Genomic DNA, 55,486 nt, shown 5'->3' on the forward strand with positions numbered 1-55,486 from the left:
CCCCCCCCCCCCCCCCCCCCCCCCCCCCCCCCCCCCCCCCCCCCCCCCCCCCCACGACCGGACCCGCCCGGGCCCGACAGGCCCGTTCACCAGCCGGTCGGCCCGCCACCCGTGCGGCACCCCGTGGACCCGTCCGCTACCGTGACACCGCCCGCCCGCACACGATCCGCCGGAGGACCAGTGCCCCTGCTCTACACCATCGGCAAGCTCACCGTGGCGCCCGCGCTCCGGTTGGCCTTCCGTCCGACCGTGGAGGGGTTGGAGTACATCCCGGAGACCGGTGGCGCGATCTTCGCGGGCAATCACCTCTCCGTCGCCGACGAGCTGTTCCTCGGCACCGTCGTGCCCCGGCACCTGGCGTTCTGGGCGAAGTCGGAGTACTTCAAGGGCACCGGCCCGAAGGGCGCCTTCTCCAGGTTCGTGCTCACCGGCCTGGGCGCCATCCCGGTGGAACGGGCCGGCGGCCGGGCGGCACTGTCCGCGTTCGACGCCGCCATCCCGGTGCTCAAGGCCGGCGACCTGGTCGCCGTCTATCCGGAGGGGACCCGGTCGCCGGACGGCCGGCTCTACCGGGGGCGCACCGGCGCGGCCCGGCTGGCGGTGGCGGCCGGCGTGCCGATCATCCCCGTCGGCATGCTCGGCACCGACAAGGCCCAGCCCATCGGGACCCGGGTGCCCCGCCCCGGCCGCGCCAAGATCACCGTACGGTTCGGCAAGCCGCTGGACTTCACCGGCCGGCCGGACGACCGCACCTCCCTGCGGGCGATGACCGACGAGATCATGGCCGAGATCCAGAAGCTGACCGGCCAGGAGTACGTCCCCCGCTACGCCCCGCCGCGCGCGCACCCGCCGGTCGCCGGCGAGCCCGGCGCCGTCTGAGCTGTCCCGGGGCGGCGTCGCGCCGCTCCCCGGTCGACGTCCTCGTCCGCGTCGCCGGCCCGGCGATCGCGCGGGCCGGCGAGCCGACGCCGCGGCAGGCACGGACCCCGTACGCCGGCCGCCCGGGGAAGGCTCCGGCTCAGCCCTGCTCGGCGGTGACGATCTGCTCCCGCAGGGTGCCGAGCAGGGCGGCGCTGTCGTCGACGGAGAGCCGGGTGAAGACCGCGGTGGTGATGCTGCCGTGGTCGACGGAGGTGCAGACGACCACGTCGTCGCCGTCGGCGCGGCCCACCGCGCAGCGCTCGTGCCGGCCGCGTACGCCGGTGTCGACCACCTGCGCCTCGCCGAGGGAGTACTGCCCGGCCAGCCGGGTGATCTCGTCCTGCGCGTCCGACTCGGGGGTGAGGCGGAAGCCGGTGCCGCCGAAGACCGTCACCCGCTTGCCCGCGGACGTGCTGTAGACGCCCGCGAAGGTGTCCTCGGCCAGCCAGTGCGCCTTGCGTACCTCCGCCTCCAGGCGCTTGGCGGTCTCCTTGCTGTTGTTGTCGTCGCGCAGCCGCAGGTCCGCCACCTCTGCGGGAAGGGTGGCGCTGGCCGGGTACTGCGACGCCATCGGCACCCCGTAGTAGGCCGGGCAGCCGCAGCAGCAGGCCAGCGTGAGCAGCAGCACCCACGGCCAGCGGCGACGCTTGCGGACGGCGACCGGGACGTACCCCTTGGGGGCCTGGAAGCCGGGCGGCGGCGCAGCCGGCGGGGTCTTCGCCCGCCGCTGCCGTGGCGGCGCGGGCGGTGGAGGCGGGGGCGCCGCCGGCTGCACCGGGACGGCCGCCCGGGAGACCGGCGCGGCGGGGCGCGCGACCGGCGGCGGCGAGACCGGGTAGGCGACCGGCGGCGCGTCGTGCCGCGGCGGGGTCGGACGCGGCGCGGGCGGCGCGGGGGAGTGGACGGGCGGCGCGGGGTGCGGCCGGGCCGGCGGCGCGGCCGGATAGGGCAGCGTCGGCGGCAGCGGCGGCAGTTCGGCCGACGGCAGCTCCCACCCGCCGGTGTCCGCGCCGGCCCACGGGTCCACCGGGGTGCGGTGCTCGGGCGGCTCCACCGGGAGCGGCGGCACCGGCGTGGGCTCGGCCGACTCGCCCCAGGCCCGCTTGCGCGGCCGCGGGGGAGGAACCGGCGCGGAGCCGCTCCACCGGGGCGCGGGCGGCTCGGCCGGCCGCTCGTCGGCGGGGAACATCCGGGTGCCCTGCGGCCCGACCGCCGGGCGAGCCTCGGCGGGTCGGTCGGCGGCGAGTGGGCGGGTGCCCTGCGGTCCGACCGCCGGCGACTCCGCCGCCGGTCCGTCGCCGGGGAGCACGCGCGTGCCCTGCGGCCCGACCGCCGGGCGGTCTGTCGCACGCCCGTCGGCGGGCGCCGGAGGAGTGTCCCCCGGCCCGGTGCCGTCGGCCGTCTCCTGCCCGGCCCCGGCGGCGGCGTCCTCCTGCCCGGCCCCGGCGGCGGCCGCCCCACCCGGGCCGGTGGACGCCTGCCCCGGGCCGGCGTCCTCTCGTCCGGCCGCGGGGACGGCGTCGTGCGGGCCGGCAGCGGCGCCCTGCGGGGCGGTGGCGCTCCCCGGGGCGGCGACAGCGTCGGGCGGAGCGGCGGAGGTCTCCGGCGTGGTGGCGGCGGTGGCGGCGTCCGGTGTGGCGGTGTCGGCGGCGCCCTCCGCGCGGTCGGTCGCGCTCGCGCCGGGATCGTCGGCGGGCAGCTCACGGGTGCCCTCCGGGCCGGTGCCGCCGGTGGGGGCGGACGTTGCGGGGGAGGACGTGGGCTCCTCGGTGAGGGCCGGATCCCGGCCCTGGTCCGGGCCCGGGGTGCTCCCGTCGGCCGGCCGGTCCGGGCCCGGCTGCGGCTGCGGCATCGCGGCAATCTCCTCTCGCGCCGGTCCGAGGTTAGTACCGCCGTGCCAGCGGGGCGATCCCGCCCACCGCCCGCTGCCGCCCCGCGGGCGAGGGTCGGGCGGGCGTCGGGTCGGGGAGCGACGACGAGCGGCCGGGCGGCGCGGCGGCGTCCGCGCGGTCCCCGCCGACGGGGCGCGTACCCTTGGGCTTCATGAGCGTCCCGTCCACCACGCCGCGCCCCGTCGCGGCCAATTCCGTCTGGCCCCGGCTGGAGCCGCTGCTGCCCCAGGTGACCAAGCCCATCCAGTACGTCGGTGGCGAGCTGGGTGCGGTGGTCAAGGACTGGGACTCGGCGGCCGTGCGTTGGGCGCTGATGTATCCCGACGCCTACGAGGTCGGCCTGCCCAACCAGGGCGTGCAGATCCTCTACGAGGTGCTCAACGAGCTGCCCGACGTGCTCGCCGAGCGGACCTACGCGGTCTGGCCGGACCTGGAGAAGCTGATGCGCGCCCACGGCGTGCCGCAGTTCACGGTCGACGCGCACCGCTCGGTGCGCAGCTTCGACGTGTTCGGCGTCTCCTTCTCCACGGAGCTGGGCTACACCAACCTGCTCACCGCGATCGACCTGGCCGGCATCCCGCTGCTCGCCACCGACCGCACCGACGCCGACCCGGTGATCGTGGCCGGTGGCCACGCGGCGTTCAACCCGGAGCCCATCGCCGACTTCGTCGACGCCGCCGTGCTCGGCGACGGCGAGGAGGCGGTCCTGGAGATCACCGCGATCGTCCGGGAGTGGAAGGCGGAGGGCTCCCCGGGCGGGCGCGACGAGCTGCTGCTGCGGCTGGCCCGCACCGAGAGCGTCTACGTGCCGCGCTTCTACGACGTGGACTACCTGCCCGACGGCCGGATCCAGCGGGTCGTGCCGAACCGGGCGGACGTGCCGTTCCGGGTGCACAAGCGCACGACCATGGACCTGGACGCCTGGCCGTACCCGAAGAAGCCCCTGGTCCCGCTCGCCGAGACGGTGCACGAGCGGTACGCGGTGGAGATCTTCCGGGGCTGCACCCGGGGTTGCCGCTTCTGTCAGGCGGGCATGATCACCCGGCCGGTCCGCGAGCGCTCCATCACCACGGTGGGGCAGATGGTGCAGCAGGGCCTGGAGTTCTCCGGCTTCCACGAGGTGGGCCTGCTGTCGCTGTCGTCGGCCGACCACTCCGAGATCGGCGACATGTGTTCGGGCCTCGCCCAGCAGTACGAGGGCACCAACGTGTCGCTGTCGCTGCCGTCGACGCGGGTCGACGCCTTCAACATCGACCTCGCGCAGGAGCTGTCCCGCAACGGGCGGCGCACCGGTCTGACCTTCGCCCCGGAGGGCGGCTCGGAGCGGATCCGCAAGGTCATCAACAAGATGGTGTCGAAGGAAGACCTGATCCGCACCGTCGTCACCGCGTACACCAACGGGTGGCGGCAGGTGAAGCTGTACTTCATGTGCGGCCTGCCCACCGAGACCGACGAGGACGTCCTCGAGATCGCGGACATGGCGCACGAGGTGATCAGGGCGGGGCGGGCGGCCACCGGCAGCAAGGACATCCGCTGCACGGTTTCCATCGGCGGGTTCGTGCCGAAGCCGCACACCCCGTTCCAGTGGGCGGCGATGGAGCGGCCGGAGGTCATCGACGGCCGGCTGAAGATGCTCAAGCAGGCGATCAACTCCGACCGCTCGCTCGGCCGGGCGATCGGCTTCCGCTACCACGACGGCGAGCCCTCCCTGATCGAGGGCCTGCTCAGCCGGGGCGACCGCCGGGTCGGCGCGGTGATCCGCAAGGTCTGGGAGAACGGCGGCCGGTTCGACGGGTGGAGCGAGCACTTCTCCTACCAGCGCTGGGTGGACGCGGCGGCCGAGGTACTGCCCGCCTTCGGGGTCGACCTCGACTGGTACACCACCCGCGAGCGCGACGAGTTGGAGGTCCTGCCCTGGGACCACCTGGACTCGGGTCTGGACAAGGACTGGCTCTGGCAGGACTGGCAGGACTCGCTCTCGGAGTACGAGCAGGACGACTGCCGGTGGACCCCGTGCTTCGACTGCGGCGTCTGCCCGTCGATGGACACCGAGATCCAGATCGGCCCGACCGGGAAGAAGCTCCTCCCGCTCACCCCGATCAACAGCCTGAAGCTTCCCACGGGCGCGCAGCAGTAACCCGCCCCGGCCTGACGGCCCGCCCCGGGCCCACTCCGTTGATCATGAGTTTGTTGTCACCGCCGTCGCGGGTCGTCGACAATGACTTCATGATCAACGAGCACTGACCGAACGAGGAGCACGACGATCAGTAGGAAACCACAGCCAGAGGGCGGCCAGGCACCGGTCGTCCAGCGCGTCCGGATCCGGTACGCCAAGCGTGGCCCGTTGCGCTTCACCTCGCACCGGGACTTCGCGCGGGCGTTCGAGCGGGCGCTGCGCCGGGCCGGCGTGCCGATCGCCTTCTCCCAGGGCTTCACCCCGCACCCCAAGATCTCGTACGCCAGCGCGGCGCCCACCGGGGTGGCGAGCGAGGCGGAATACCTGGAGATCGGCCTCCGCGAGCCGGTCGACCCGCGGGAGCTGCGCGCCGCGCTGGACGCCGCGCTCTCGCCGGGGCTCGACGTGCTCGACGCCGTCGTGGCCGGCGGCGGGAGTCTTGCCGATCGGATCGAGGCCTCGCACTGGCGGATCGAGCTGCCCGAGGTCGACCCCGCCGTCCTGGAGCGGGCGGTTTCCGCCTTCACCGCCGCGGACGAGGTGCTGGTCGAGCGGATGACCAAGCAGGGGCGGCGCACCTTCGACGCCCGCGCCGCAGTGCTCCGCATCGATGTCGTCGCGCCGACGGAGACGCCTTCCGGGGCCCCGGCCGTACCGTGTGCGATACTCGAACTGGTCGTGCGGCAGGTCACCCCCTCCGTGCGGCCCGATGACGTCCTTTCCGGCCTCCGCGTGGTGGCCGCCCTGGAGCCGCCGGTCTCCCCGAGGGTGATCCGGCTGGCACAGGGCACGCTGACCGCGCAGGGTGCGATCGCGGATCCGTTGGACGCGGACCGCGACGGGGCAACCATCGGTGAACGCTGACCGACGGTCGGCGTTCAGGCAGGCAGACTTCGGCGGTCGCGCACCCTGCGCGCCCGGCGGAAACACTTTTGCGGCGACCCTGCGTGGCAGCGCTCACCCGCGCCCGGGGCAGCCAGAACTGGAGAACGTCCATGCTCGAGAACGAGCCCGAGGGCGGCGAACGGACCGGTTCACAGCCGGCCGAACAGACCGCTGACAACAGCACCACCCGGAACACCACCGGCGCGGAGAGCGGCACCGGGGCGGAGACCTCCGCCGGCACGGCCGACGCCGGAGCGACCGAGGCGGGACAGGCCCCGGTCGCGCCCGCCCGGCGGCGTACCACCCGGCGGCGGACCGCGCCGCTGAACCAGCCGGAGCAGACCGAGGTGCCGGTCGAGGCGTCGACCGGGCCCGTGCCGGGCAGCGCCGAGGCGCCCCAGGCCGAGGTCCTCGCCCCGGTCTCCGGCGACCTCGACGTCGCCCCGAAGGCGACGCGCCGCCGCCGCAAGGCCACCACCGCCAAGGCCGCCGAGGAGCCCGCGGCGCCGGCCGCCGAGGAGGCGTCGGTGCCGGCGGGGGAGGCCCCCGTCGAGGCCGCGCCGCCGGTCAAGGCGACCCGTACCCGCCGGAAGAAGGCCGCCCCCGCGGCGGCCGAGCCGGCCGCGCAGGCCCCGGCCGACGCCGCCGGCCCGCCCACCGAGCCGGCCGCCGGGGCCGACGAGACTCCCGCCGCCACCACGCCGCAGCCCGCGACCGAGCCGCAGCCGACGACCGCCGTGCCGGAGGCGGGCACCGGGTTCGGGGCCGCCGCCGGGCCCGTCGCGGTCAGCGGCGCGGAGGCCCGCTCGGGCGAGGTCCCGCCGGGCGTCGCGGTCACCCCGCCCGCCGAGGAGGAGCCGGTCGCCGAGGAGGAGCCGGCCGTCGAGCCGGAACCGGTCGTCGAGCCGGAGCCGCGCACCCGCCGCCGGCGGGCCGCGCTCTCCGCGCCGACCGTGCTCTTCATGGCCCCGCAGCCGGAGGACATCCCGCTGGCCCGGGTCGCCACGCCCGCGCCGGCCGTGGCGGAGCCCGTCGCCGAGGAGCCCGCCGCCGAGGAGCCGGCCGAGCCGGCGCGCCGTCGCCGGCGCGGCCGCCGCGACGTCGAGGTGACCGAGGCCGTCGAGGCCGAGGAGGAGCCGACCGAGGAGGCCGAGGAGGCCGCCGAGGAAGAGGACGAGGACGAGGACGACAGCGCCGCCGCCCGCCGCCGGCGCCGCCGCGGCCGCCGGGGCCGCGGCCGGGGCAAGGGCGGTGCCGACGACGCCGAGGACGAGGAGTCCGAGGAGGCCGCGCAGGCCGAGGCGGAGGAGGCCGAAGGCGAGGAGGACGAGGAGGCCGAGGGCGGCGACGCGCTGACCCGCCGGCGCCGGCGGCGTCGTCGCCGGGGTGCCGGCGACGTCGAGGTTGGGGCCGACGACGGCGTGCCGACCGTCGTCAAGATCCGCGAGCCGCGCAAGACCGTCGACGAGGTGCAGGGCGTCTCCGGCTCGACCCGGCTGGAGGCCAAGCGCCAGCGCCGCCGCGACGGCCGCGAGCAGCGCCGGACCCGGCCGCCGATCCTCAGCGAGTCGGAGTTCCTGGCCCGCCGGGAGGCCGTCGACCGGGTGATGGCGGTGCGCCAGCGCGGCGACCGGACCCAGATCGCCGTCCTCGAGGACGGGGTGCTGGTCGAGCACTACGTCACCCGCAACTCCTCCGGCACGATGGCCGGCAACGTCTACCTCGGCAAGGTGCAGAACGTCCTGCCCAGCATGGAGGCGGCCTTCGTCGACATCGGGCGCGGCCGCAACGCCGTCCTGTACGCCGGCGAGGTCAACTGGGACATGACCGGCCTGGAGGGCCGGGCCCGCTCGATCGAGCAGGCGCTCAAGTCCGGCGACTCGGTGCTCGTGCAGGTCACCAAGGACCCGATCGGCCACAAGGGCGCCCGGCTGACCAGCCACATCGCGCTCTCCGGCCGGCACCTGGTCTACGTGCCCCACGGCAACGCCTCGGGCATCAGCCGCAAGCTGCCCGACACCGAGCGCAAGCGGCTGCGCGACGTGCTGAAGAAGCTGGTGCCGGACGGCGCGGGTGTGATCGTCCGGACCGCCGCCGAGGGCGCCAGCGAGGACGAGCTGGCCCGCGACGTCAAGCGGCTGCAGGCGCAGTGGGAGGACATCCAGGCCAAGGCGGCCGAGGGCGGCGCCCCGGTGCTGCTCTACGAGGAGCCGGACCTGGTCATCCGGGTCGTGCGGGACCTGTTCAACGAGGACTTCCGCGAGCTGGTGATCGAGGGCGACGAGTCGTACGGCATGGTCGAGTCGTACCTGTCGCACGTCTCGCCGGACCTGGTCGCCCGCCTGCGCCGGCACGTCGGCACCACCGACGTGTTCGCCACGTACCGGATCGACGAGCAGATCCTCAAGGGCCTGGACCGGAAGGTCTTCCTCCCCTCCGGCGGCCACCTGGTGATCGACCGCACCGAGGCGATGACCGTGGTCGACGTCAACACCGGCAAGTACACCGGCGCGGGCGGCAACCTGGAGGAGACGGTCACCCGGAACAACCTGGAGGCCGCCGAGGAGATCGTCCGCCAGCTCCGGCTGCGCGACATCGGCGGCATCGTGGTGATCGACTTCATCGACATGGTGCTGGAGTCGAACCGTGAGCTGGTGCTGCGCCGGCTGACCGAGTGCCTGGGGCGCGACCGCACCAAGCACCAGGTCACCGAGATCACCTCGCTCGGCCTGGTGCAGATGACGCGCAAGCGGATCGGCGCGGGCCTGCTGGAGGCGTTCAGCGAGACCTGCGAGTGCTGCAAGGGCCGGGGCCTGATCATCCACACCGAGCCGGTGCCGGAGAAGCCGCGCTCCAGCGGCGGTGCGGCGGAGAAGGTCAAGGCGGTCGCCTCGGCCGTCACCACCCCGGCGGCGGACCAGGGCGGCGGGTCGTCCCGGCGGCGGGCCCGCAAGAGCGCGCCGGTCGAGCGGACGGTGGCCGAGGTCGCCGAGGTCGACACCGAGGCCACCCCGGACGCCGACTACCACGACACCATGGGCTACGACCTGTCCCGCTACGAGGCGGACACCGCCGCCGCGGCCGAGGTCGCCGACAGCCAGACGGGCGAGTCCGCCCGGCTGGCCGCCCCGGACGACCCGGACGCGCTCGCCGACACCGACGGCGACGAGCCGGACGGCGGCTCCGGCCGGCGCCGCTCGCGGCGCAGCGGCCCGCGGCGGCGCACCCGGCCGTGACCGGCTGACCAGCCCGGCGTTTGACAGGGCCCCCTTCCCGGCAATGTCCCGAGGAGGGGGCCCTGTCGTATGGTCGATCCCCGGCCACGATCGGCCACCCCGGTCAGGAGAGGAACGATGCGCCGTCTGCTCGCCGTCACCACGGTCACCGCTGTCCTGTTCACCGGCGCCGGGTGCGCGGCCGAGCGGCCGGCGCCGGCCGCCACGGGCACCGCGTCGAGCGGGCCCACCGGCGCGGCGGCGGGTGCCCGGCCGGGGGCCGGCAGCGGGGCGGCGGGCGGCAACGCCCCCGAGGTGTGTGCCGCAGCACAGGCGGCCGGGGACACCGCCGTCCGGACGTACGTCGAGGAACTCGGCAGGATGGTCGCGGCGGTCGGGGCGAACGACGGCAGCGCCGCCGAGGCCGCCCGCAAGCGGATCCTGACGGCGTTGACCGACTGGCGGGCCGCGCTGCGCCGGGAGTCGTCCCGGGCCGAGGACGCCCAGCTCAAGACACTCCTCGCGGACATGGCGGCCGAGGTCGGCGCGCTGGGTACCGACGTCGACGCGATCGACGAGACCGAGCTGGACCGGCTCCGGCAGCGTCTCGACCAGCTCTGCGCCCGCTGACCTGCGGGGCCGGTTTGGGTGTCGGGCCTCCCATGGCGTACGCTTGCCTGCGGCGCACTTTGGTGTGCCGAGTTCCCGCGTGCCCACGCCGCCGTGCCTCTGCTACCCGGCGAGCCGCCGTGGGAACACCCGCCAGCAGCCTCAACGACAGGGAGTCCGCCTCCGATGTACGCGATCGTCAAGACCGGCGGCAAGCAGTACAAGGTCGCCGAGGGCGACGTGATCGAGGTCGAGAAGCTCGCCGGTGCCCCCGGCGACGCGGTGCAGCTCACCGCGGTGCTCCTCGTCGACGGTGACGACCTGGTGACCGACGCGGCGAAGCTTGCCACGGTCGCGGTGTCCGGCGAGATCGCCGCGCACACCAAGGGCCCGAAGATCCGGATCCACAAGTTCAAGAACAAGACCGGCTACCACAAGCGCCAGGGTCACCGCCAGCCGCTGACCCAGGTCAAGGTGACCGGCATCTCCAGCGGGAAGTAGGTCGTCCTCAGATGGCTCACAAAAAGGGTGCGTCCAGCTCGCGCAACGGTCGTGACTCCGCGGCTCAGCGGCTCGGCGTGAAGCGCTTCGGTGGTCAGGTCGTCAGCGCGGGTGAGATCCTCATCCGTCAGCGTGGCACCAAGTTCCACCCCGGTGACCTGGTCGGCCGCGGCGGAGACGACACGCTCTTCGCGCTGGCCGCCGGTGCGGTCCAGTTCGGCACCAAGCGCGGTCGCAAGACCGTCAGCATCGTGCCGCAGCAGTAGTTCCTCCGGCGCAGCGGGCCGCGGACCTCGTGTCCCGGCCCGCTTCGCTTTTCTCGTGCGGGGCGTCGACCTCGCTGGAAGGATTGACGCCCGTGGCGACGTTCGTTGACCGGGTCGTCCTGCACCTGCAGGCCGGCGATGGTGGGCACGGTTGTGTCTCGATCCACCGGGAGAAGTTCAAGCCGTTCGGCGGCCCCGACGGCGGCAACGGCGGGCACGGCGGCAGCGTGTCCCTGGAGGTCGACCCGCAGGTCACGACGCTGCTCGACTTCCACTTCCGCCCGCACGTCAAGGCCGAGAACGGCAAGGGCGGCGCCGGATCGAACCGGGACGGCGCGAACGGGCGCAACCTCGTGCTGAAGGTGCCGAACGGCACGGTCGTGCAGGCCCTCGACGGCACCGTGCTGGCCGACATGGTCGGCGCCGGCACGACCTTCGAGGTGGCCCGGGGCGGGCGCGGCGGCCGGGGCAACGCGTCCCTGGCCAACGCCCGGCGCAAGGCCCCCGGCTTCGCCGAGCTGGGCGAGCCCGGCGAACAGCTCGACGTGGTGCTGGAGCTCAAGAGCGTCGCCGACGTCGGCCTGGTGGGCTTCCCGTCGGCCGGCAAGTCGTCGCTGATCTCGGTGATCTCCGCCGCCAAGCCCAAGATCGCCGACTACCCGTTCACCACCCTGGTGCCCAACCTGGGCGTGGTCCGGGTGGACAACCACACCTTCACGGTCGCCGACGTGCCGGGCCTGATCCCTGGGGCGGCCACCGGCAAGGGCCTCGGCCTGGAGTTCCTGCGGCACATCGAGCGCTGCTCGGTGCTGGTGCACGTCATCGACACCGCGACCCTGGAGCCCGGCCGGGACCCGGTCGCCGACATCGACACCATCGAGGCCGAGCTGACCGAGTACGGCGGCCTGGCCGACCGGCCCCGCCTGGTGGCGCTGAACAAGGTCGACGTGCCGGACGGCCGGGACCTGGCCGAGATCGTCCGCCCCGACCTGGAGGAGCGCGGCTTCCGGGTGTTCGAGGTCTCCGCGGCCACCCGGGAGGGGCTGAAGGAGCTGACGTACGCCATGGCCGAGCTGGTGGAGCAGGCGCGCAGCGCCGCGCCGCCGGCCGAGCCGACCCGGATCGTGATCCGGCCGACGGCGGTCGACGACGCCGGCTTCACGATCGAGGCCGCGCCGGACGGCGCCTGGGTCGTGCGGGGCGTCCGCCCCGAGCGGTGGGTACGGCAGACGAACTTCGACAACGACGAGGCGGTGGGCTACCTGGCCGACCGGCTGGCCCGCCTGGGCGTCGAGGAGAAGCTCGGCAAGGCCGGCGCGGAGCCGGGCGACCTGGTCCGGATCGGCGACCGCGAGTTCGACTGGCAGCCGACCCTCTACGCCGGCGCCGACTTCGTCCCGGGCAACCGGGGCACCGACGTCCGGCTGGAGGAGAAGTCGACCCGCGCCTCGGCGGCGGAGCGGCTGGCGGCCCGCAAGGCCCGCCGGCGCCGGCCGGAGGACGAGATCGAGGGCACGGACGCCGACGTCTCCGACGACGTTCCCGACGACGCCGAATAGCTCGTTGCGCTCCGTGACCGCGACGGTTTCCGGAAACCTTCGGGAAACGCGACCGGCCTAACGTGGCGGGATGCTGATCGAGACGCGTCCCGCCACCGACCCCGAGATCGCCACCCTGGTGATCGCCCAGCAGCGCGAGCTGCGCGAGGCCGACGGGGGACTGGACGGTCAGGCGACGGTCACCCACGACGACATCCGGTACCTGGCGGTGGTGGTCGACGGGCGGGCGGTCGCCTGCGGCGGTCTGCAGGCCCTGGCCGACGGCAGCGGCGAGATCAAGCGGATGTACGTGCGACCGGCGTACCGGGGGCGCGGCATCGCCCGGCAACTGCTCACCGCCCTCGAGGAGCTGGCCTACCAGCACGGGCACCGCAGGGTCTGCCTGGAGACCGGGACGTACCTGCCGGCCGCGATCGGGCTCTACACCTCCTGCGGCTACGAGCCGATCCCGGTCTACGGCGAGTACGTCGACAACCCGTACAGCGTCTGCTTCGCCAAGCGGCTCTCCGTCCCGGCCTGACGCCGGCGGCCCCGGCGGCCGGCCGGGCCGCAGGGTCAGTCGCCGGTGTGCGCGTGCGCCATCGTGACCGGCTTCGACTCGGGCGAGGCGTGCTGGCGCAGGAAGATGCTCAGCACGATCAGCGTGCCGACGGCGAGGAACTCGCTCTGCCAGTTCTGCATGGACTGGAACCAGAACTCGCTGGTGCCGAGGAACTCCCAGACGCCGATCGGTGGCGCCCCGCTCTGCAGCGCCTGCTGCTCGTTGTACTCGGCTGTCCCGCCGAGCAGGTGACCGACGAACGAGCCGGCGAAGATCAGCAGCAGCGCGATGGAGAGGCTGTTCCGGTAGACGATCAGGGGCAGCCCGCCGACGCGCACCGGCCAGGGCGAGTCGGGGGTCGCTTGCCGCTCGTCGTCCTCGGGCCGGTCGGTCTGCTCCACCGGCTTCGACTCCGCCGACCCGCGCTGCACGAGGTACGCGGTGAGCAGCACGTAGCCGCCCATCTGGAGGAACTCCGACTCCCAGTTCTCGAAGACCGACTCGATGAAGTGACCGCTGCGCAGGTACGCCGGCCAACTCGTCGGCGCGGCCCCGAACCCGGTCAACTCCTCGTTGTGGGCGTGCCAACCAAAGACGCTCTGCAACACCAGGAAGACAAGGAACGCGCCGAACATCGCGATGGTGAGCGCGTTGTCGCGCAGCCACTTCGGCATGCTGCCCTCCTCGTCGACGGCCCTTGATCCTCCGGTGCCCGAACGGTGGGCCGGGCAAACGCCGCAGCCGGTAGGCCGGGCGGGGTCGCAGCCGGCGGGCCGGGCGAGGGTCGCAGCCGGCGGGCCGGGCGAGGGTCACAGCCGGTGGGCCGGGCGGACCCGCAGGCCGGCGAGGGTCAGGGGCGGTCGAAGGGGTCGTCCAGCCCGGTGCCCGTGCCCACCCGGTTCGACAGCAGCAGCCCGAACGCGAGCATGCCGAAGCCGAGGAAGAGGTGCAGCCAGTTGTCGGCGTCGTTGACCGGGATGAAGTTCGCCGCGCTCTCCCGGTCGATCGCGAAGCCGTACAGCCACAGGCCGAGGTAGAGCGCGCCACCGCCGGCGAGGAAGATCCGGGCCCCGGCGACGCTGCGGGCCAGCACCAGGCCGGCCAGCCCGAAGCCCAGGTGCAGCGCGTTGTGCAGGATCGACACCTGGAACAGGCCGAGCAGCCGCGCCTCCGAGTGGTGACCGGCGAACGTCATGTCGCCGTAGCCGGTGGTGACGCCGGGGATGAACCCGAGCACGCCGACCAGGGCGAAGACCCCAGCCGCGGCCACGGCGGCGAGCTGCACCCGCGGCTTCGGCCCCGCCCGGCCGCCGCGTGCGTTCCGTGCCATCGATGTCACCTCCGTGGACCCGCGGAACGCCCTGCCCGCGGCGCCGGCCGCGGGGGAACCGTCCGTCACTGTCCGCGACGGCGTCGACACCCGGCCCGACGATCCTCCATTTTGTAGCGCTCCGGCCACGGGGCGCAGGAGAAGTCACGAAGGAGGTATGGAAACGGCGACGGAGGGTAGGTCAAGGGAGGCGACGGCAGCAACGGCCAGCGCATCCCCCCAGCACAACCGCGACGACTTTCCGAGCGGAAGGGAAATCATGACTTACGATCTGTCACCCACGACTTCCACGTACGGGCAGGAGTCGACCAACGGCGGCGGCGTCCGCGACCAGGCCCGTCAGGTCGGCACCGAGGCCAAGCAGGTCGGCGGCGCCGTGGCCGAGACGGCCAAGCAGCAGGGCAGGGAGGTCGTCGGCGAGGCGAAGCTCCAGGCGCGCAACCTCTTCGGCGAGGCCCGGACCCAGGTCGCCAGCCAGGCAGGTGAGCAGCAGCGGCGCGCCGCCGGCGGGCTCCGCTCGCTGGCCGACGAGATGCGCTCGATGGCCGAGCAGGGCGGTCAGGCCGGCCCGGTGAGCGAGATCGCCCGCCAGGCCGCCGACCGGGTGCACGGCGTGGCCGGTTGGCTGGAGCAGCGGGAGCCCGGCGACCTCATCGCCGAGGTCCGGGACTACGCCCGCCGCAACCCGGGCACCTTCCTGGTCGGCGCCGCCGTGCTGGGCGTGCTCGCCGGCCGGCTGACCAAGAACATCTCCGCCGCCGGCGACGGCCAGGGCGGCGACGGCTACTCGGCGTACGGCTCGGGCGCGGGCTACGACCCGGACCGCACCGCGGTCATCCCGACCACGCCGGCCCCGCGCGCGGTGCCGGACGCCGTGCCGCCGGGCGGCTACCTCGACCCGACGCCGGGCGCGTACGCCGACCCGCAGACCACCACCAGCTACGCCGACCCGGCCGGTGGCGTCGGTCAGCCGCTGCCGCCGGTGACCCAGACCGATCCGCTGCCGGGCGTGCCGTCGAGCGGGACCACCCGTCCGTGAGCCTACGAGTCATCCGAAGGGAGGCGGCGGCATGAGCATGCCGACGCAGGGGTCGGGGCTGGACTCCGGTTACCACCCCCACGACGCGGACGAGGTCAGGAGCAGCTCGATCGGTGAGCTGATGCGTCAGGTCACCACCGACCTGTCCACCCTGATGCGGCAGGAGGTCGAGCTCGCCAAGGCCGAGATCCGCCAGGAGGGCAAGAAGGCGGGCAAGGCCGCCGGCTTCTTCGGCGGCGCCGGCTTCGGCGGCTACATGGTGGCCCTGTTCCTGTCGCTGGCCCTCTGGGCCGGGCTGTCCAACGTGATGGACGCCGGCTGGGCGGCCCTGATCGTGGCCGTCATCTGGGGCGCGATCGCCGCGGTCCTCTACTCCATGGCCAAGAAGAACGCCGAGCGGATTCGCGGCCTCAAGCAGACCAACGACAGCGTGCAGCGGATTCCCGACGCGCTCAAGCCCCACCCGCAGGAGGTCACCCGATGAGCACCGATCCGGACCAGATCCGCCGGGAGATCGAAGCCACCCGGAGCAACCTGAGCTCCGACGTGGACGCGCTGGCGTACAAGGTCAGCCCCGCCCGCATCGTCGACGACCGCAAGCAGCGGGCCCGCAACGCACTGCAGAATGTGAGGGACAAGGTGATGGGAACCGCTTCCGACCTGGGTCACAGCACCAAGCACGGCGCCCACTCGGTGGGCGACCACGCCTCGTCGGCGGCGTCCGCCGTCAGCGACAAGGCGCACTCGGCCGCCTCGGCGGTCGGTGACAAGGCGCAGTCGGCCGCCTCGACGGTCAGCGACGCCGCGCACCGGGCCCCGCACGTGATCCGGCAGAAGTCCGAGGGCAACCCGCTGGCCGCCGGCCTGATCGCGTTCGGCGTCGGCTGGCTCGCCTCCTCGCTGATCCCGGCGACCCGCCGCGAGCAGCAGGTGGCGACGCAGGTCAAGGAGAAGGCCGGCGAGCACGCCGGGGTGGTGAAGGAGAAGCTGGGCGAGGTCGCCAGCGAGCTGAAGGAGGAACTGCGCGAGCCGGCGCAGCACGCCACCGAGTCGGTGAAGTCCACCGCGCAGGACGCCGTGCACGCCGTCAAGGACGACACCCGCTCCGCCGCGCAGGACGTGAAGGACCAGGCGCAGCAGTCGCGCGAACAGGTGCGGTACTGACCGGTCCGGTCACCGTACGCCGCAGCTCGCGGCCACTCCCGGAGCCTCTCCGGGAAGGGCCGCGAGCTGTCGCGTGCGTCCCGGACGCTGTCCCGCCTCCCGCGCTCTTGCACTCTCGGCCCATGTCTTGCGTGGCGGTGCCCGTTGTGCCGGGGCAGGAGATGCAAGAGCGCGGGCGCGGGCGTGGGGGCGGATGGGTTGGCGGGGGTGCGTCAGCGGAGGTGGTGGCGGCGGAGGGTGCGCTCGAAGTGGGCGGCGCGGCGAACCCGGCCGCCGGCGTAGCGGACCCCGCCGAAGAGGAGCCGCCGACCGACGGCGAGCCAGCTGCACACGCCGCGTTCCAGCACCCACAGCGGGGCGGCCAGGGAGGTGGCCGGCGGGAAAACCACGGTGCCGCCGGCCCGGCGCCGGCCCGCCTCGGCCAGCGCCACGGTGGTCGCGGCCGCGCCGAGCAACAGCCCCGGCCGCCGGGCCGCGACCGCCGCGGCCAGCGCCGGCAGGACCGCGAGTGAGGCCACCAGGCGGGCCGGCTGGGCCAGGTCGTCGTACGCCTGGCGGACCCGCTGGCCCAGGAAGTGGCCGGTGTCGGGCGGCAGCCGGCGTACGTGCAGCCAGGCGGGCGCCGCCTCGGTGCCCCCGTACGCGCGCACGGTGCGGATCAGCTCCAGGTTCTCGAAGAGCACGTCCGGGTCGTAGCCGCCCATGGCGAGGAAGGTGCTCCGCCGCACCGCCAGGGTGCCGGGGTAGTCGGCGCCGAGCGCCCGGTTGAGCAGGATCCGCCCGGTGTCCCACCACGCGTGCCAGGGCAGCGGGTCGAAGTAGTTCTGCGGCCGGACCAGGTCCACCCGGTCGAGCAGCCGGTGTACGGCGCGCAGCCCCGCCTCGTCGTACCGGACGTCGTCGTCGGCGATCACCACGTGTTCGTGCCGGGCCGCGCCGACGCCGGTGAGCACGCCGGTCACCTTCCCGTTGACGCCGCGCAGGGCGGGATCCGGCGGCAGGTGCCGGACCAGCCCGCGCCAGGCCGACCGGTGCCGGGCGAACAGCTCCGGCGGCGAGCCGTCCACCACGGTCACGTCGACCCGGGTGCTCAGCCAGCGCAGGTAGCCGGTCAGCTCGGGCAGCCCGGCGTCGTCGGCCCAGCGCAGCGGCAGGACGTACGCGACGGGCAGCCGGCGGTCGTCGGCGGCCGGGGCCGGGGTGGGGTGGTGGTCGCCGGCGGTCCGTGCCGGGGTGGGCCGGTGGTCGTCGGAGCCGACAGCGGTCGGTGCGGGGGTGGCGCGGTGGGGGCCGTCGGGGCCGGGAGCGTCGCCGGCCGGCCGGGTGGGGGCGCTCACGCCCGCTCCGGGCGGCGGTAGACCGACACGTGGTCGCGGCTGCCGTCGGTGAACGGCCGCCCGGTCCAGTCCTCCCACCGGTGCTCGCGGCGCATTCCGGCCAGCTCGGCCATCAGGTCCAGCTCGGCCGGCCAGGCGTAGCGGTGGTTGGCCGGCAGCAACTGCACCCCGGCGTTGCTGAGCCGGACCTTCGTCGTGGTCATCCGCTGCTCGGCGGGGTGCAGCAGGGCCGCCTCCAGCAGCACCGCGTCCTCGGCCACCCGCACCGGGCGCAGCGCGCCGCCGGCCCGGAAGGCCCCGGGATCGGGCACCCAGGCCTCGACCACGAACCGGCCGCCGGGCCGCAGGTGGGCGGCGGCGTTGCGGAAGCAGGCGACCTGGGCGGCCTGGTCCGGCAGCGCGAAGATCGTGTTGAACGCGAGCACCACCAGCGCGAACTCGCCGGGCACGCGGGTCTCGGCGAAGTCGCCGACGGCCACCTCGACCGCGTCGCCGCCCGGCTTCGCGCGCAGCCCGGCGACCATCTCGGGGGAGCCCTCGATGCCGGCGACGGTCAGCCCCCGGGCGACCAGCGGCAGCGCGAGCCGGCCGGTGCCGATGCCGAACTCGCACACCGCTCCGCCGTCCGCCAGCGCGGCCAGCCGCTCGACGGCGGCGTCCGGCGTGAGGTGGGCGTACGCCTCGTCGTAGACCTCCGCGACGTGTCGGCCGTACTCGCTGGCGTCGAAGGACAACGGTGTCTCCCTGGTGACGGTGGTTGCCCGCAGCAGGTGCCCGGATATCGGACGGTCAAACCGGTTCGCCGTTTCGGCCCGGCGGCCCCGGGTAGCGCAACGGATGCGGGCGGTCCAGCTCCGGGCACCCGGGTGGAGGAGACGTGATGACCAGCAACGGAACGAGGTGGGCGCTGCTCGGCGCCACCACAGTGACCGCGGTCGGCGTCGGCCGGGCGGTGGCCCGTCGGCGGCGCCGGCACCAGCCCGAGCGGCGCGACGGCTGGTACGTGGTGCGGCGCGGGGTGACCGTCGACCGGCCGGTCGAGGCGGTGATCGGCTTCTGGACCGACCGGGAACGGATGGACCGGGCGCTGGCCGAGTGGGCGACCCTGGAGCAGCTCGACGACAACCGGTGGCGCTGCGTGGCGCGCGACCCGGACGGCGGTGACGCCGAGTGGCGCGCCGACATCACCGTCGACGGCCCCGGCCGGCTGCGCTGGCGGGTGACCGACGGGCCGGAGCAGGAGGGCACCGTGGAGCTGACGCCCGCGCCCCGGGACCGGGGCACGGAGATCCGTGCCGAGCTGCGGTGGCGCTCCGGGCCGGTGCGCCGGGCGCTCGGTCTGGTCGGCGGCGACGACCCGGACCAGGCGCTGCGGGACGTGCTGCGCCGGGTGAAGTCGCTCATCGAGTGCGGGCAGGTGATCGACACCCGGCGGGACCCGTCCGGGCGCGGCCCGGCTCAGGAGAAGGCGACCGACAAGGTCCGCGAGAGGCTGACGACGGGAGGACGGGCGTGAGGGCGCTCTGCTGGGAAGGCGTCGGCAAGCTGGCCGTACGCGACGTGCCCGAGCCGCGGATCCGCGCCGAGGGCGACATCATCGTCAAGGTCCGGGCCAGCAGCGTCTGCGGCTCCGACCTGCACCTGATCAACGGGTTCCTGCCGGCGGTGCGGGAGGGCGACGTCCTCGGCCACGAGTTCATGGGCGAGGTGGTGGAGACCGGTCCCGGCGTACGGCGGCTGCGCGTCGGCGACCGCGTGGTGGTCGGCTCGGTGGTGGCCTGCGGGGGCTGCTGGTACTGCCGCACCGAGCAGTACTCGCTCTGCGACAACTCCAACCCCCAGCCGGTCTTCACGGAGAAGCTCTGGGGGCACTCGCCGGCCGGGATCCTCGGCTACTCGCACGCCGCCGGGGGCTACTCCGGCAGCCACGCGGAGTACGTCCGGGTGCCCTTCGGCGACGTCGGGGCGTTCCCGGTCCCCGACGGGGTGCCCGACGACTCGGTGGTGTTCGCCTCCGACGCGATGCCGACCGGCTGGATGGCCGCCGACTTCTGCGGGCTGACCGGCGGCGAGGTGGTCGCGGTCTGGGGCGCCGGCGGGGTCGGCCAGATGGCCGCCCGGGCCGCGCAGATCCTTGGCGCCGGGCGGGTGATCGTCATCGACCGGCTGCCCGAGCGGCTCGCCACCGCCGCCGACCGGCTCGGCGTGGAGACAGTCAACTACGCGGACACCGACGTGCTGGAGGCGCTGCGCGAGATGACCGCCGGCCGGGGGCCGGACGCGTGCATCGAGGCGGTCGGCATGGAGTCCCACGACGTCGGCCCGGTGTACGCGTACGACAAGGCGAAGCAGACCGCCCGGTTGCAGACCGACCGGCCCACCTCGGTGCGGCAGGCGATCATGGCCTGCCGCAAGGGCGGCACGGTGAGCATCGTCGGCGTCTACGCAGGGCTGGTGGACAAGTTCCCGCTCGGCGCGGCGATGAACAAGGCGCTGGTGCTGCGGATGGGGCAGATGCACGCCCAGCGCTACATCCCGATGCTGCTGGACCGGCTCGCGGCCGGCGAGATCGACCCGGGCTACCTGGCCACCCACCCGATGTCGTTGGAGCAGGGCGCGCGCGGCTACGAGGTTTTCGAGAAGAAGGAGGACGGCTGCCTGCGTTCCGTCCTGCACCCGGCCTGACCCGCCCGCGCCGCGGGGGCCGGCCGGGCCCCCGCGGGCGGTGCGGCGTCGCTCAGGCGGTACGGCGGACGTTCGTGATCAGGAAGCCGCTCGGCGGCAGCGCCGGCATCCGGCTCAGGCTCAGCGCCAGGTCCTGCGGGGGCACGTCGTAGCGCATGACGGTGGTCAGGTTGGTCACCGCCCGCTTCATCAGCTCGATGGTGATCCACTCGCCCGCGCAGCGGTGGCCGGTCAGGTGCTGGCCGCCGCCCTGCGGGACGAGGCCGAACGGGTCGCCCCGCCAGCCGGTGAAGCGCTCCGGGCGGAACCGCTCCGGCTCCGGCCAGAGCTCCGGGTGGTGGTCGGTGCCGTACAGGTCGAGCAGCACCCGCCGGCCGCGCGGGAAGTGGTAGCCCTGCCAGTCGAAGGAGCGGCGGACCCGGGCGGCGGCCACCGGGAAGAAGGGGTAGAAGCGGCGCACCTCCTGCACGAAGCTCTCGGCGGTCTCCTCGCTCTCGCGGACCCGCTGCCGCCACGACGGGTGGTCGTGCAGGGCGAGCGCGGCGAACACGACGAAGCGGTCGACGGCGACGGTGGGGCGCAGGATGTTGAGCAGTTCGACCGCCGCGATCCGGCGGGGGAGCAGCCGCCCTCGGGCGTCCCGGTGCTCGGCGATGACGCGCAGCGCGCTGCCCTCGGGCGCGGGGAGCGTGCCGACGCGCTCGCGGTCGATGACGCCGCCGATCCAGCGCTCGCCCCGGCGGCGGCCCAGCAGGCCACGCCAGTGCCGGGGGCCGAGCGCCGCCGGGCCCTCGATCATCGCGTGCAGGTCGGCGGTGCGCCGGTCGACCTCGGCCTCCCCCAGCGGCACGCCCGCCCAGGCGCAGACCGCGCGGGTCAGCATCCGGCCGACCTCGTCGTACAGCACCACCGGCCCGCCCGCCTCCCAGGCCGGGACGCGGGCCCGCCACTCGTCGTCGAAGAGGCGGCCGAGGTGCCGGATCGCGTCCGGCGTCATGATCGACATGAACATGGCCTTGCGGCCGGCGTGGTCGGCGCCGTCCAGGCCCTGCACGCCGCCCTGCCCGGTGAGGGTGCGCTGCGCCCGCTTCGGCATGGCACCCGCGCGGACGAAGCGCTCGGGATCGTAGAAGAGCTCCGCCGCCGGCCGGCCGCGCAGGCAGATGGTGCGCTCCAAAAGCAGCCGGGCCTGGAAGATGTCGCTGCCGTGACGGTCGCAGCGCCGGCCGACGAAGCGGTAGCCGTCGCGCAGGAACGCCAGCGAGCTGTCCGGGCTGCGCTCCGTCGGGATGGTCGCCATCGGGCCTCCTGACAGGGGTGGCGGCCGTCGTCGGCCGGCCGGTGCTTGTCGACGCCTCTGCGTCTACCCAGGTCGGCGTGACTGAATCCCGCCGCGGGTCGGCGTGCGCCGGGCGGGGAGGGGCCAGCCGGACGGCACGCCTGCTGGCCCCTCCCAGGGGCGCGGAAAGCTGGTTGGCTCGGAGGAGCGGTCCGATCGGGGCGCCCACGGCGTGCCGGCGGGTGGCAGCCGGGCCGCGAACGGGCGCGTCAGGAGCAGGACGTGCCCACCCACCATCGCCACGGGGAGGACGCATGCGCGACAACAGGCCGCCGTACTGGCGGCGACGACGAGCGTTGGAGGGGCTCGGCGCGGGACCGGAGGTCGCCGGCGCGTCGTTGATCGCGCCGCCCCGTCGTCCGGCCCGGCCAGGCCGGTTCTTCACCGTGCATCTGGGCTTCACCGCGCCCGACACGGAGTCGGCCCGGGAACTCGCCGTCGGGTACGCCGAGGCGTTGAGCCTGCTGCGACCCGAGCTGGCCCTGGCCGCGTCGGCGCTGTCGCCGGCCGAGGCGTGGCAGCGGGCCGAGCGGCTGTTCTGCGGCGCGGTCGGCCCGGACGGCGAGCGCTGCGTCGACGTGGCCGGCCATCCCGGCTTCCACCACGCCCCCGGCCCCGGCGGGCTGGGTTGGGGCGACGGCGACCAGCCCGAGGGCATCGACTGACAACTATCGCGCGACTCGTCCGAGCGCGAGTGGCTCGGCGCCGCTGCCGGGCCGGCCCCGCACCCGTGCGTCGCACCCGTCGCGAGGCGCCGCGCACCCACAGCACCGCCACCTGACCGCCGGCGGCGCGGGCCGGGCACGGTGGGCGCCCGGCCCGCACCACCGCCGCCACGCCAGGCCGGACCACCGCGCCGGAACTGCTCGCTCCGTCCGACCGCTCGCCCGGCGACCCGTTCCGCTCTCCCGGCGACCCGTTCCGCTCGCCCGGCGACCCGTTCCGCTCGCCGTCAGTCCAGGTCGAACTCGCCGTCCTGGGCGCCGGCGACGAAGGCGTCCCACTCCGCCTGCGTGAAGACCAGCACCGGGCCGTCCGGCTCCGCCGAGTTGCGCATGCCGATCAGGTCGTCGACGAAGGCCACCTCGACGGCGCTCTCGGAGGTGTCGCCCTCGGCCCGCTGCCAGACCGCCCGAGAGAGGTCGAAGTCGCCCTTGGGGTGCGAAGCCATGGTTCAGTCCTCCAGTGCCACGGGGTCATGGGGAGACACGTGCCGATCCCCATCGGGCAGGATAAGCGGATGCCGAGCCTGACCCGTGTAGAGGCGACCGCGCGTGGCGCGGCGATCACCGTCGAGTCCTACCAGGTGGACCTCGACCTGACCGGCGGCGGCGAGCGGTTCCGCTCCCACGTCACGATCCGCTTCCGGGCCACCGCCGGCGCGGAGACCTTCGCCGAGGTCAAGCCGGCGAAACTGCTCGCGGTACGCCTCAACGACCGGGACGTAGACCCCGCCACCCTGGCCGACAACCGCCTGCCGCTGACCGGGCTGGCCGAGGCCAACACGCTCACCGTCGCCGCCGAGATGGCGTACTCGAACACCGGCGAGGGGATGCACCGCTTCGTCGACCCCGCCGACGGCGAGACGTACCTCTATGCCATGTCCTTCCTGGACGACGTGCAGCGCATCTTCGCCGCGTTCGACCAGCCCGACCTGAAGGCCCCCGTCACCCTCTCGGTGACCGCACCGGAGCAGTGGGTCGTCGCGGCCAACGGTCAGCTCGCCGACCACCCCCGGCCGGGGCGCTGGGAGTTCGCGCCGACGGCGCCGCTGGCGACGTACTTCGTCTCGCTGGTCGCCGGGCCCTGGCACGTCCGGCGCGACGAGCACGACGGCATCCCGCTCGGCCTCTACTGCCGGCGTTCGCTCGCGTCCCACCTGGACGCCGACGCCGAGGAGATCTTCACCGTCACGAAGCAGTGCCTCGACCGGTTCCACCAGCTCTTCGCCGAGCGCTACCCCTTCGGCAAGTACGACCAGGCGTTCGTGCCGGAGTTCAACGCCGGCGCGATGGAGAATCCGGGCATCGTCACCTTCCGCGACGACTTCGTCTTCCGTTCGGCGGTCACCGACACCCAGCGCGAGCTGCGGGCCACCACCATCGCCCACGAGATGGCGCACATGTGGTTCGGCGACCTGGTCACCATGCGCTGGTGGGACGACCTCTGGCTGAACGAGTCCTTCGCGGAGTACCTGGGCACCCGGGTGACCGCCGAGGCGACCCGCTTCGACCGGGCCTGGACGACCTTCGCCCTGCGGCGCAAGGCGTGGGGCTACGCCGCCGATCAGCGTCCCTCCACCCACCCGGTGGCGCCGGCGGAGGTCACCGACGCGGCCCAGGGGTTGCTCAACTTCGACGGCATCTCGTACGCCAAGGGGGCCAGCGTGCTGCGGCAGCTGGTCGCGTGGCTCGGTGACGACGCCTTCCTCGCCGGCCTCAACGCGCACTTCGCGAAGCACCGGTTCGGCAACGCCACCCTGGCCGACCTGCTCGGCAGCCTCGGCGCCGCCAGCGGGCGCGACCTGTCCGGCTGGGCCGAGCGCTGGCTGCGCGCGGCGCAGGTCAACACGCTGCGCGCCGAGGTCGCCGTCGACGCCGACGGGCGCTACACCGAGGTGGCGATCGTGCAGACCGCCCCGGCGACGCACCCGGTCTCGCGACCGCACCGGATCGGCGTCGGCCGGTACACCGCCGACGGCACGGTCACCCGCACGGAGGTCGACCTGGACCCGGACGCGGACGGCGGCCGGACCGTGCTCACCGAGCTGGCCGGGGAGCCGGCGGCCCGGCTGCTGCTGCCCAACGACGGCGACCTGACCTTCGCCAAGATCCGGCTCGATCCCGCGTCGGCGGAGGCCGTGCCCGCGGTGCTGCCCGGCCTGGCCGACCCCCTGGCCCGGGCGCTGCTCTGGGGCGAGGCGCTCGACGCCGCCACCGACGGGGAACGGCCGGTCGCCGGCCTGGTCGCCCTGATCGCCGCCGCGCTCCCCGTCGAGACCGAGGTGATCATCGCCGAGGACGTGCTCACGCTCAGCCGCTCGCTGGTCGACCGCTACCTCGACCCGGCCACCCGCGAGGTCGCCCTGGCCCAGGTCGCCGACGCGTGCCGGAGGCTGCTCGACGGGGCCCCGGCCGGGGAGTCCCTCCAGCTCGCCGCGGCCCGGGGCTGGATCGCCGCCACCACCGACGCCGACCTGCTGACCGGCTGGCTCGCCGGTCGGGACGTCCCGGCGGGGCTGGCGGTCGACGCCGAGCTGCGCTGGTCGGTGCTGCGCCGACTGGTGGTGCTCGGCGCGGCCGGCGCGGCGGAGATCGCCGCCGAGGCGGCGGCCGACCCCAGCGCCACCGGCGCGGAGCGGGCCGCCCGCTGCCGGGCGGCGCTGCCCGACCCGGCGGCCAAACAGGCCGCGTGGGAGATCGTCGTGTCGAACACCGAGCTGTCCAACCGGCTCGTCGAGGCGACCGCCGAGGGCTTCTGGCAGCCCGAGCAGGCCGAGCTGACGGCCGCCTACGTCGAGCGGTACTTCGCCGACATGCCCGCCGCCGCGCGGGCGCGTACGCCCTGGGTGGCGGACCGGGTCGCGAGCCTGGCCTTCCCCCGCTACGCCGTCGCCCAGCCCACCCGGGAGGCGGCCGCGGCGCTGCTGGCCCGCGACGACATCACGCCCGGCCTGCGCCGGGTGGTGACCGACGCCGACGACGACCTGCGTCGGGCGCTGGTCGCCCGGACGGCGGTCGCCGCCGCGGCGGCGTGACGGCGCCCGCTGGACGGGACGGACCGGCGGCCCCGGACGGCCGCCGGTTCCGTCCGGCCTAGGATCGCGGGGTGGAGGAAGACATCCGGCGGATCGGCATCATGGGCGGCACCTTCGATCCGATCCACCACGGGCACCTCGTCGCGGCCAGCGAGGTGGCGGACCGGTTCGGGCTGGACGAGGTGGTCTTCGTCCCCACCGGTCAGCCGTGGCAGAAGGCGGACGAGCCGGTCAGCCCGGCGGAGGACCGCTACCTGATGACGGTGATCGCCACGGCCTCCAACCCGCGCTTCCAGGTCAGTCGGGTCGACATCGACCGGGGTGGGCCCACCTACACGGTCGACACGCTGCGCGACCTGCACGCCGAGTACGGCCCGAAGGTGCAGCTCTTCTTCATCACCGGGGCCGACGCGCTGGAGCGGATCCTCTCCTGGAAGGACCTGGACGAGATCTTCGAGCTGGCCCACTTCATCGGGGTGACCCGGCCCGGCTTCGAGTTGACCGACGCGCACCTGCCCGCCGACACGGTGAGCCTGGTGCAGGTGCCGGCGATGGCCATCTCGTCCACGGACTGCCGGGCCCGGGTCGCCCGCGGGGAGCCGGTCTGGTATCTCGTGCCGGACGGTGTGGTGCAGTACATCGCCAAACGGCGCCTCTACCAGCAGTGATTTGACCCCTTGTCGGACGGTTCGGGCGGGTAACGCGTCAGAACTGACGAGTCGGGATTCCGCCGTGTGTGAGACGCTTGGAGGATCGCACGGTTGATCGAAGGAGAACGGTGACAGTTTCCGAACGCGCTCACGAGCTGGCGATCGCCGCCGCCCAGGCCGCGGCCGACAAGAAGGCGCAGGACATCGTCATCATCGACGTGGGCGACCAGCTCGCCATCACCGACGCGTTCCTGCTCGCCGCGGCTCCCAACGAGCGGCAGGTGCTCGCCATCGTCGACGCCATCGAGGAGCGCCTGCTCCAGCTGCCCGAGAAGGCCAAGCCGGTCCGGCGCGAGGGCGAGCGGGGCGGCCGGTGGGTGCTGCTCGACTACGTCGACATCGTGGTGCACGTCCAGCACACCGAGGAGCGCGAGTTCTACGCCCTCGACCGGCTGTGGAAGGACTGCCCCACGATCCCGTTCGTCGACCGGGATCTCGTCGACGCCGAGCCCGGCTCCGGCTCCGCCGCCGCGGAATGACCCGCCTGATCATCTGGCGGCACGGCAACACCGACTGGAACGCCGCCGGTCGGGTGCAGGGGCAGACCGACGTGCCCCTGAACGACCTCGGCCGCGAGCAGGCCCGCGCCGCCGCGCCCCTGCTCGCCGCGCTGCGGCCGGACGCCATCGTCGCCAGCGACCTGAGCCGCGCCGCGGACACGGCCGCCGCGCTCGCCGCGCTGACCGGGCTGCCGGTGGGCACCGACCCGCGGCTGCGGGAGCGGCACTTCGGGCTCTGGCAGGGGCTGATCCTCGCCGAGGCCGCCGAGCGTCACCCCGCCGAGTACGCCCGCTGGCGCGCCGGTGACCCGGACCCGGGCGCCGGCATCGAGACCCTCGACGACCTCGGCAAGCGGGTCGGCGCGGCGTTCCAGGACGCCGCCGACCTCGCTCCCGGCGGCACCGTCGTGGTGACCACCCACGGCGGCGGCGCCCGCCAGGGCGTCGGCCAACTGCTCGGCTGGGAGCACGCGGTGCTGCGCACCGTGGGGTCGCTGTCCAACTGCCACTGGACCGAGCTGCGGCACGACGACGCCCGGGGCTGGCACCTGCGCGCCCACAATGTCGGGCTGATCACTGTGCCCGCCACCACCGAGGCCATCTGACCCCGGCGTTCCCCGCCGGGATCGGCTAGCGTGCCGGGCATGCCCGTCGCGGTCGTCACCGACTCCACCGCCTACCTCCCGCCCGAGCTGCTGCGTGCCCACCGGCTGACAGTGGTGCCGCTGACCGTCGTGCTCAACGGCGCGGAAGGGCTGGAGGGGGTGGAGACCACCCCCGCCGAGGCCACCCGGGCGCTCGGCGGCCGGCGGGTCTCGGTGAGCACGTCCCGCCCCGCCCCGGAGCAGTTCGCGCAGACGTACCGGGACCTGTTCGACGCCGGCGCGGACGGCATCGTCTCGGTGCACCTGTCGGCCGAGCTCTCCGGCACGGTGGCGGCCGCCCGGCTGGCCGCCGCCGAGTTCGGGGACCGGGTCGCCGTGGTCGACAGCCGCTCGACCGGCATGGGCCTGGGCTTCCCGGCCGTCGTCGCCGCCACGGCCGCCGAGCGGGGCGAGGACCTGCCGGGCGTACGCGACGCCGCGCTGGACGCCATCGGCCGCACGAGCATCTGGTTCTACGTGGACACGCTGGAGTTCCTGCGCCGGGGCGGCCGGATCGGCGCGGCGGAGGCGCTGCTCGGCACCGCTCTCTCGGTCAAGCCGATCATGCACATGCCGGACGGCGCGATCGTCGTCAAAGACAAGGTGCGCACCGCCAGTCGGGGCGTCGCCCGCCTCGTCGACCTGGCCGTCGAGGCGGCCGGCGACAGCGACGTGGACCTGGCCGTGCACCACCTGGCCGCGCCGCAGCGGGCGGAGGCCCTGCTGGAGACGCTGACCGCCCGGCTGGGCGGCCGCCTGCGCCACGCGTACGTCTCGGAGGCGGGCGCGGTGGTCGCCGCGCACGCCGGACCGGGCCTGGCCTGCGTGGTCGTGCACCGCCGCCCGCCCGCCGCCGAGTAGCGTCGAACCGCGACGGACATGCCGCGCTGACGCTGTCGAGCTGCCCCACCGGACGGGGCAGCGGGGTCGCGGACGCGCGGTCGGCGGCCGACTGGAACGGGGAGGATGCGATGTCCTGCGTGGTGACCGGTGGCGGGCGAGGGGTCGGCCGGGCCGTCGTGGAGCGGCTCCTCGGCGCGGAGGACACGGTCGTGGTGGTCGAGCGCGATCCCGCCGCCGTGGCGTGGCTGACCACGCACCCCGCCGCCGACCGGTTGGTGGCGGTCGTCGGGGACGCCGCCGACGAGCAGGTCGCGGCCCGGGCCGCCGACCTCGCGGAACGGGCCGGGCCGCTCACCGGCTGGGTCAACAACGCGGCGGTGTTCCGGGACGCCTCGCTGCACACCGATCCGGTCGGCGACGTGCTCGACCTGATCGGGCGCAACCTCCGTCCCGCCGTGGTCGGGGCGGCGACGGCGGTGCGCCGTTTCCTGGCGGCCGGCACGGGCGGGGCCATCGTCAACGTCTCCTCCCACCAGGCTCGGCGGCCCGTGCCCGGCTGCCTGCCGTACGCGACCGCGAAGGCCGCCGTCGAAGGGCTGACCCGGTCGCTGGCCGTCGAGTACGGGCCACGGGGCATCCGGACCAACACCGTGGCACTGGGGTCGATCGCCACCGAGCGGCACGCCGCCTTCCTGGCCGGGCAGGAGCCGGCCGCGGCGGAACGGATCGACGCCGAGCTGACCCGGCTGCACCCGGTCGGCCGGATCGGCCGGCCGGAGGAGGTGGGGGAGGCCGTCGCGTACCTGCTGTCACCGGCGGCGGGCTTCGTGAACGGGGTGACCCTGCCGGTCGACGGGGGACGATCCGTCTTCGGCCCGGATCCCGAGGCCCACTGACCTGCGGCGTTCCGGGGCCTACCACAGCTCGGGCATGATCAGGCGATTGTCCACAGGGGTCCCCGCCGTCCACAGCCAACCCGCCGACGACCCGCCGGGCGGCCACCGTGGTCCTAGCCTCGCGACGTGTCAGACGACGAGGAGACGGTGGTCCGGGAACGGCTGCGCCGGCTGCTGGCAGGCCCGGTCCCGGCCCGGCCGGCGGCGATCTCGGGCGAGCGGCCGGCGGCGGTCCCGGCCGAGTGGGCTGCGGCGGTCCCGGCCGGGCAGGCCGCGGCGGTCCCGGCCGGGTGGGCGGCGGAACCCGAGCCGGCGGCCGAGACCACGGCGGTGCCGGCCGAGGCGGTGACGCATTCCCGGCTGCCGGGGCCAGGTGCGTTCGACCCCGGGCGGCGGGGCGTGCGGGCGCTGGCCGTCGTCGCCGTGCTGGTGGTGCTCGCCGCCGGCTTCTGGGCCTGGCTGTCCCGGCCGCAGGCACAACCGATCGGGCCGGTGGCCACCGCCGGGCCGCCGGTGGCGTCTGAGGGCGGGCCGGTGGAGCCGGGGGCGTCTCCCGACGGCGAGCTGGTGGTCGCGGTCGCCGGCAAGGTGCGTCGTCCGGGGCTGGTCCGGGTGCCGGCCGGCGCGCGGGTCGCCGACGCCGTCGAGGCGGCCGGCGGGGCGCTGCCCGGGGTGGACGTGGCCCTGCTCAACCCCGCCCGCAAGGTCACCGATGGTGAGCTGATCCTGGTCGGCGTCGCCGCACCGCCGGGCGCGGCGCCACCGCCCGGGGCGGCGCCCGACGCGCCGCCGGGAGGGGCCCCGGGACCGGGCGGCCGGCTCAACCTCAACACCGCGACGTTGGCGCAGCTCGACGCCCTGCCCGGGGTCGGCCCGGTGCTCGCCCAGCGCATCCTCGCCCACCGCGACCAGCACGGCGGCTTCCGTTCGGTCGTCGACCTGCGCCAGGTCGACGGCATCGGCGACGCCCGCTACGAGCAGCTCAAGGACCTGGTGACGGTGTGACGACGGGCGGCTGGCCCGGCGGGCTCGGGATGACCCGTGCCGCCGACGGCCCCGACGAGCGGGTCGCGGACGGGCCGGATCTGCGGCTGGCCGGTCTGGCCGTGGCGGCCTGGCTCGCCGCGCTGGCCGGGCTCCACCTCACCGCCGGCGCGACGCTGCTGCTGGCGGGGGTGGCCGCCGGGGTGGCCGGCGTCGCCGGGCTGCACCTGGCCGGCGTTCTCGGCCGGCCGTCCGCCCCGGTCCGGCGGTACGGCTGGATCGCCGTCGCGGTGCTGATCGGCGTGGTCTGCGGCGCGACGGCGACCGCCGCCCGGGTGTCCGTCCGCGACGCCGGGCCGGTGCGCGCCCTGGTGGAGCAGCGTGCCGTCGTCACCGCCGAGCTGGTCGTCCGCGACGATCCCCGTCCCGTACGCGGTGTCGCGGGGCGGCCGGCCACCCTGCTCGTGCCGACCGACCTGGCGGGGGTCACCGGCCCGGACGGCCGGCGGGTCGTCGCGCCGGTCCGCGTGCTGGTCCTCGCCGCCGACCCGGCCTGGAAAGGGCTGCTGCCCGGGCAACGGCTGACCGCCGAGGGGCGACTGGCCGCCCCGCGCGGCGGGGACCTGACGGCCGCCGTGCTGAGCGCGGCGGGCCCGCCGGAGCCGCACGGCGCAGCGCCGACGTCGCAGCGGGCCGCCGGGGCGCTGCGCGCCGGCCTGCAACGTGCCTGCGCGCCGCTCCCCGACGAGCAGGGCGGTCTGCTGCCCGGACTGGTGGTGGGCGACACGAGCCGGCTGCCGCCCACCGTGGAGGAGGACTTCCTGGCCACGGGGATGACGCACCTGAACGCCGTCTCCGGCTCCAACGTGGCCATCGTCGTCGGTGCCGTGCTGCTGCTGGCCCGATGGGCCCGGGCCGGCCCCTGGCTGGCCGCCGCGCTCTGTGGGCTGGCCCTGGTCGGTTTCGTCATCCTGGTCCGCCCGTCACCGAGCGTGGTGCGGGCCGCCACCATGGGCGCGATCGGGCTGGCCGCCCTGGCGGCCGGGCGTCCCAGGGCGGCCCTGCCCGCCCTGGCCGCCGGTGTGGCCGTGCTGGTGCTGCTCGACCCGGAGCTGGCCGGCGACCCCGGCTTCGCCCTCTCCGTGCTGGCCACCGGTGGTCTGCTGCTGCTCGCCCCGAGGTGGCGCGACGGGCTGCGCCGCCGCGGGGTGCCGGCCGGGCTCGCCGAGGCGCTGGCCGTACCGGCCGCCGCGCAGCTCGCCTGCGCCCCGGTGGTGGCCGGCATCTCGGGCACGGTCAGCCTGGTCGCCGTGCCCGCGAACCTGCTCGCGGTGCCGGCGATCGCGCCCGCCACGGTGCTCGGCGTGCTGGCGGCGGCGGTGTCGCCCCTCTGGCCCGCCGGGGCGGAGTTCCTCGCGTGGCTGGCCAGTTGGCCGGCGTGGTGGCTGGTCACCGTGGCGCGGCACGGGGCGCGGCTGCCCGCCGGGACGCTGCCGTGGCCCGGCGGGGTGACCGGGGCCCTGCTGCTGGCCGGGCTGACCCTCGCGCTGCTGGTGGCGGCGCGGCGCCCGGTGGTCCGCCGGTTGGTGGCGGTGGTCGTCGTCGCGGTGGTGGCCGGCGCGTTGCCGGTGCGGCTGGCGGTCCCCGGCTGGCCCCCGGTGAACTGGGTGGTCGCCGCCTGCGCGGTCGGCCAGGGCGACACGGTGGTGTTGCCGGTGGCCCCGGGCCGGGCGGTGGTGGTCGACGCCGGGCCGGACCCGGCGGCGGCGGACGGCTGCCTGCGCCGGCTCGGCGTACGGGAGGTCGCGCTGCTGGTGTTCAGCCACTTCCACGCCGACCACACCGGCGGTGTGGCGGGAGTCTTCCGGGGACGCCCGGTGGATGCCGTGCTCGCGCCGCGGTGGCCGGAGCCGGCGGCGGGGCGGGACCTGGTCCGCACCGAGGCGGCGGCGCACGCCACGGAGGTGGTGGCCGCCCCGGCCGGCTGGCGCTACCGGGAGGGCGCGGTCGACCTGGTCGTCGTCGGGCCGCCGTACCCGTTGCGGGGCACCCGGTCGGACCCGAACAACAACTCGCTGGTGCTGCTCGCCACGGTCGCCGGAGTGCGGATCCTGCTCGCCGGCGACGCCGAGACCGAGGAACAGCGGGCGCTGCTGGACGGCACGGCGCCGGGCGGGCTGCGGGCCGACGTGTTGAAGGTGGCGCACCACGGCTCCGCCTACCAGGATCCGGCCTTCCTGGACGCGGTCCGCCCGGCGGTCGCCCTGGTGCCGGTCGGGGTCGGCAACACGTACGGGCACCCCAACCCGGCGGTGCTCGGGCGGCTGGCCCGGGGCGGGGCGCGGGTACTGCGTACCGACACCGACGGGGACGTGGCGGCGGTGCTCGGCCGGTCGGGTCTCGCGGTCGTGACGCGCGGCACGCCGCCGGGCCGACAGCGGTAGGAGATCGATGCCGATTCTCGGCTTTGGCGGTGGACTGAGATAAATGTCTGGATTTGCACTGAGTGCGGGCTCTGCCGTCACAGTGCGGATGAGCAGGCTGGATCCGGCCGCCGGCCGTGCGAATATGGGCGGCGTGACCGCCGCCAGCCTCGCTCCCATTCTGCTCGTCCTCGGTGACGAGGAGCTGCTCGCCACGCGCGCCGTCACCGAAGCCGTCGCCCGGGCCCGCAGTGTCGACCCCGACGTGGACGTCCGCGAGTACCAGGCCGGCTCCCTGGCCGTCGGCGAGATCGCCGAGATGCTCAGCCCCTCCCTCTTCGGCGGGCGGCGGGTGCTGGTGCTGCGCGCCGGCCAGGACGCCCGCAAGGACCTCGTGGCCGCCCTGCTGGCGTACGCGAAGAATCCCGACCCCGAGGTGCAGCTCGTCGTGCTGCACCTCGGCGGCGCCAAGGGCAAGGCGTTCGCCGACGGGCTGAAGGCGGCCGGCGCGACGGTCGTCCCGGCGGCCAAGCTCAAGGGGCACCGCGAGCGGGTGGCGTTCGTCCGCGACGAGATCCGCCGCGCCGGCGGGAAGTGCACCGACGACGCCGCCGAGGCGCTCATCGCGGCGGTCGGCAACGACCTGCGCGAGCTGGCCGCGGCCTGTTCCCAGCTGATGGCCGACACCGACGGTCGCATCGGCGCCGACACGGTCGCCCGCTACTACCGGGGTCGGGTCGAGGTGAGCGGCTTCACGGTCGCCGACGCCACCATGGTCGGCGACGTGCCGGCCGCCCTGGAGGCGCTCCGCTGGGCGCTGCACGTCGGGGTCGACCCGGTGCCGATCGCCGACGCGATCGCCGACGGCGTGCGCACCGTGGCCCGGGTCGCGTCCGCCGGGCGGGGCAGCCCCTACCAGCTCGCGAGCAGCCTGGGCATGCCGGCGTGGAAGATCGAGCGGGCGCAGCGTCAGGGTCGCGGGTGGACGCCCGAGGGCCTGGTCCACGCGATGCGGGCCGCCGCCGAGTGCAACGCGGCCGTCAAGGGCGGGGCGGACGACCGGGCGTACGCGCTGGAGCGGGCCGTCTTCTCGGTGGCGGCCGCCCGCCAGGGCGGCGCCCGGTGAGCGGAGCGCCCCGCGGCTCGTGGGCCATGGTCCCGGCCGACGAGGAGCGCTACCGGCCGCTCTACGCCCGGGTCCTCGGGCTGCGCGTGGTGAACCCGGGCGGGGTGCTCTGCTTCCTCTTCTTCGAGGGTGCCGTCGCGCTCGCCGCGCTGCTCGCCCTCGCCGAGCTGGTCACCTGGTGGGCGGTGCTCGTCCTGCCCGCCACGGTGGCGGTGATGGTGAAGCTCAACGACATGGTGGCCGCCGTGGTGGTCCGTTCCGCGGCCCTCGTGCCGGAGCAGGAGCGGGACCGCTTCCGTCGGCAGATGGAGCCCGTGGTCGGGCGGGCCAGGGTCGACTGGATCACGCACAGCGTGCCCGGCGTGGTCGTCACGGCCGAGCCGGTGCCGCGGGCCGCCCGCGCCGAGCACGGTCGGCCCGGCCAGCCGGGCCAGCGCCACGGCCCCGGCGAGCAGCGGACCGGCGGCTGACGCGCCGGGACGCGCCCGGCGCGCGTGGCCGCCGGCACGACGAATGCCCGACCGGGTCATCCCGGCCGGGTGCGGAACGCAGAAAGCGCAGACAGCCGGAAGCCCCGGGGAGTGCCCGGGGCTTCCGGTCAGGTCTGAGGTCGCCGCGTCAGGCGGAGAGCGACACCACGCGCTTGGCGATCGCGGACTTGCGGTTCGCGGCCTGGTTCGAGTGGATCACGCCCTTGCTGACCGCCTTGTCCAGCTTGCGCGAGGCGTCGCGCATGAGGATGGTGGCCTTCTCGACGTCACCAGCCTCCGCAGCCTCGTGGAACTTCCGGACGGCGGTCTTCAGCGACGACTTGACCGACTTGTTACGCAGCCGGCGCTTCTCGTTCTGCCGGTTGCGCTTGATCTGGGACTTGATGTTCGCCACGCGACAGCCTCGTCTTGATAGCTCGGGTTGGTCAGCTTGTGCGCGCGACGAGCATGCGTCATCGCTGCGCGAATAGCCAGGTTACCAGGTCGCCCGGGACGAACCAAAACGGCTCCGCCCCGCCCTGGTGGGGCCCGCGTCCCGCCCGGCCCTCAACCCCGGCGCGGACGGGAGGGACGCGGATGCGACCGTGCGAGAGCCGACACGGCCGCATGCGGGAGTCGGGCGCGGCGGACGCGGGACTCGGGCGCGGGCAGAGGCGGGAGAGCGGCGCGGGCAGAGGCGGGAGTGGTGCGGGCCGGCGCGGGAGAGTGGCGCGGGCAGAGGCGGGAGTGGTGCGGGCCGGCGCGGGAGAGTCGGGGTGCGGCCCGCACCCGGGGGAGCGCGCGAGAGTCGGGGTGCGGCCCGCGCCCGGGGGAACGTGGGAGAGTCGGGGTGCGGCCCGTACCCGGGGGGCGCGCCGGCGCCGGTGTGGCGGTCAGGTCCAGCCCTGCCGGCGGGCGAGCCAGCGGAGGGACTGCTCGCCGCTCCACCGCTGGTGCGCCGGCAGGTGCGGCGATGCCGTCGGGGGCGCCGAGGCGGCCGTGGTGAGGAAGTAGCCGGACAGCGCGGCCAGGGTGGCGTCCAACGCGTCCGGGGGCGCGCCGGCCGCTGCCGGATGCCGGGCGAAGAGCGCGTCGGCGTCCAGGCCGCTGGCGTACGCGGTGAGGAGCAGGCCGGCCAGGTCGAACCAGGCGGGTCCGTGGCAGAGCCAGGTCCAGTCGCAGAGCCAGGCCCGGCCGGTCCCGTCGATGAGCACGTTGTCCAGCCGCAGGTCGCCGTGGATCAGGCCGCCCGCCCCGGCGGCGTACGCCGGGAGCCGGGACTCCAGCGCGACGAGGTCGGGCAGGCGGTCCCGGACCGGCGCGGGCAGCGGCGGCGACGGCTCCCGGCCGGCCGCCACCTCGCCCCACCAGAGGATGTCCTCGCGGGCCAGGTCGGCGAGGTGGGGCAGCCCGAGCCGGGCCAGCGCCGCCGGGGGCGCGGCCAGCGCGGCGGCGACCTCGGCGTACCCGGTGAGGGCGGCGGTCAGCTCGGCCGGATCCCAGGGGAGCCGGGGCGTGTGGCCGTCGACGGCGTCCAGGCAGAGCGCGAACCAGCCGGCCTCGTCCAGCGTCCAGCGGGGGCGGGGGGCCGGCAGGCCGTCGGGGAGCCGGTCGAGGACGGCGGCCTCCCGGGCGTACCAGTCGACCAGACGCGGTTGTTCGGCGGTGGCCGCCGCCTTGACGAAGGCCCGGTCCCCGGCGGCGGTGGTGAGCACGGCGGCGAAGCCCCGGGTGAAGCCGGCGCCGGCGATCCGGGCGGCGACCACCGGGGCGCCCAGTCGGTCGCCGATCGCGGCGCGCAGCGTCGCCGGCAGCGTCTCCCACGCCGGCCGGCGGGCGGTCGCGTGGTACGGCACCGGGGGCGGGGACGCGGGGGTCACGCCACCATGCTGCCGGCCCGCCGGCCGCCCCGCACCGGGACACCGCCGCGCGGGGCGACCGGGCCCGGCGACCCGCCGGGGTGTTCCGCTGCGGACGGGGCCGGCGGCGCGGTCTGCCAGACTGCCAGGCCATGAGGACCGACGACTTCTGGCAGTTGATCGACCGGGCCCGGGCCGGCGGCGGGGGAGAGCCGCACGCGGTCGCCGCGCGGGCCGTCGCCCTGCTCGCCGAGCGCGAGCCGGACGACATCGTCGGATACGCCCGCCACCAGGCCCGGGTGCTGGCGGCCTCGCACAAGGCCGACCTGTGGGGTGCGGCCTACCTGATCAACGGCGGGGTTTCCGACGAGGGCTTCCACCACTTCCGGGGCTGGCTGATGACCCAGGGCCGCGAGGTCTTCGCCCGCGCCGTCGCCGACCCGGACTCGCTGGCCGCGTTGCCGCAGGTCCGGGCGGCGTCGCTGAGCGGCGAGGAGTTCTCGGCCGAGGAGATGCTGGCGGTGCCGTGGGACGCGTACCGCAGGGCCACCGCCGCCGACCTGCCGGCCGACCGGGAGCCGGCGCCCGTGCCGGACCTCAACGACTTCTGGGACTTCGACGACGAGGAGGAGGCGAGGCGACGGCTGCCCAGGCTCGCCGCCCTCTTCGTCGAGCCTCCCGCCGAGTGATCCGGCCGGGCGCGGTGCGGCGCCCGGCAGGGCCGGGGTGTCCCCGGTGCTCGCCGGCCACGCGGGGACGGCGTGGCCGAACGGCCGGTGCGGGTCCCTCGCCGGCCTGTCGCCGGGTGCGCTCCGGGCGAGGATCGCCCGCGCAGCGGGTGCGCGGCGGCGACGTGGGAGCATAGAGGGGGCCGGCGTCGCGCCGGCCTGCTCACGTCAGCCGACCAGAACGGACCGCTGTGCCACCGACGCTCGATTCCGGCGCGAACGCTCCTGGTGCCACCGACCCGGCGCGCATCCGGAACTTCTGCATCATCGCCCACATCGACCACGGGAAGTCGACCCTGGCCGACCGGATGTTGCAGCTCACCGGCGTGGTCGACCCCCGGCAGATGCGTGCGCAGTATCTCGACCGGATGGACATCGAGCGCGAGCGCGGCATCACGATCAAGAGTCAGGCCGTCCGGATGCCCTGGACCATCCGGGAGGGCGACCGGGCCGGCGAGACCGCCGTGCTCAACATGATCGACACCCCGGGCCACGTCGACTTCACCTACGAGGTGTCCCGGTCGCTGGCCGCCTGCGAGGGCGCGATCCTGCTGGTCGACGCCGCCCAGGGCATCGAGGCGCAGACCCTGGCGAACCTCTACCTGGCGCTCGAGAACGACCTGCACATCATCCCGGTGCTCAACAAGATCGACCTGCCGGCCGCCCAGCCCGAGAAGTACGCCGAGGAGCTGGCCCGGCTGATCGGCGGCGACCCGGCGGACTGCATCCGGGTCTCCGGCAAGACCGGCGAGGGCGTGCCGTACCTGCTCGACGAGATCGTCCGACAGTTCAAGCCCCCGGTCGGCGACGCCGACGCACCCGCCCGCGCGATGATCTTCGACTCGGTCTACGACGTCTACCGGGGCGTGGTCACCTACGTCCGGGTGATCGACGGGCGGATCAGCGCCCGGGACCGGATCAAGATGATGTCCACCGCCGCGGTGCACGAGCTGCTGGAGATCGGCGTCATCTCGCCGGAGATGGTGAAGGCCGACGCGCTGGGCGTCGGCGAGGTGGGTTACCTGATCACCGGCGTGAAGGACGTCCGTCAGTCCCGGGTCGGTGACACGATCACCATCAACTCCCGGCCGGCGACGGAGGCCCTGGGCGGCTACAAGGACCCGAAGCCGATGGTCTACTCGGGGCTCTACCCGATCGACGGCTCCGACTACCCCAACCTGCGCGAGGCGCTGGACAAGCTCAAGCTCAACGACGCCGCGCTCGACTACGAGCCGGAGACGTCGGGGGCGCTCGGCTTCGGCTTCCGCTGCGGCTTCCTGGGCCTGCTGCATTTGGAGATCATCCGGGAGCGGCTGGAGCGCGAGTACAACCTCGACCTGATCTCCACCGCGCCGAACGTGGTCTACCGGGCCATCACGGAGGACGGCCAGGAGATCGTCGTGACGAACCCCAGCGAGTACCCCACGGGCAAGATCGCCGAGGTGTACGAGCCGGTCGTGCGCGCCACGGTGCTCACCCCGAACGACTACGTCGGCGCGGTGATGGAGCTCTGCCAGGGCCGCCGGGGCAGCCTGCTCGGCATGGACTACCTCTCCGCCGACCGGGTGGAGCTGCGCTACACGCTGCCCCTCGCGGAGATCATCTTCGACTTCTTCGACCAGTTGAAGAGCCGTACCAAGGGCTACGCCTCGCTGGACTACGAGCCCTCGGGCGAGCAGGCGTCCGACCTCGTGAAGGTCGACATCCTGCTGCACGGCGAGCCGGTGGACGCGTTCAGCGCGATCGTGCACAAGGACAAGGCGTACAACTACGGGGTCACCATCGCGGCGAAGCTGCGCAACCTGATCCCGCGCCAGCAGTTCGAGGTGCCGATCCAGGCCGCGATCGGCAGCCGGGTGATCGCCCGGGAGACCATCCGGGCGATCCGCAAGGACGTGCTCGCCAAGTGCTACGGCGGTGACATCAGCCGCAAGCGCAAGCTGCTGGAGAAGCAGAAGGAAGGCAAGAAGCGGATGAAGATGGTGGGCCGGGTGGAGGTTCCCCAGGAGGCCTTCATCGCCGCGCTCTCCTCCGACTCCGGGGACGGCAAGGCCCCCGGCAAGAAGTGACGCGCCGCCGGCCCGCCGGCGGATGACGACGTACGACGGCCCGCGCCCCGGCCGGGCCGTGGACCCCTCGGTGGTCCCGCCCGGCGGGGCGCCGGCCGTTCGCGTCGGAGAAATTCCACGGCTTCCCGCCAGCCTGCCCGGCCCGCGGTCGCAAGGGGCGTCACCTGCGCCGACGGTCCCGCGGCGGTATTCGGCGCACGGTGCGCCATTGACGCCCGACGCCGTCTCGGCGAGTCCGAACCGGTTTGGTTTTTCGGCCGGTCGGGAACATTGCGGTCACGACAGGAACACCACAGACCGTGGAATTGCTTATTCGCAGAAGGAGGGCGACGTGGAGCTCACCGTTTGGGGCATCGTCACTGCGCTCATCGTTGGTCTGATCGTCGGCGCTCTGGGTCGCCTGCTCGTGCCGGGCCGCCAGAACATGCCGATGTGGCTGCACATGCTGATCGGTGTCGGCGCCGCGCTGCTGGGCACCGTGCTGGCTCGGGCGATGGGTATCGCCACCGAGACCTCCGGCATCGACTGGGGTGAGCTGCTGGTCCAGGTGGTGCTGGCCGCCATCGCCGTGGCGCTGGTCGCCGGGGTGGGGCGTCGCCGCAGCGTCACCCACCGGTAACCCCCGCACCGCACTCGACGGGCGCCCGACCGACAGGTCGGGCGCCCGTTCGTATGGGTACGACCGGTTTCGCCCCGGTGCCGACCCCCGCCCGGTCCCGCTCCTGCGGTACCGTCGCCTCTCTTTCGCCGAACCGTCCACTGTCGTAAAGGAATTTTTCCTACTAAGGTGCGGCGGAGAAGGTTAGTGCCAAGCGGCGCGAGGGAGATGTGGCGTGAACAGGTGGAAGCGGCTGGCCCCGGTCACCGCCGTCGTGGCCTCGGCCGCGATGGTGCTGTCCGGTTGCGGTGGCTCCGATGACGAGAAGGCCGCCGACAACAGCAAGCTGACGGTCTGGATGATGGGCGAGGGAAGCGAGGCGCAGACCAAGTTCCTCGACGGCGTCGAGACCGAGTTCCGGCAGAAGCACCCGGACACCGACGTGGTGGTCCAGTACATCCCCTGGCTCGAGGCGCCGAAGAAGTTCCAGGCCGCCCTCGCCGGCGGTGAGGGGCCGGACATCACCGAGCTGGGCAACACCGAGACCCAGGGCTGGGCGGCGCAGGAGGCGCTGGCCGACCTCACGGGCAAGATGAACGGCTGGGCCGAGGGCAAGGACATCCTCCCCGACCTGGTGAAGAACGCCCAGCTCGACGGCAAGCAGTACGGCGTGCCGTGGTACGCCGGCGTCCGGGCGATGTACTACCGCACCGACTGGTTCGCCGAGGCGGGCGTGAAGCCGCCGACGAACTGGGAGGAACTGGTGGCCGCCGCCAAGGCCGTGCAGGCCAAGAAGCCGGGCACCTACGGCATCGCCCTGCCGGGCAACTCGGAGCTGCCCTTCTACTCGTTCCTCTGGGGCGCCGGTGCGGAGATCGCCACCCAGCAGGGCGACACCTGGAAGTCGGGTTACAACACGCCCGAGGCGCAGAAGGCCGTCAAGTTCTGGACCGACCTGGTGACCGTGCACAAGGTGGCCCCGCCGGCCGCCGCGGGCTGGAACGAGATCGACGCCCGGACCCAGTTCGCCACCGGCAAGGCCGCGATGGCCTTCGGCGGCAGCTGGCAGCAGGGCGCCATCAAGAAGGACAACCCCGACATCGAGAAGGTCTGGGGCACGTTCCCGATCCCCGGCCCGGACGGCAAGGCCGCGCCCGGCTTCGCCGGCGGCTCGGACATCGCCGTCTGGAAGGACAGCGAGCGGCAGGACCTCGCGTGGGACTACCTGACCGTGCTGCTGAGCAAGAAGAACGACCAGGCGTTCGCCGACAGCCTCGGCTTCTTCCCGGTCTACAAGGACCTGGTCAGCGGCGACAAGTACGCCAGCGACAAGATCATGGGGGCGTTCGCCACCACGATGCAGAACACCAAGCTCACGCCGCTCACCCCGAAGTGGGTGGAGGTCAGCCGCACCAAGACGGTGACCCAGGCGATGAACAGCTCGGTCATGAAGGGTCAGAAGACGGTCGAGAAGGCTACCGCCGACGCGGCCGCGGAGATGGAAAGCATCCTCAACGCCAAGTGACCACGCTGACCGAGGCGCCGGAGGCGGGCGCCGCGCGGGAGACCCCCGCGCGGCGGCGTCGCCGGGTGGACCGCCTGCCCTACCTGCTGCTCCTGCCCTGCCTGGTGATCATCGGCGTGCTGCTGCTCTGGCCGCTCGGCCAGGTGGTGGTGATGTCCTTCCACCAGCTCAACAACGTCCGTCAGCTACGCGGCGACCGCGAGTGGCCGTGGGTGGGACTGGGCAACTACACCGAGATCCTCGGCGACCCGTTCTTCCTGACGGTGCTGCGCAACACCGTCCTCTTCGCCGCCGCCAACGTGGTGCTGACGATGATCCTGGGCACCCTGGTCGGTCTGCTGCTCAACCGGCTCGGCAAGCGGATGGCCGCCTTCGTGGCCAGTTGCGTCATGCTGGCCTGGGCCACCCCGGCGCTGACCGGCACGATCGTCTGGAAGTGGATCTTCGACGACACCAGCGGCCTGGTGACCTGGCTGTTCAACGCGCTGCCCGACGGGCTCTCGCAGAGCCTCTTCGGGCGCAGTGACTGGACCGGGTACGGCTGGTTCAACTCGCCCCTGTTGTTCTTCTCGATCCTGACCCTGGTGGTGGTCTGGCACTCGTTCCCGTTCATCGCGGTCAGCGTGCTGGCCGGCCTGAAGAGCGTGCCGAGCGAGCTGCACGAGGCGGCCCGGGTCGACGGGGCCGGGCCGTGGAAGGTGTTCTGGAAGATCACCTTCCCGCTGCTGCGGCCGGTCTTCGGGATCCTGATCGTGCTCTCCACCATCTGGGACTTCAAGGTCTTCACCCAGCAGTTCGTGCTGGCCGGCGGCACGCAGGACCGGCCGACGTTCATGCTCTCCATCTACTCGTACGCGGAGGCGTTCTCGCCCCCGCCCAAGTACGGCCTCGGCGCGGCGATCGCGGTGATCCTCACCCTGATCCTGCTGGTGGTGACCGGCCTCTACGTCCGCATGGTGCTCAAGCAGGAGGAGGACGCGTGACGCGACGCGCAGGCGGCGCAGGCGTGAAGCGGGTCGCCCTCAACGGCGCGGGACTGCTGGTCGCGCTCTTCGCCGCTTTCCCGGTCTACTGGATGATCGCCACCTCGCTGAAGCCGAGTTCGGAGATCTTCTCGACCACGCCCCGGCCGGTGCCGTCCGAGCCGACCCTGGAGCACTACCGCCAGATCCTCACCGGCAACCTGATCCCGGGCGTGACCTTCGCCGACTTCTTCCTCAACAGCGCGCTGGTCGCGGTCTGCACGGTGCTGCTCAGCGGTCTGGTCGCGCTGCTCGCCGCCACCGCGGTGGCCCGGTTCCGGTTCAAGCTGCGGACCACCTTCCTGATCATGCTGCTGGTGGTGCAGATGATCCCGCTGGAGGCGCTGGTCATCCCCCTGTTCCTGATGATCCAGCGGCTCGGGCTCTACAACACCCTGCCCAGCCTGATCCTCACCTACCTCGGCTTCTCGCTGCCGTTCGCGGTCTGGATGCTGCGTGGCTTCGTCGCCGCGGTGCCGAAGGAGTTGGAGGAGGCCGCGGCCATCGACGGAGCCAGCCGGGCGCAGACCTTCCGGAAGGTCCTCTTCCCGCTGGTGGCCCCCGGCCTGGTGGCGACGAGCATCTTCTCGTTCATCACCGCCTGGAACGAGCTGATCTTCGCGCTGACCTTCATCAACGACCAGGAGAGCTACACCCTCCCGGTCGCGATGACCTTCTTCTTCGGCCGCGACGACACCGCCTGGGGCCCGGTGATGGCCGCTTCCACCCTGTTCACCCTGCCCGTGATCATCTTCTTCCTACTGGTGCAGCGGCGGATGGTCTCCGGCCTGGTGGCCGGAGCCGTCAAGGGCTGACGCCCACGAGGAACCGTGCGGGCCCCCTGTCGACGCCAGGCGTGCGCAGGGGGCCCCTCGCGTGGTTCGGGGCCGTCCGCGGGGCGGGCTAGGCTGACCGCCATGACGGGCAGGCTGGCATCGGTGAACCTCGGCGTCGTGACCGAGGCGGAATGGGCGGGCGACGCGAGCGGGCGCAGCGGCATCGACAAGCGGCCGGTGCAGGGCCCGGTGCTGCTGCGCGCGGACGGGGTGGCCGGCGACTTCATCGGCGAGCGCGCCCAGCACGGCGGCCCGGACCAGGCGGTCTACGCGTACGCCGAGGAGGACGCCGGCTGGTGGGCGGCCGAGATCGGTCGCGCCATCCGCCCCGGCGGGTTCGGCGAGAACCTGACCACGTACGCGGTCGACGTGACCGGCGCGGTGATCGGCGAGCAGTGGGCGATCGGGTCGGCGCTGCTCCAGGTGACCAAGCCCCGCACGCCGTGCACCACGTTCGCCGGTTTCTGGGGCGTGCCGGACCTGATCAAGCGGTTCACGGTGCGGGCGACGCCCGGCGCGTACCTGCGGGTGCTGCGGGAGGGGGAGGTCGGTGCGGGCGACCCGGTCGAGGTGGTGGACCGGCCCGCGCACGGGGTGACGATCGGCGAGGTGTTCCGGGCGTTGAACCTGGAGCCCGACCTGCTGCCCCGGCTGCTCGACGCGCCGGACCTGCCCGAGCCGATCCGGCAGAAGGCGCGCCGCCGGCTCACCGGCCGGAGCTGACGCCGGGGCGGGTGAACGGGGAACGGGCCCCGTCCCGACAGGGAGGGGGCCCGTTCGACGTCGCGTCGGCGGGAGCCGGGTGACCGGCTCAGCGCAGCCAGGGGATGTTGCGGTCGAGCAGGCCGCGCTGCTTGAGCTCCTTGCGCAGCGGGATCTCGTCGTCGATGTAGCCGTCCCAGTTGATGCCCCAGTAGTTCGCGGTGTGCGTGCCCTCACCGCAGAGCTGGCGCTGCACCGGCGTGCGGTTGGCCCACCACTCGCCGTCCTTGTCGATGTGCAGCTCGTCGAGGGGGCGGATCCACCGGTAGGTGTAGCCGACGAAGAGCATCTTGCGGGTGATGTTCGACAGGTTCGTCGACCGGGAGTGCCACTGGCGGCGGTCGAAGATGAACGCGTCGCCCGGGTTGGCGGTGATCTCCACCGTGCCCTCCGGGTCCGGGTTGTGCACGGAGGTGTCCTCCGGGCGCGGCAGCGAGTTCCACAGGTGGCTGCCCGGGATCACCTTGGTGGCGCCCCGGCCCTTCTCCGACAGGTCGGAGAGGACGTAGGCCACCTTGAGGGAGAACATCGGCCGGGGCAGGTTCGGGTCCATCGTCTCCGGGTCGGAGTTCTGCCGGTATCCGTCCTGGTGCCAACCCCAGTACGGCTTCTCCGGCTCCGCCGCCGGCGGGGTGACGTCCAGGTGGTTGTGGTGGGTGTAGATGTTCCAGCCGGCCAGGCCCCACATGTACGGGAAGGCGATCGGGTGGGTCAGCAGGTCGCCGAAGAGCTCGTCCCGCTCCAGGAAGCCCAGCAGGTGCAGGGTGCCGTCCTTGGTGGTGTTGCCCTTGGCCTTCTCCTCGGCGTAGACGCGGTCGACCGCCGCCTCCAGCGCCGCCCGGTGGTCTTCCGTCAGGACGTTGCGCAGCAGGAGGAAGCCCTGCTCGTGGAACTCCTTGCGGTCGGTGTCACTGATCGGTTCGTAACCGGTCCGGTCGCCGTAGTCGAACACCTCGACGTACCCCTCCCCATGAGGCGAAACCATTGCTGGCACAGGCCGCCGATCGTAACCCGCTGATTCCGGTGTGGGGTACTGCCCCGCGTGATATGCGACCGTGTCCCGACCGTGGGCAGCGGGGCGACTACGATTCGTCGCGCGGGAGGGTGGCGATGGGGCTTTCCGCCCGTAATGACGGATTGTGCGGTGACTGCCGGTAAGGAGATCGGGGCGGCTACGCCTCGCCGAAGACCTCGGCGACCACCCGGCCACCGGTGGTCGGCTCGCCGCTCACCCGGTCCCAGGTGCCGTCGCGGGCGGTCCACTCCAGGCCGCCGAAGCGGACCCGCTTCACCCCGTGGTCGTGCGCGTGGGAGACCAGCCAGTGCGCGTACCGCCAGCCCCGGCGCTCGTCGGCGGCGGGGATCGTGAGGCCGGTCAGGTCGGCCGCGCCGGCGGCGGCCAGGCCCCAGTCCAGCGACAGGCCGCGGGTCAGCGCGGTCGCCGCGGCCTCCCCGCGCATCACCGGGTCGCGGCTCACCGTGCAGGCCACCGCGCCGGTGGCGTGCCCGAGCAGGGCCCGGCTCAACACCTCGGACTCGTCCGCCCACTTCTGGTACGCCTCGGGGAAGGCGGACCGCTGCACCCTCTGCGCCGCGTCGGTGACGCGCATCCGCTCCCAGCCGCGCACCTTCTTGAGCGCGGCGTAGAACCGGTTCGCCGCGTACCGGGGGTCGCGGATCTCCTGCGGGGTGCCCCAGCCCTGGCTCGGGCGCTGCTGGAACAGCCCCACCGAGTCGCGGTCGCCCCCGGCGAGGTTGCGCAGGCCGGACTCCTGGTACGCGGTGGCCAGGGCCACCACCACGGCCCGCTCGGGCATCCTGCGCTGCGCGCCGATCGCCGCGATCGTCGCCGCGTTGGCCATCTGGTCGGCGTCCAGGGCCACCCGGCCGTCCGCCTGCACCGTGCACGTCCGGCTGGACAGCGGCAGGCGCAACTGCCCGCCCACCTGCCGGACGACAATCCAGACTCCGACCACGGCGGCGAGGACGAGGACGACGCCGCCCGCCACGACTGCCCGAGTTCGCACCCACACCCCCTGTTCGACAGTCCGACAAGCGTACGTCCCCCATGGGCCCTGCCGGGTCGTCCGACCGGTTCCCGCCCGGTCCGCCCCGCGCGGCACCGGCCGCCGGACGGGCGGGCCCCCGGGGCCGAAGGGCGGTCCCGGGTGAGCCCGCGGGTTCCCGTTTCCCGGGCGGCCCCACCTGTTCCCGCCCGGGCGCCGGCGACCTCGGCCCGCCCCGCTACCGGCCGGCGCCCGCCGTGGCCTCGCCGTCCGGGGCCGGCACGCCCTCGCGGCCCTCGTCCGAGAGGAAGTACCCGGTCGAGAGGGTGGACAGACCGGCGATCTCCTCCCGCAGGTCGGCGGCGGGCGGCCGGCGCAGCAGCTGCTTCGCCCCGGCCAGCGCGCCCGGCGCGCCCCGGACCAGCGAGTCGCAGTACCCGGCGACGGCGGCGTCCAGCCCGTCGGCCGGCACCGCGGCGGTGACCAGCCCGATCTCCGCCGCCCGCCGGCCGTCGAAGGTGTCCCCGGTCAGGTAGAGCTCGGCCGCCGCGCGGGGGTGCAGCCGGGGCAGCACGGTCGCGGAGATCACCGCCGGGATCACCCCGATCCGCACCTCGGTGAAGGCGAACGTCGCGTCCTGCGCGCACACCGCCAGGTCGGCCGCCGCGATCAGGCCCAGCCCGCCGGCCCGGGCCGGGCCGGCCACCTTCGCCACCACCGGCTTCGGGCACTCCCAGACCGCCGCGAGCACGTCCCCGAGCATCCCGGCCGGCACCGACCCGCTGGCGTACGCGGCGGCCGTCTCCTTCAGGTCCGCCCCCGAGCAGAAGACCGGCCCGGTGTGGTCCAGCACGACCACGCGGACGGCGTCGTCGGCGACCGCCTCGGCGAGGCTGGCCAGCAGCTGGGTCATCAGCGGCGTGGAGAGCGCGTTGCGGTTGTGCGGGCTGTCCAGGGTGAGGGTGGTCACCCCGCGGGCCGTGGCGGCCCGCACGAGCACGTCGGGAGAGGTCATGCCGGGCACACTAGTGGCCATGCCCGGCGTCCTTCCAGAAGGCGAATCCGTCCCCGTCGACGGGTCGCTGCCCGCCGCCGCCACCCGCGCGGTCGGCGCGCGGGGCTTCGGCGTGTACGTGCACGTCCCGTTCTGCGCCAGCCGCTGCGGCTACTGCGACTTCAACACCTACACCGCGGCCGAGCTGGGCGGCGGGGCGAGCCGGGAGGGGTACGCCGACACCGTGCTGGCCGAGCTGGCGCTCGCCGGCCGGGTGCTGGGCGACGCCCCGCCGCCGCGGGTCGACACGGTCTTCGTCGGCGGCGGCACCCCCACGCTGCTCCCCGCCGACGACCTGGCCCGGATCCTCGACGGCATCGACCGCACCTGGGGGCTCGCGCCCGACGCTGAGGTGACCACCGAGGCCAACCCGGAGTCGGTTACCCCGCAGTCGCTGCGGGCGCTGCGGGCGGCCGGCTACACCCGGATCTCGCTGGGGATGCAGTCCGCCGCGCCGGGGGTGTTGGCGGTCCTCGACCGCACGCACAGCGCCGGCCGGGCCACCGCCGCCGCCCGGGAGGCCCGCGAGGCCGGGTTCGACCACGTCAACCTCGACCTCATCTACGGCACGCCGGGGGAGAGCGAGGCCGACTTCGCCGCCTCCCTCGACCAGGTCGTCGCCGCGGGCGTGGACCACGTCAGCGCGTACGCCCTGATCGTGGAGGACGGCACCCGGCTCGCCGCCCGGATGCGGCGCGGCGAGCTGCCGTACCCCTCCGACGACGTCGCCGCGGACCGCTACCTCGCGGCGGAGGCCGCCCTCGGCGCGGCCGGTTTCTCCTGGTACGAGGTGTCGAACTGGGCCCGTGGCGAGGCGGCCCGGTGCCGGCACAACCTGCTCTACTGGACCGGCGCCGACTGGTGGGGCCTCGGCCCCGGGGCGCACAGCCACGTCGGTGGCGTGCGCTGGTGGAACGTGAAGCACCCCACGACGTACGCGAAGCGGCTGGCCGGCGGCGGGTCGCCCGGCCTGGCCCGGGAGGTGCTCACCGCCGACGAGGCGCACATGGAGGACGTCATGCTCCGGCTGCGGCTCGCCTCGGGGCTGCCGCTGGACGCGCTGGACGACGCGGGCCGGGCCGGCGCCGAGCGGGCGCTCGCCGGCGGCCTGCTGGCCGGCCCCGAGTACGCGGCGGGCCGCGCCGTGCTGACCCTGCGCGGACGGCTGCTGGCCGACGCGGTCGTCCGCGACCTGCTGCCCTGAGCCGGCAGCGGGCCCTCGGGGAGCGTGGCCTGAGCCGGCCGGTGGACCGGCCGGCCCGGCTCACCTGGTGAAGCTGTAGCTCATCGGGTAGCGGTAGAGCACGCCCTCGTTGGCCTTGACCCCGCCGATGATCCCGAAGATCAGCGGCACGAGCCAGATGAGCATCGGGACGAAGAACAGGATTCCGCAGGTGACCAGGGTGAGCACCCAGCTCAGCACGCCCGCGATCGCCCAGGTGATCTGGAAGTTCAGCGCCGCGACGGCGTGCGCCCGGGCGGTCGGCGACTGCTGCCCACGGGTCATCAGCGCGATGAGCGGCGCGACCCAGCCGAGCAGGCCGCCGCCGAAGACCACGCCGGCCGCGCCGCCGAAGTGGGCGATCAGCGCCCAGTTCTTGTCCTCGTTGTTGGCGTAGCCGCCGGTGGGGGCGCCGTAGGCCCCGCCGGTCGGATAGCCGACGCCCGGCTGGGCGTAGCCGCCGGGCGGGGGTTGGCCCCCGGGCGGTGGGTAGCCACCCGGCGGAGGGTAGCCACCCGACGGCGGTTGGTCACCGGTGGGCGGCGGATAGCCGCCGGGCGGGGGATAGCCGCCCGGGCCCGGCGCCCCGGACAGTGGTGCGGTGGGGTCGTCGGCGCCGGGCGGGCCGGGAACCCCCGACGGAGCGGTCGGGTCCGGCCGGTCGCCGGGGTCCCCCGCTCCGGGAGGGCGAGGTGGTTCAGTCATGGACGTCACGGTAGGCGCCGCCGGCAAGGGCGCACCAGGGCGACACCGGCCGGGTTGTCCGGATGAACGGCCCTGGCGGCGTCGCCACGGCGGCGCGGATCGGACCGCCGGTCCAAGGTTGATCATCGCGTCGACGCGCACGCCGACGTAGACTGGCACTCGCTACGGACGAGTGCCAGCACCGCCCGGCCCCTCGGGTGCCGGGCCCGACGCGCGACAGGGAGGTGGGGAGGATGGGTCTCGACGACCGCAAGCTCGCCGTGCTGCGCGCGATCGTCGAGGACTACGTCGCCACGCAGGAGCCCGTCGGCAGCAAGGCGCTGGTCGAGCGGCACCAGCTCGGGGTCTCACCGGCGACCGTCCGCAACGACATGGCCGTGCTGGAGGAGGAGGGCTACATCCGCCAGCCGCACACCAGCGCCGGTCGGGTGCCCACCGACCGCGGCTACCGGCTCTTCGTGGACCGGCTGTCCCGGGTCAAACCGCTCAGCCCGGCCGAGCGCCGGGCGATCGAGCGCTTCCTGGTCGGCGCCGTCGACCTCGACGACGTGGTGCACCGCACCGTCCGGCTGCTGGCGCAGCTCACCCGGCAGGTCGCCGTCGTGCAGTACCCGTCGCTGGCCCGCTCCTCCGTCCGCCACCTGGAGCTGGTGCCGATCTCCACGACCCGGCTGATGCTGGTCATGATCGCCGACACCGGCCGGGTCGAGCAGCGGCTGGTCGAGCTGCCCGGGCCGATCCCCGCCGACGACGTCACGGACCTGCGCCGGCTGGTCAACGAGAAGCTGGTCGGCATCCGGCTGTCGGAGACCCCGCCGCTGGTGCAGGCGCTGGTCGACGAGTCGGTGCCGCACCTGCGGCCTGCCATGACCACCCTCTCCACGGTGCTGCTCGAGACGCTGATCGAGCGGCACGAGGAGCGGATCGCGCTGGCCGGCACCGCCAACCTCACCCGCGGCGGCCTGCTCGACTTCCAGGGCTCCCTGCGCCCCATCCTGGAGGCGCTGGAGGAGGAGGTCGTGATGCTCAAGCTGATCGGCGAGGCGGAGCCGAGCACGACCCGGGTGCTGATCGGCGACGAGAACGAGATCGACAACCTGCGTGCCGCCTCGGTGGTCAGCACCGGCTACGGCCCGGGCTCGACCAGCGTCGGCGGCCTCGGCGTGCTCGGGCCGACCCGGATGGACTACCCCGGCACCATCGCCACGGTGAGGGCCGTGGCACGCTACGTGGGCGAGCTGCTGGCCCAGAACTGACCAGTCAGGGCCGACGGCCGGCTCCGGCCGACGACCGGCGCAACGCGAGACGAACATGAGGACACGGAACGCAGTGGCCAGGGACTACTACGGCATTCTCGGGGTGAGCCGGGAAGCCTCCGACGACGAGATCAAGCGCGCCTACCGCAAGTTGGCGCGGCAGTTCCACCCGGACGTGAATCCGGATCCGGAGGCCCAGGAGAAGTTCAAGGACATCAACGCCGCGTACGAGGTCCTCTCGGACGACCGGAAACGGCAGATCGTCGACCTGGGTGGCGACCCGCTCGCCCCGGGCGGCGGCGGCGCGGGCGGCCCGGGCGGTCCCGGCGGCGCCGGCCCGTTCGTCGGCTTCCAGGACATCATGGACGCGTTCTTCGGCGGGGCGGCCGGTGGGTCGCGGGGCCCGCGGCCGCGGACCCGGCCGGGCGCCGACGCGATCCTGCGGCTGGAGCTGGACCTGCACGAGACCGCGTTCGGCGTCGAGGCGCCGATCACCGTCGACACCGCGGTGCTCTGCACCACCTGCTCCGGCGCCGGCACGGCGGCCGGCACCCACCTGGCCACCTGCGAGGCGTGTGGCGGCCGGGGCGAGGTGCAGTCCGTGCAGCGCACCTTCCTCGGCCAGGTGGTCTCCGCCCGGCCGTGCACGGTCTGCCAGGGCTACGGCACCACCATCCCGCACCCCTGCCCGACCTGCGCCGGCGACGGCCGGGTCCGCACCCGGCGCTCGCTGACCGTCAAGATCCCCGCCGGCGTCGAGGACGGCATGCGCATCCGGCTGGCCCAGCAGGGCGAGGTCGGCCCGGGCGGGGGCACCGCGGGCGACCTCTACGTGGAGATTCACGAGCGGCCGCACGACGTCTACTCCCGCAAGGGCGACGACCTGCACTGCCGGGTGACCGTGCCGATGACCGCGGCGGCGCTGGGCACGCGGCTGACCATCAAGACGCTGGACAGCGAGGAGACGGTCGACGTCAAGGCCGGCACCCAACCGGGCAGCACGCTGCGGCTGCGCGCCCGGGGCGTGCCGCACCTGCGCGGCACGGGCCGGGGCGACCTCTACGTCCACCTCGACGTGCGCACCCCGACCAAGCTCGACGCCGACCAGGAACGCATGCTGCGCGACTTCGCCAAGACCCGGGGCGAGGAGGTCGCCGAGCTGACCAAGCAGGGCGGCTTCTTCTCCCGGATGCGCGACGCCTTCAACGGACACGCCTGACGTTCCCGGCCCGGGTCGCCGCGCGCCGCGGCGACCCGGTCGGCCTCCGCGACCGCGGCGAGCGGGTGACCTCCGTGGCCCTCGCCGTCCCGGTGTCCGCCGCCGGCGACTAGCCTGATCGTCGTGTCCGCGCCGCTGTTCCTGGTCGAGTCGCTGCCCACCGCCGACCGGCTGACCCTCGACGGTCCCGAGGGGCACCACGCCGCCACCGTGCAGCGCCTGCGCGTCGGCGAGGAGCTGCTGCTCGCCGACGGGCGCGGCGGCACGGCCGCCGCCGTGGTCACCGCCGTCGGCCGGGGCACGCTCGATGCGGAGATCACCTCCCGGGGGTACGCGGACGCCTCCGTCCCGCGCCTCGTGGTGGTGCAGGGCATCGCCAAGGGCGACCGGGGCGAGCTGGCCGTGCAGGCGATGACCGAGGTCGGGGTGGACGAGATCGTGCCCTGGGCCGCGGCCCGTTCGGTCACCCAGTGGCGGGGCGACCGGGGCGTACGGGCGCGGGAGAAGTGGGCGGCGACCGCCCGGGAGGCGGCCAAACAGGCGCGCCGCGCCTGGCTGCCCGTGGTGGCGGGGGCGCCGGACGAGTCGACGGGCCGGGTCGCCCGCCGGATCGCCGGGGCCGCCGCGGCGTTCGTGCTGCACGAGGAGGCGCAGGAGCGGCTGACCACCGCCGAGCTGCCCGCCACGGGCGAGATCGTGCTGGTCGTCGGCCCCGAGGGCGGGATCGCCGACAGCGAGCTGGAAACCTTCCGGGCCGCCGGCGCCCGCGCCGTACGCCTGGGCCCCTCGGTGCTGCGCACCTCGACGGCCGGCGTGGCCGCCCTCTCGGTGCTCGCCACCCGCCTCGCGCGCTGGTGACGCTCAGCTGCGCAGGTAGGAGGCCCCGTTGAGGTCGACGATGGTGCCGGAGGCCCACTCCGCCTCGGGGCTGGCCAGCCAGTGCACGGCGGCGGCGATCTCCTCGGGGCGGGCCACCCGGTCGAAGGGGCTCTGGGCCCGGATCGCGGCGCCCCGCTCCCCGCGCAGGTGTTCGGTGGTCATGTCGGTCTCCACGAAGCCCGGGGCGACCGTGGCGACCGCGATGCCGTACGGGGCGAGGGCCACCGCCAGCGACTGCCCCAGCGCGTTCAGCCCCGCCTTGCTCGCCCCGTACGCCGGCTGGTCCGGCTCGCCCCGGAAGGCGCCCCGGGAGGAGACGTTGACGATCCGGCCGCCCCGCTCGCGCATGTGCTGGGCGGCGCACCAGATGACGTTGCCCGCGCCGGTCAGGTTGGTCTCCACCACCTGCCGCCACTGCCGCCGCCACTGCTCGTAGGAGGCGCCGAAGACCGGGTGCGGGCTGTCCCGTTCGCCGTACACGCCGGCGTTGTTGACCAGCACGTCCAGCCCGCCCAGCAGGCCGGCCGCCTCGTCCACCATGGCCCGTACGGCGTCCGGGTCGGTCAGGTCCGCGCGGACCACCACGTGCCCCTCGCCGGGCAGCTCGGCGCGCAGCCGCTCGGCCGCCTCCGCCGAGTCCCGGTGGTGGATCGCCACCCGGTCGCCGCCGGCCGCGAACGCGGTCGCCACCGCCCGCCCGATGCCGCGCGAGGCCCCCGTCACCAGTACCGCCCGTGAAGTCACGCCGGCCATCATGCCCTGCCGGGCACGCCCGCCGTCGGCGAGGGACCCGCCCGCGCGCGGGCGTCGACGAGGTGCCCTTCCTTACACTGCCCCGATGGGAACCGACTGCCTGTTCTGCCGCATCGTCGCCGGGGAGATCCCGGCCACCGTCGTCCGGGAAACCGCCACCACGCTCGCCTTCCGCGACATCGGCCCGAAGGCGCCGGTGCACGTGCTGGTCATCCCGAAGGAGCACTACGCCGACGTGGCGACGCTCGCCCAGGGCGATCCGGGGCTGGCCGGCGAGGTGCTCGCCACGGCCGCCGCGGTGGCCGAGGACGAGGGGCTGCTCGGCGACGGCTTCCGGCTGATGTTCAACACCGGGGCGTACGGCGGCCAGGAGGTGTTCCACGTGCACGCGCACGTGCTCGGCGGTGCGCCGCTCGGCCCGATGCTGGCCCGGAACCTCGCGTGACGGCGGTCCAGGAGCGCCTGTCCCGGCTGGTGCGCACGGTCCAGGCGCAGGCCCGGGTGCCGGCGGTGTCGGCGGCCCTGCACCGGGCCGACCGGCCGCTGTGGACGTGCACGGTCGGCGGCACCGGCAACGACGCCGAGCTGGGGCCGGGCACCCGGTTCCGGATCGGCTCGGTCACCAAGACGTTCACCGCCGTGCTGACCCTGCAGTGCCGCGACGACGGCCTGCTCGACCTCGACGACCCGCTGGGCCGCCACCTGGACCTGCCGGCCCACGGCGAGCTGACCGTGCGTCGGCTGCTGTCGCACACCGCCGGCCTGCAGCGGGAGCCGTACGGCGACGTCTGGGACAGCCTGCGCGCGCCCGACGTCGACGAGCTGGTCGCCGACCTGGCCCGGGCCGAGCGGGTGCTGCCCCCGGGCCGCCGCTACCACTACTCCAACCTGGGCATGGCGCTGCTCGGCCGGCTCGTCGGCCACCTGCGGGGCGGCACCTGGGCGGAGGTGCTCGCCGAGCGGGTGCTGACCCCGCTGGGGCTGGCCGACACCTCGGTGACGCCGGGCCCGCACGCCGCGACCGGCTTCCTCGTCGACGCGTACTCCGACGAGGCGCACCCCGAGCCGCCCACCGACTTCGGCGCGGTGGGCCCGGCGGCGCAGCTCTGGAGCACCGCCACCGACATGGCCCGCTGGGCGGCCTTCCTCGCCGACCCGACCGCGCTGGACCCGGCCGGCGCGGTGCTCGCCCCGGCCACCCTGGAGGAGATGCGCTGGCCGGCGACGGTGACCGACGAGACGCTCTGGGCCGGCGGATTCGGGCTCGGGCTGATCCTGGTGCCGCAGGGCAAGCGGATCATGCACGTCGGGCACGACGGCGCGATGCCCGGCTTCCTGGCCGGCGTCTACGGCCGGCGGGGCGGCGAGGGGACGCCCGGCGCGATGGGCGTCGCGGTGCTCGGCTCCTCCGGCACGGCCGCCGAGGTCCTCGACCTGCCGCACCGGCTGCTGGCCGCCGCCGTCGAGCACGACCCGGCCGACGTCGTGCCGTGGCGGCCGGGTCCGCCCGCGCCCGAGGGCGTACGCGGGCTGCTGGGCCGCTGGTGGGGCGAGGGCTTCGAGTACGTCTTCTCGTGGCACGACGGCGCGCTGCGGGCCCGGGGCGCGGACGACCCCGCGGGGAAGCCGCCGGCGGTCTTCGCGCCGCTGGCGGACCAGCCCGACGTCTACCGCACGGTCTCCGGCCGCGAGGTGGGCGAGCTGCTCCGGCTCACCCGGGACGAGCGCGGCGCGGTGGTCCGGATGCACTGGGCCACCTACCGGTTCACCCGCACCCAGGAGACCTTCGACCGGTACGACTTCCGCGCCGGCTCCTGACGGCCGGCGCGACGGGCGGGGCGGAGCCGGCGCGGCACGTCCCGCCCGTGCCGTCCCGCCCGCCGTGTCCGCTTCGCCGCCGCCCGGTCACGCCGGGTGCGGCGTCCCGCGCGCGCGGAAATGGGCGCGGTGCCGCCGCTGTTGAACGGATACGATGGAGGCAACGTCAGCACGCCGCGCCAGCAGGCCCGGCGCCGAGATCGAGAGCAGGTGGCGCAGGGCCCCTCGGCCCGACCTATGACCGGCACCCCACCTCCCGGCCCGCCCCGGGTGCAGACCAGGATCACCGTTCCGGATTCCAAGATCATGGTCAACCTGCTCGGCGCGGGTGACGAGATCCTGCGACTGGTCGAGCGCTCGGTCGACAGCGACGTGCACGTCCGGGGCAACGAGATCACCATCACCGGCGCCCCCGCGGACAACGCCCTCGCCGAGCGGATCTTCAGCGAGCTGCTCGAGCTCATCGAGAAAGGCGAGACCCTGACCACTGACGCCGTCCGGCGTACCGTCGGCATGCTCGAGCAGGGCGGCGCCGAGCGGCCCGCCGAGGTCCTGACGCTCAACATCCTCTCCCGGCGCGGCCGCACCATCCGCCCCAAGACGCTGGGCCAGAAGCGCTACGTCGACGCGATCGACGCGCACACCATCGTCTTCGGCATCGGCCCCGCCGGCACCGGCAAGACCTACCTGGCCATGGCCAAGGCCGTCCAGGCGCTGCAGGCCAAGCAGGTCAACCGGATCATCCTCACCCGTCCGGCGGTCGAGGCGGGGGAGCGGCTCGGCTTCCTGCCCGGCACGCTCAACGAGAAGATCGACCCCTATCTGCGCCCCCTCTACGACGCGCTGCACGACATGCTCGACCCGGACTCCATCCCCAAGCTGATGGCGGCCGGCACGATCGAGGTGGCCCCGCTGGCGTACATGCGGGGGCGTACCCTCAACGACGCGTTCATCATCCTCGACGAGGCACAGAACACCACGCCCGAGCAGATGAAGATGTTCCTCACCCGGCTCGGCTTCAACTCCAAGATCGTCGTCACCGGTGACGTCACCCAGGTGGACCTTCCCGGCGGGACGACCAGCGGCCTGCGGGTGGTCCGGGAGATCCTGGAGAACGTCGAGGACGTGCACTTCGCCCAGCTCTCCAGCTCCGACGTGGTGCGGCACCGACTGGTCGGGGAGATCGTCGACGCGTACGCCCGCTGGGACGCCGAGCGGGAGAACCAGCAGGCGCAGAGCGTGCACGCCGTGCCCGGGCGGTCCGCCCAGGGCGGCCGGGCCGGCCGGCGCCGCTAGACCACCGAGGGAAGACTGTTGTCCATCGAGATCGCCAACGAGTCCGGCGTCGCCGTCGACACCGACG

Annotated in this window: 54 protein-coding genes (1 of these 54 cut by a window edge); 40 read left to right on the top strand and 14 right to left on the bottom strand. The window is 74.4% G+C overall.

The features are described 5' to 3' along the window. Positions 1-180: 180 nt before the first annotated feature. Positions 181-879 carry a lysophospholipid acyltransferase family protein gene (locus ACSNOB_RS12685; RefSeq protein ID WP_436686844.1) on the top strand — a complete coding sequence of 233 codons (699 nt, stop codon included), beginning with the start codon at positions 181-183 and terminating at the stop codon, positions 877-879. A 139-nt stretch (positions 880-1,018) separates the two neighbouring features. Here the strand turns inward: ACSNOB_RS12685 and ACSNOB_RS12690 are convergent, their stop codons facing one another. Then, positions 1,019-2,110, bottom strand: coding sequence for a hypothetical protein (locus ACSNOB_RS12690; RefSeq protein ID WP_436686874.1), 1,092 nt, complete (start codon positions 2,108-2,110; stop codon positions 1,019-1,021). 854 nt (positions 2,111-2,964) lie between these two features. Here ACSNOB_RS12690 and ACSNOB_RS12695 point away from each other — a divergent pair. From ACSNOB_RS12695 to ACSNOB_RS12730, 8 genes are all read left to right on the top strand, one after another. After that, on the top strand, positions 2,965-4,950 hold the full coding sequence (locus ACSNOB_RS12695; protein WP_436686845.1) for a TIGR03960 family B12-binding radical SAM protein: 1,986 nt from the start codon (positions 2,965-2,967) through the stop codon (positions 4,948-4,950). Between the two features lie 183 nt (positions 4,951-5,133). Then, a complete protein-coding gene (locus tag ACSNOB_RS12700; protein ID WP_436686875.1) occupies positions 5,134-5,853 on the top strand; it encodes a TIGR03936 family radical SAM-associated protein in 720 nt (239 codons plus the stop codon). A 131-nt stretch (positions 5,854-5,984) separates the two neighbouring features. Next, positions 5,985-9,110 carry an Rne/Rng family ribonuclease gene (locus tag ACSNOB_RS12705; RefSeq protein ID WP_436686846.1) on the top strand — a complete coding sequence of 1,042 codons (3,126 nt, stop codon included), beginning with the start codon at positions 5,985-5,987 and terminating at the stop codon, positions 9,108-9,110. 117 nt (positions 9,111-9,227) lie between these two features. Further along, entirely contained in the window at positions 9,228-9,719 is a 492-nt protein-coding gene (locus ACSNOB_RS12710) for a hypothetical protein (protein ID WP_436686847.1), read from the top strand. A 165-nt stretch (positions 9,720-9,884) separates the two neighbouring features. Continuing rightward, complete coding sequence (rplU, locus tag ACSNOB_RS12715) at positions 9,885-10,199, top strand: 50S ribosomal protein L21 (RefSeq protein ID WP_393112176.1); 315 nt, start codon at positions 9,885-9,887, stop codon at positions 10,197-10,199. 11 nt (positions 10,200-10,210) lie between these two features. Next, a complete protein-coding gene (gene rpmA, locus ACSNOB_RS12720; protein ID WP_088975624.1) occupies positions 10,211-10,465 on the top strand; it encodes a 50S ribosomal protein L27 in 255 nt (84 codons plus the stop codon). A 92-nt stretch (positions 10,466-10,557) separates the two neighbouring features. Next, positions 10,558-12,024 (top strand): GTPase ObgE, encoded by a 1,467-nt coding sequence (obgE, locus tag ACSNOB_RS12725; protein ID WP_393112178.1) that lies wholly within the window; start codon positions 10,558-10,560, stop codon positions 12,022-12,024. A 70-nt stretch (positions 12,025-12,094) separates the two neighbouring features. Next, complete coding sequence (locus tag ACSNOB_RS12730) at positions 12,095-12,544, top strand: GNAT family N-acetyltransferase (RefSeq protein WP_393112180.1); 450 nt, start codon at positions 12,095-12,097, stop codon at positions 12,542-12,544. A gap of 35 nt (positions 12,545-12,579) precedes the next feature. Here the strand turns inward: ACSNOB_RS12730 and ACSNOB_RS12735 are convergent, their stop codons facing one another. Further along, positions 12,580-13,239 (bottom strand): DUF6766 family protein, encoded by a 660-nt coding sequence (locus ACSNOB_RS12735; RefSeq protein ID WP_436686848.1) that lies wholly within the window; start codon positions 13,237-13,239, stop codon positions 12,580-12,582. Between the two features lie 176 nt (positions 13,240-13,415). Further along, positions 13,416-13,895, bottom strand: a complete 480-nt coding sequence (locus ACSNOB_RS12740; protein WP_436686849.1) for a DUF4383 domain-containing protein — start codon at positions 13,893-13,895, stop codon at positions 13,416-13,418. 259 nt (positions 13,896-14,154) lie between these two features. Between ACSNOB_RS12740 and ACSNOB_RS12745 the strand changes: the two genes are divergently transcribed. The 3 genes from ACSNOB_RS12745 to ACSNOB_RS12755 are packed head-to-tail and all read left to right on the top strand — an operon-like array spanning position 14,155 to position 16,098. Then, the gene (locus ACSNOB_RS12745) at positions 14,155-14,934 is read left to right on the top strand and encodes a hypothetical protein (RefSeq protein ID WP_436686850.1); all 780 of its coding nucleotides are present in this window, start codon (positions 14,155-14,157) and stop codon (positions 14,932-14,934) included. 31 nt (positions 14,935-14,965) lie between these two features. Continuing rightward, positions 14,966-15,418: a phage holin family protein gene (locus ACSNOB_RS12750; RefSeq protein ID WP_393112188.1), complete on the top strand. Its 453-nt coding sequence runs from the start codon at positions 14,966-14,968 to the stop codon at positions 15,416-15,418. Continuing rightward, a complete protein-coding gene (locus tag ACSNOB_RS12755) occupies positions 15,415-16,098 on the top strand; it encodes a DUF3618 domain-containing protein (RefSeq protein WP_436686851.1) in 684 nt (227 codons plus the stop codon). Before ACSNOB_RS12750 ends, ACSNOB_RS12755 begins: the two co-directional genes overlap by 4 nt. A 212-nt stretch (positions 16,099-16,310) precedes the next feature. Here the strand turns inward: ACSNOB_RS12755 and ACSNOB_RS12760 are convergent, their stop codons facing one another. Then, positions 16,311-17,435 (bottom strand): glycosyltransferase, encoded by a 1,125-nt coding sequence (locus ACSNOB_RS12760; RefSeq protein ID WP_436686852.1) that lies wholly within the window; start codon positions 17,433-17,435, stop codon positions 16,311-16,313. Next, positions 17,432-18,169 (bottom strand): class I SAM-dependent DNA methyltransferase, encoded by a 738-nt coding sequence (locus ACSNOB_RS12765; protein ID WP_393112194.1) that lies wholly within the window; start codon positions 18,167-18,169, stop codon positions 17,432-17,434. The genes ACSNOB_RS12760 and ACSNOB_RS12765 overlap by 4 nt, the downstream gene beginning before the upstream one ends. 146 nt (positions 18,170-18,315) lie before the next feature. Between ACSNOB_RS12765 and ACSNOB_RS12770 the strand changes: the two genes are divergently transcribed. Both ACSNOB_RS12770 and ACSNOB_RS12775 read left to right on the top strand, forming a co-directional pair. Beyond that, positions 18,316-18,951: an SRPBCC family protein gene (locus tag ACSNOB_RS12770; RefSeq protein ID WP_436686853.1), complete on the top strand. Its 636-nt coding sequence runs from the start codon at positions 18,316-18,318 to the stop codon at positions 18,949-18,951. After that, positions 18,948-20,120 (top strand): zinc-dependent alcohol dehydrogenase, encoded by a 1,173-nt coding sequence (locus ACSNOB_RS12775; protein ID WP_436686854.1) that lies wholly within the window; start codon positions 18,948-18,950, stop codon positions 20,118-20,120. Before ACSNOB_RS12770 ends, ACSNOB_RS12775 begins: the two co-directional genes overlap by 4 nt. 52 nt (positions 20,121-20,172) lie before the next feature. On the opposite strand, the gene ACSNOB_RS12780 is transcribed toward ACSNOB_RS12775, so the two are convergent. Next, a complete protein-coding gene (locus ACSNOB_RS12780; RefSeq protein ID WP_436686855.1) occupies positions 20,173-21,420 on the bottom strand; it encodes a cytochrome P450 in 1,248 nt (415 codons plus the stop codon). A gap of 293 nt (positions 21,421-21,713) precedes the next feature. Here ACSNOB_RS12780 and ACSNOB_RS12785 point away from each other — a divergent pair, with 293 nt between their 5' ends. Next, complete coding sequence (locus ACSNOB_RS12785; RefSeq protein WP_436686856.1) at positions 21,714-22,124, top strand: hypothetical protein; 411 nt, start codon at positions 21,714-21,716, stop codon at positions 22,122-22,124. A 287-nt stretch (positions 22,125-22,411) separates the two neighbouring features. Here ACSNOB_RS12785 and ACSNOB_RS12790 read toward each other — a convergent pair whose 3' ends face one another. Next, entirely contained in the window at positions 22,412-22,630 is a 219-nt protein-coding gene (locus ACSNOB_RS12790; RefSeq protein WP_088992395.1) for a DUF397 domain-containing protein, read from the bottom strand. Positions 22,631-22,699: 69 nt separating this feature from the next. Here ACSNOB_RS12790 and pepN point away from each other — a divergent pair, with 69 nt between their 5' ends. From pepN to ACSNOB_RS12840, 10 genes are all read left to right on the top strand, one after another. After that, positions 22,700-25,216: an aminopeptidase N gene (gene pepN / locus ACSNOB_RS12795; protein ID WP_436686857.1), complete on the top strand. Its 2,517-nt coding sequence runs from the start codon at positions 22,700-22,702 to the stop codon at positions 25,214-25,216. A gap of 71 nt (positions 25,217-25,287) precedes the next feature. Then, complete coding sequence (nadD, locus tag ACSNOB_RS12800) at positions 25,288-25,884, top strand: nicotinate-nucleotide adenylyltransferase (RefSeq protein ID WP_393112206.1); 597 nt, start codon at positions 25,288-25,290, stop codon at positions 25,882-25,884. Between the two features lie 110 nt (positions 25,885-25,994). Then, positions 25,995-26,405, top strand: coding sequence for a ribosome silencing factor (gene rsfS / locus ACSNOB_RS12805; protein ID WP_393112208.1), 411 nt, complete (start codon positions 25,995-25,997; stop codon positions 26,403-26,405). Next, the gene (locus ACSNOB_RS12810) at positions 26,402-27,031 is read left to right on the top strand and encodes a histidine phosphatase family protein (RefSeq protein WP_393112210.1); all 630 of its coding nucleotides are present in this window, start codon (positions 26,402-26,404) and stop codon (positions 27,029-27,031) included. The genes rsfS and ACSNOB_RS12810 overlap by 4 nt, the downstream gene beginning before the upstream one ends. Before the next feature lie 39 nt (positions 27,032-27,070). Next, complete coding sequence (locus ACSNOB_RS12815) at positions 27,071-27,931, top strand: DegV family protein (protein ID WP_436686858.1); 861 nt, start codon at positions 27,071-27,073, stop codon at positions 27,929-27,931. A gap of 110 nt (positions 27,932-28,041) precedes the next feature. Next, on the top strand, positions 28,042-28,809 hold the full coding sequence (locus tag ACSNOB_RS12820; RefSeq protein ID WP_436686859.1) for an SDR family NAD(P)-dependent oxidoreductase: 768 nt from the start codon (positions 28,042-28,044) through the stop codon (positions 28,807-28,809). A 126-nt stretch (positions 28,810-28,935) separates the two neighbouring features. Continuing rightward, positions 28,936-29,814 (top strand): helix-hairpin-helix domain-containing protein, encoded by an 879-nt coding sequence (locus ACSNOB_RS12825; protein ID WP_436686860.1) that lies wholly within the window; start codon positions 28,936-28,938, stop codon positions 29,812-29,814. Between the two features lie 29 nt (positions 29,815-29,843). Further along, the gene (locus tag ACSNOB_RS12830; RefSeq protein ID WP_436686876.1) at positions 29,844-32,237 is read left to right on the top strand and encodes a ComEC/Rec2 family competence protein; all 2,394 of its coding nucleotides are present in this window, start codon (positions 29,844-29,846) and stop codon (positions 32,235-32,237) included. Between the two features lie 124 nt (positions 32,238-32,361). Continuing rightward, entirely contained in the window at positions 32,362-33,342 is a 981-nt protein-coding gene (holA, locus tag ACSNOB_RS12835; protein ID WP_393112316.1) for a DNA polymerase III subunit delta, read from the top strand. A 26-nt stretch (positions 33,343-33,368) separates the two neighbouring features. Then, positions 33,369-33,812 carry a hypothetical protein gene (locus ACSNOB_RS12840; RefSeq protein ID WP_436686877.1) on the top strand — a complete coding sequence of 148 codons (444 nt, stop codon included), beginning with the start codon at positions 33,369-33,371 and terminating at the stop codon, positions 33,810-33,812. A 148-nt stretch (positions 33,813-33,960) separates the two neighbouring features. Here the strand turns inward: ACSNOB_RS12840 and rpsT are convergent, their stop codons facing one another. Both rpsT and ACSNOB_RS12850 read right to left on the bottom strand, forming a co-directional pair. Beyond that, positions 33,961-34,227 (bottom strand): 30S ribosomal protein S20, encoded by a 267-nt coding sequence (rpsT, locus tag ACSNOB_RS12845; RefSeq protein WP_091104033.1) that lies wholly within the window; start codon positions 34,225-34,227, stop codon positions 33,961-33,963. Positions 34,228-34,705: 478 nt separating this feature from the next. Beyond that, on the bottom strand, positions 34,706-35,692 hold the full coding sequence (locus ACSNOB_RS12850; RefSeq protein ID WP_436686861.1) for a phosphotransferase family protein: 987 nt from the start codon (positions 35,690-35,692) through the stop codon (positions 34,706-34,708). A gap of 131 nt (positions 35,693-35,823) precedes the next feature. Here ACSNOB_RS12850 and ACSNOB_RS12855 point away from each other — a divergent pair, with 131 nt between their 5' ends. The 7 genes from ACSNOB_RS12855 (at position 35,824) to ACSNOB_RS12885 (ending at position 43,172) form a co-directional block, all read left to right on the top strand. Further along, positions 35,824-36,360, top strand: a complete 537-nt coding sequence (locus tag ACSNOB_RS12855) for a DUF4240 domain-containing protein (protein ID WP_393112218.1) — start codon at positions 35,824-35,826, stop codon at positions 36,358-36,360. Positions 36,361-36,590: 230 nt separating this feature from the next. Continuing rightward, positions 36,591-38,468, top strand: a complete 1,878-nt coding sequence (gene lepA, locus ACSNOB_RS12860; protein ID WP_393112220.1) for a translation elongation factor 4 — start codon at positions 36,591-36,593, stop codon at positions 38,466-38,468. Between the two features lie 331 nt (positions 38,469-38,799). Then, positions 38,800-39,087: a GlsB/YeaQ/YmgE family stress response membrane protein gene (locus tag ACSNOB_RS12865; RefSeq protein WP_393112222.1), complete on the top strand. Its 288-nt coding sequence runs from the start codon at positions 38,800-38,802 to the stop codon at positions 39,085-39,087. A gap of 214 nt (positions 39,088-39,301) precedes the next feature. Then, on the top strand, positions 39,302-40,591 hold the full coding sequence (locus ACSNOB_RS12870; protein ID WP_393112224.1) for a sugar ABC transporter substrate-binding protein: 1,290 nt from the start codon (positions 39,302-39,304) through the stop codon (positions 40,589-40,591). Beyond that, entirely contained in the window at positions 40,588-41,574 is a 987-nt protein-coding gene (locus tag ACSNOB_RS12875; RefSeq protein ID WP_436686862.1) for a carbohydrate ABC transporter permease, read from the top strand. Before ACSNOB_RS12870 ends, ACSNOB_RS12875 begins: the two co-directional genes overlap by 4 nt. Positions 41,575-41,597: 23 nt before the next feature. After that, entirely contained in the window at positions 41,598-42,428 is an 831-nt protein-coding gene (locus ACSNOB_RS12880) for a carbohydrate ABC transporter permease (protein ID WP_393112320.1), read from the top strand. Positions 42,429-42,530: 102 nt separating this feature from the next. Further along, the gene (locus ACSNOB_RS12885) at positions 42,531-43,172 is read left to right on the top strand and encodes an MOSC domain-containing protein (RefSeq protein ID WP_436686863.1); all 642 of its coding nucleotides are present in this window, start codon (positions 42,531-42,533) and stop codon (positions 43,170-43,172) included. Positions 43,173-43,260: 88 nt separating this feature from the next. Here the strand turns inward: ACSNOB_RS12885 and ACSNOB_RS12890 are convergent, their stop codons facing one another. The 3 genes from ACSNOB_RS12890 to ACSNOB_RS12900 form a co-directional block, all read right to left on the bottom strand. After that, the gene (locus ACSNOB_RS12890; RefSeq protein ID WP_393112229.1) at positions 43,261-44,196 is read right to left on the bottom strand and encodes a phytanoyl-CoA dioxygenase family protein; all 936 of its coding nucleotides are present in this window, start codon (positions 44,194-44,196) and stop codon (positions 43,261-43,263) included. 187 nt (positions 44,197-44,383) lie between these two features. Then, positions 44,384-45,244, bottom strand: a complete 861-nt coding sequence (locus tag ACSNOB_RS12895) for a hypothetical protein (protein ID WP_436686864.1) — start codon at positions 45,242-45,244, stop codon at positions 44,384-44,386. Positions 45,245-45,455: 211 nt separating this feature from the next. Further along, a complete protein-coding gene (locus tag ACSNOB_RS12900) occupies positions 45,456-46,232 on the bottom strand; it encodes an enoyl-CoA hydratase-related protein (RefSeq protein ID WP_436686865.1) in 777 nt (258 codons plus the stop codon). A gap of 19 nt (positions 46,233-46,251) precedes the next feature. On the opposite strand from ACSNOB_RS12900, the gene hemW reads away from it, so the two are divergent. Beyond that, positions 46,252-47,475: a radical SAM family heme chaperone HemW gene (gene hemW / locus ACSNOB_RS12905; RefSeq protein WP_436686866.1), complete on the top strand. Its 1,224-nt coding sequence runs from the start codon at positions 46,252-46,254 to the stop codon at positions 47,473-47,475. A gap of 60 nt (positions 47,476-47,535) precedes the next feature. Here hemW and ACSNOB_RS12910 read toward each other — a convergent pair whose 3' ends face one another. Continuing rightward, positions 47,536-48,198: a DUF4870 domain-containing protein gene (locus tag ACSNOB_RS12910; protein ID WP_436686867.1), complete on the bottom strand. Its 663-nt coding sequence runs from the start codon at positions 48,196-48,198 to the stop codon at positions 47,536-47,538. Between the two features lie 233 nt (positions 48,199-48,431). On the opposite strand from ACSNOB_RS12910, the gene hrcA reads away from it, so the two are divergent. The 3 genes from hrcA (at position 48,432) to ACSNOB_RS12925 (ending at position 51,531) form a co-directional block, all read left to right on the top strand. After that, positions 48,432-49,454 carry a heat-inducible transcriptional repressor HrcA gene (hrcA, locus tag ACSNOB_RS12915; protein ID WP_436686868.1) on the top strand — a complete coding sequence of 341 codons (1,023 nt, stop codon included), beginning with the start codon at positions 48,432-48,434 and terminating at the stop codon, positions 49,452-49,454. A 73-nt stretch (positions 49,455-49,527) separates the two neighbouring features. Then, on the top strand, positions 49,528-50,673 hold the full coding sequence (dnaJ, locus tag ACSNOB_RS12920; RefSeq protein ID WP_393112322.1) for a molecular chaperone DnaJ: 1,146 nt from the start codon (positions 49,528-49,530) through the stop codon (positions 50,671-50,673). 123 nt (positions 50,674-50,796) lie between these two features. Continuing rightward, a complete protein-coding gene (locus ACSNOB_RS12925) occupies positions 50,797-51,531 on the top strand; it encodes a 16S rRNA (uracil(1498)-N(3))-methyltransferase (protein WP_436686869.1) in 735 nt (244 codons plus the stop codon). 3 nt (positions 51,532-51,534) lie between these two features. Here the strand turns inward: ACSNOB_RS12925 and ACSNOB_RS12930 are convergent, their stop codons facing one another. Then, positions 51,535-52,296 (bottom strand): SDR family NAD(P)-dependent oxidoreductase, encoded by a 762-nt coding sequence (locus tag ACSNOB_RS12930; protein WP_393112243.1) that lies wholly within the window; start codon positions 52,294-52,296, stop codon positions 51,535-51,537. Between the two features lie 94 nt (positions 52,297-52,390). Between ACSNOB_RS12930 and ACSNOB_RS12935 the strand changes: the two genes are divergently transcribed. From ACSNOB_RS12935 to ybeY, 4 genes are all read left to right on the top strand, one after another. Next, the gene (locus ACSNOB_RS12935) at positions 52,391-52,750 is read left to right on the top strand and encodes a histidine triad nucleotide-binding protein (protein ID WP_393112245.1); all 360 of its coding nucleotides are present in this window, start codon (positions 52,391-52,393) and stop codon (positions 52,748-52,750) included. Further along, a complete protein-coding gene (locus tag ACSNOB_RS12940) occupies positions 52,747-54,123 on the top strand; it encodes a serine hydrolase domain-containing protein (RefSeq protein ID WP_436686870.1) in 1,377 nt (458 codons plus the stop codon). The genes ACSNOB_RS12935 and ACSNOB_RS12940 overlap by 4 nt, the downstream gene beginning before the upstream one ends. A 237-nt stretch (positions 54,124-54,360) precedes the next feature. Beyond that, the gene (locus ACSNOB_RS12945; protein WP_436686871.1) at positions 54,361-55,419 is read left to right on the top strand and encodes a PhoH family protein; all 1,059 of its coding nucleotides are present in this window, start codon (positions 54,361-54,363) and stop codon (positions 55,417-55,419) included. Positions 55,420-55,437: 18 nt separating this feature from the next. After that, a protein-coding gene (gene ybeY, locus ACSNOB_RS12950) for an rRNA maturation RNase YbeY (protein ID WP_393112251.1) crosses the window boundary here: on the top strand, positions 55,438-55,486 show its beginning. The gene runs 425 nt beyond the window's last position; only the first 49 of its 474 coding nucleotides appear in the window; the start codon lies at positions 55,438-55,440; its stop codon lies beyond the right edge, outside the window.

It is taken from the genome of Micromonospora sp. URMC 106 (assembly GCF_051386395.1).
Lineage (GTDB): Bacteria > Actinomycetota > Actinomycetes > Mycobacteriales > Micromonosporaceae > Micromonospora.

What these genes read in the sequence shown, in the direction of transcription:
- ACSNOB_RS12690 (WP_436686874.1), bottom strand. Translation starts at nt 2,110, where the DNA reads ATGTTCCCCGCCGACGAGCGGCCGGCCGAGCCGCCCGCGCCCCGGTGG.
- ACSNOB_RS12695 (WP_436686845.1), top strand. Translation starts at nt 2,965, where the DNA reads ATGAGCGTCCCGTCCACCACGCCGCGCCCCGTCGCGGCCAATTCCGTC.
- ACSNOB_RS12705 (WP_436686846.1), top strand. Translation starts at nt 5,985, where the DNA reads ATGCTCGAGAACGAGCCCGAGGGCGGCGAACGGACCGGTTCACAGCCG.
- ACSNOB_RS12710 (WP_436686847.1), top strand. Translation starts at nt 9,228, where the DNA reads ATGCGCCGTCTGCTCGCCGTCACCACGGTCACCGCTGTCCTGTTCACC.
- rplU (WP_393112176.1), top strand. Translation starts at nt 9,885, where the DNA reads ATGTACGCGATCGTCAAGACCGGCGGCAAGCAGTACAAGGTCGCCGAG.
- rpmA (WP_088975624.1), top strand. Translation starts at nt 10,211, where the DNA reads ATGGCTCACAAAAAGGGTGCGTCCAGCTCGCGCAACGGTCGTGACTCC.
- ACSNOB_RS12730 (WP_393112180.1), top strand. Translation starts at nt 12,095, where the DNA reads ATGCTGATCGAGACGCGTCCCGCCACCGACCCCGAGATCGCCACCCTG.
- ACSNOB_RS12735 (WP_436686848.1), bottom strand. Translation starts at nt 13,239, where the DNA reads ATGCCGAAGTGGCTGCGCGACAACGCGCTCACCATCGCGATGTTCGGC.
- ACSNOB_RS12740 (WP_436686849.1), bottom strand. Translation starts at nt 13,895, where the DNA reads ATGGCACGGAACGCACGCGGCGGCCGGGCGGGGCCGAAGCCGCGGGTG.
- ACSNOB_RS12745 (WP_436686850.1), top strand. Translation starts at nt 14,155, where the DNA reads ATGACTTACGATCTGTCACCCACGACTTCCACGTACGGGCAGGAGTCG.
- ACSNOB_RS12750 (WP_393112188.1), top strand. Translation starts at nt 14,966, where the DNA reads ATGAGCATGCCGACGCAGGGGTCGGGGCTGGACTCCGGTTACCACCCC.
- ACSNOB_RS12755 (WP_436686851.1), top strand. Translation starts at nt 15,415, where the DNA reads ATGAGCACCGATCCGGACCAGATCCGCCGGGAGATCGAAGCCACCCGG.
- ACSNOB_RS12770 (WP_436686853.1), top strand. Translation starts at nt 18,316, where the DNA reads ATGACCAGCAACGGAACGAGGTGGGCGCTGCTCGGCGCCACCACAGTG.
- ACSNOB_RS12780 (WP_436686855.1), bottom strand. Translation starts at nt 21,420, where the DNA reads ATGGCGACCATCCCGACGGAGCGCAGCCCGGACAGCTCGCTGGCGTTC.
- ACSNOB_RS12785 (WP_436686856.1), top strand. Translation starts at nt 21,714, where the DNA reads ATGCGCGACAACAGGCCGCCGTACTGGCGGCGACGACGAGCGTTGGAG.
- ACSNOB_RS12790 (WP_088992395.1), bottom strand. Translation starts at nt 22,630, where the DNA reads ATGGCTTCGCACCCCAAGGGCGACTTCGACCTCTCTCGGGCGGTCTGG.
- pepN (WP_436686857.1), top strand. Translation starts at nt 22,700, where the DNA reads ATGCCGAGCCTGACCCGTGTAGAGGCGACCGCGCGTGGCGCGGCGATC.
- ACSNOB_RS12810 (WP_393112210.1), top strand. Translation starts at nt 26,402, where the DNA reads ATGACCCGCCTGATCATCTGGCGGCACGGCAACACCGACTGGAACGCC.
- ACSNOB_RS12815 (WP_436686858.1), top strand. Translation starts at nt 27,071, where the DNA reads ATGCCCGTCGCGGTCGTCACCGACTCCACCGCCTACCTCCCGCCCGAG.
- ACSNOB_RS12820 (WP_436686859.1), top strand. Translation starts at nt 28,042, where the DNA reads ATGTCCTGCGTGGTGACCGGTGGCGGGCGAGGGGTCGGCCGGGCCGTC.
- ACSNOB_RS12830 (WP_436686876.1), top strand. Translation starts at nt 29,844, where the DNA reads ATGACCCGTGCCGCCGACGGCCCCGACGAGCGGGTCGCGGACGGGCCG.
- holA (WP_393112316.1), top strand. Translation starts at nt 32,362, where the DNA reads ATGGGCGGCGTGACCGCCGCCAGCCTCGCTCCCATTCTGCTCGTCCTC.
- ACSNOB_RS12840 (WP_436686877.1), top strand. Translation starts at nt 33,369, where the DNA reads ATGGTCCCGGCCGACGAGGAGCGCTACCGGCCGCTCTACGCCCGGGTC.
- ACSNOB_RS12855 (WP_393112218.1), top strand. Translation starts at nt 35,824, where the DNA reads ATGAGGACCGACGACTTCTGGCAGTTGATCGACCGGGCCCGGGCCGGC.
- ACSNOB_RS12885 (WP_436686863.1), top strand. Translation starts at nt 42,531, where the DNA reads ATGACGGGCAGGCTGGCATCGGTGAACCTCGGCGTCGTGACCGAGGCG.
- ACSNOB_RS12890 (WP_393112229.1), bottom strand. Translation starts at nt 44,196, where the DNA reads ATGGTTTCGCCTCATGGGGAGGGGTACGTCGAGGTGTTCGACTACGGC.
- ACSNOB_RS12900 (WP_436686865.1), bottom strand. Translation starts at nt 46,232, where the DNA reads ATGACCTCTCCCGACGTGCTCGTGCGGGCCGCCACGGCCCGCGGGGTG.
- hemW (WP_436686866.1), top strand. Translation starts at nt 46,252, where the DNA reads ATGCCCGGCGTCCTTCCAGAAGGCGAATCCGTCCCCGTCGACGGGTCG.
- ACSNOB_RS12910 (WP_436686867.1), bottom strand. Translation starts at nt 48,198, where the DNA reads ATGACTGAACCACCTCGCCCTCCCGGAGCGGGGGACCCCGGCGACCGG.
- hrcA (WP_436686868.1), top strand. Translation starts at nt 48,432, where the DNA reads ATGGGTCTCGACGACCGCAAGCTCGCCGTGCTGCGCGCGATCGTCGAG.
- ACSNOB_RS12935 (WP_393112245.1), top strand. Translation starts at nt 52,391, where the DNA reads ATGGGAACCGACTGCCTGTTCTGCCGCATCGTCGCCGGGGAGATCCCG.
- ACSNOB_RS12945 (WP_436686871.1), top strand. Translation starts at nt 54,361, where the DNA reads ATGACCGGCACCCCACCTCCCGGCCCGCCCCGGGTGCAGACCAGGATC.